At 71.4% G+C, this 55502-nt stretch carries 53 protein-coding genes and 4 pseudogenes (2 of these 57 cut by a window edge); 32 read left to right on the forward strand and 25 right to left on the reverse strand.

Annotated elements, in window-relative coordinates:
- The 5 genes in view from ACIQM3_RS21375 to ACIQM3_RS21395 are tightly spaced (each overlapping or abutting the next) and all read left to right on the forward strand, a layout consistent with a single transcriptional unit that may run on beyond the window.
- Positions 1–249 carry the final stretch of a cobalamin biosynthesis protein gene (locus tag ACIQM3_RS21375; RefSeq protein ID WP_401626627.1) on the forward strand. It extends 696 nt beyond the left edge of the window, so the window shows 249 of its 945 coding nt (coding positions 697–945); its start codon lies off the left edge, out of view; the stop codon is at positions 247–249.
- Positions 246–1832, forward strand: a complete 1587-nt coding sequence (locus ACIQM3_RS21380) for a cobyric acid synthase (RefSeq protein ID WP_401626629.1) — start codon at positions 246–248, stop codon at positions 1830–1832. The genes ACIQM3_RS21375 and ACIQM3_RS21380 overlap by 4 nt, the downstream gene beginning before the upstream one ends.
- Complete coding sequence (locus ACIQM3_RS21385; protein WP_401626631.1) at positions 1829–3859, forward strand: putative cobaltochelatase; 2031 nt, start codon at positions 1829–1831, stop codon at positions 3857–3859. Before ACIQM3_RS21380 ends, ACIQM3_RS21385 begins: the two co-directional genes overlap by 4 nt.
- Positions 3859–4458, forward strand: coding sequence for a cob(I)yrinic acid a,c-diamide adenosyltransferase (gene cobO / locus ACIQM3_RS21390; RefSeq protein ID WP_401626632.1), 600 nt, complete (start codon positions 3859–3861; stop codon positions 4456–4458). Before ACIQM3_RS21385 ends, cobO begins: the two co-directional genes overlap by 1 nt.
- Positions 4452–5798 carry a cobyrinate a,c-diamide synthase gene (locus ACIQM3_RS21395; RefSeq protein ID WP_401626634.1) on the forward strand — a complete coding sequence of 449 codons (1347 nt, stop codon included), beginning with the start codon at positions 4452–4454 and terminating at the stop codon, positions 5796–5798. The genes cobO and ACIQM3_RS21395 overlap by 7 nt, the downstream gene beginning before the upstream one ends.
- A 110-nt stretch (positions 5799–5908) precedes the next feature.
- Here ACIQM3_RS21395 and ACIQM3_RS21400 read toward each other — a convergent pair whose 3' ends face one another.
- A complete protein-coding gene (locus tag ACIQM3_RS21400) occupies positions 5909–6631 on the reverse strand; it encodes a ZIP family metal transporter (RefSeq protein WP_329227400.1) in 723 nt (240 codons plus the stop codon).
- Positions 6632–6722: 91 nt separating this feature from the next.
- Here ACIQM3_RS21400 and cobC point away from each other — a divergent pair, with 91 nt between their 5' ends.
- On the forward strand, positions 6723–8234 hold the full coding sequence (cobC, locus tag ACIQM3_RS21405) for an Rv2231c family pyridoxal phosphate-dependent protein CobC (protein WP_401626637.1): 1512 nt from the start codon (positions 6723–6725) through the stop codon (positions 8232–8234).
- 63 nt (positions 8235–8297) lie between these two features.
- Here the strand turns inward: cobC and ACIQM3_RS21410 are convergent, their stop codons facing one another.
- On the reverse strand, positions 8298–9293 hold the full coding sequence (locus tag ACIQM3_RS21410) for an SCO1860 family LAETG-anchored protein (protein WP_401626638.1): 996 nt from the start codon (positions 9291–9293) through the stop codon (positions 8298–8300).
- A 321-nt stretch (positions 9294–9614) separates the two neighbouring features.
- On the reverse strand, positions 9615–10715 hold the full coding sequence (locus ACIQM3_RS21415) for an amidohydrolase family protein (RefSeq protein ID WP_401626639.1): 1101 nt from the start codon (positions 10713–10715) through the stop codon (positions 9615–9617).
- 103 nt (positions 10716–10818) lie between these two features.
- Between ACIQM3_RS21415 and ACIQM3_RS21420 the strand changes: the two genes are divergently transcribed.
- From ACIQM3_RS21420 to ACIQM3_RS21450, 7 genes are all read left to right on the forward strand, one after another.
- Positions 10819–11925: a pyridoxal-phosphate-dependent aminotransferase family protein gene (locus ACIQM3_RS21420; RefSeq protein ID WP_401626641.1), complete on the forward strand. Its 1107-nt coding sequence runs from the start codon at positions 10819–10821 to the stop codon at positions 11923–11925.
- 336 nt (positions 11926–12261) lie between these two features.
- Positions 12262–12786, forward strand: coding sequence for a diaminobutyrate acetyltransferase (ectA, locus tag ACIQM3_RS21425; RefSeq protein WP_104790042.1), 525 nt, complete (start codon positions 12262–12264; stop codon positions 12784–12786).
- A 97-nt stretch (positions 12787–12883) separates the two neighbouring features.
- Positions 12884–14146, forward strand: a complete 1263-nt coding sequence (gene ectB, locus ACIQM3_RS21430) for a diaminobutyrate--2-oxoglutarate transaminase (RefSeq protein WP_401626643.1) — start codon at positions 12884–12886, stop codon at positions 14144–14146.
- Between the two features lie 63 nt (positions 14147–14209).
- Positions 14210–14608 (forward strand): ectoine synthase, encoded by a 399-nt coding sequence (locus ACIQM3_RS21435; RefSeq protein WP_099176037.1) that lies wholly within the window; start codon positions 14210–14212, stop codon positions 14606–14608.
- A gap of 3 nt (positions 14609–14611) precedes the next feature.
- Positions 14612–15505 (forward strand): ectoine hydroxylase, encoded by an 894-nt coding sequence (gene thpD / locus ACIQM3_RS21440; RefSeq protein WP_401626645.1) that lies wholly within the window; start codon positions 14612–14614, stop codon positions 15503–15505.
- Positions 15506–15838: 333 nt separating this feature from the next.
- Positions 15839–16054: a hypothetical protein gene (locus ACIQM3_RS21445; protein WP_401626646.1), complete on the forward strand. Its 216-nt coding sequence runs from the start codon at positions 15839–15841 to the stop codon at positions 16052–16054.
- Between the two features lie 149 nt (positions 16055–16203).
- Positions 16204–16398, forward strand: coding sequence for a hypothetical protein (locus ACIQM3_RS21450; RefSeq protein WP_401626648.1), 195 nt, complete (start codon positions 16204–16206; stop codon positions 16396–16398).
- Between the two features lie 10 nt (positions 16399–16408).
- Here the strand turns inward: ACIQM3_RS21450 and ACIQM3_RS21455 are convergent, their stop codons facing one another.
- The gene (locus ACIQM3_RS21455) at positions 16409–16609 is read right to left on the reverse strand and encodes a type II toxin-antitoxin system VapB family antitoxin (protein ID WP_401626650.1); all 201 of its coding nucleotides are present in this window, start codon (positions 16607–16609) and stop codon (positions 16409–16411) included.
- 243 nt (positions 16610–16852) lie between these two features.
- Positions 16853–17047, reverse strand: a complete 195-nt coding sequence (locus ACIQM3_RS21460; protein WP_401626651.1) for a hypothetical protein — start codon at positions 17045–17047, stop codon at positions 16853–16855.
- 137 nt (positions 17048–17184) lie between these two features.
- Here ACIQM3_RS21460 and ACIQM3_RS21465 point away from each other — a divergent pair, with 137 nt between their 5' ends.
- On the forward strand, positions 17185–18192 hold the full coding sequence (locus ACIQM3_RS21465; RefSeq protein ID WP_401626652.1) for a VOC family protein: 1008 nt from the start codon (positions 17185–17187) through the stop codon (positions 18190–18192).
- Between the two features lie 3 nt (positions 18193–18195).
- On the opposite strand, the gene ACIQM3_RS21470 is transcribed toward ACIQM3_RS21465, so the two are convergent.
- Together ACIQM3_RS21470 and ACIQM3_RS21475 are read right to left on the reverse strand one after the other, a co-directional pair.
- Entirely contained in the window at positions 18196–19755 is a 1560-nt protein-coding gene (locus ACIQM3_RS21470; protein ID WP_401626653.1) for an arabinogalactan endo-beta-1,4-galactanase, read from the reverse strand.
- Positions 19756–19802: 47 nt separating this feature from the next.
- Positions 19803–21848 carry a beta-galactosidase gene (locus ACIQM3_RS21475; protein ID WP_401626655.1) on the reverse strand — a complete coding sequence of 682 codons (2046 nt, stop codon included), beginning with the start codon at positions 21846–21848 and terminating at the stop codon, positions 19803–19805.
- A gap of 185 nt (positions 21849–22033) precedes the next feature.
- Here ACIQM3_RS21475 and ACIQM3_RS21480 point away from each other — a divergent pair, with 185 nt between their 5' ends.
- Genes ACIQM3_RS21480 through ACIQM3_RS21495 form a run of 4 tightly spaced genes read left to right on the forward strand, consistent with a single transcriptional unit; the run spans position 22034 to position 26204 of the window.
- On the forward strand, positions 22034–23347 hold the full coding sequence (locus tag ACIQM3_RS21480; protein ID WP_401626657.1) for an ABC transporter substrate-binding protein: 1314 nt from the start codon (positions 22034–22036) through the stop codon (positions 23345–23347).
- Positions 23344–24270 carry a carbohydrate ABC transporter permease gene (locus ACIQM3_RS21485; RefSeq protein ID WP_401626659.1) on the forward strand — a complete coding sequence of 309 codons (927 nt, stop codon included), beginning with the start codon at positions 23344–23346 and terminating at the stop codon, positions 24268–24270. Before ACIQM3_RS21480 ends, ACIQM3_RS21485 begins: the two co-directional genes overlap by 4 nt.
- Entirely contained in the window at positions 24267–25127 is an 861-nt protein-coding gene (locus ACIQM3_RS21490; RefSeq protein ID WP_401626660.1) for a carbohydrate ABC transporter permease, read from the forward strand. The genes ACIQM3_RS21485 and ACIQM3_RS21490 overlap by 4 nt, the downstream gene beginning before the upstream one ends.
- Before the next feature lie 42 nt (positions 25128–25169).
- Positions 25170–26204 (forward strand): LacI family DNA-binding transcriptional regulator, encoded by a 1035-nt coding sequence (locus tag ACIQM3_RS21495; RefSeq protein ID WP_401626662.1) that lies wholly within the window; start codon positions 25170–25172, stop codon positions 26202–26204.
- An 89-nt stretch (positions 26205–26293) separates the two neighbouring features.
- Here the strand turns inward: ACIQM3_RS21495 and ACIQM3_RS21500 are convergent, their stop codons facing one another.
- Entirely contained in the window at positions 26294–26755 is a 462-nt protein-coding gene (locus ACIQM3_RS21500) for a GNAT family N-acetyltransferase (protein WP_401627425.1), read from the reverse strand.
- A gap of 130 nt (positions 26756–26885) precedes the next feature.
- On the reverse strand, positions 26886–27956 hold the full coding sequence (locus ACIQM3_RS21505; protein WP_401626663.1) for an alkene reductase: 1071 nt from the start codon (positions 27954–27956) through the stop codon (positions 26886–26888).
- A 147-nt stretch (positions 27957–28103) separates the two neighbouring features.
- On the opposite strand from ACIQM3_RS21505, the gene ACIQM3_RS21510 reads away from it, so the two are divergent.
- Positions 28104–28607, forward strand: coding sequence for a MarR family winged helix-turn-helix transcriptional regulator (locus ACIQM3_RS21510; RefSeq protein ID WP_401626665.1), 504 nt, complete (start codon positions 28104–28106; stop codon positions 28605–28607).
- On the opposite strand, the gene ACIQM3_RS21515 is transcribed toward ACIQM3_RS21510, so the two are convergent.
- Positions 28608–29669 (reverse strand): aminotransferase class V-fold PLP-dependent enzyme, encoded by a 1062-nt coding sequence (locus tag ACIQM3_RS21515; protein ID WP_401626666.1) that lies wholly within the window; start codon positions 29667–29669, stop codon positions 28608–28610.
- A 70-nt stretch (positions 29670–29739) separates the two neighbouring features.
- Entirely contained in the window at positions 29740–30477 is a 738-nt protein-coding gene (locus tag ACIQM3_RS21520; RefSeq protein ID WP_401626668.1) for a DsbA family oxidoreductase, read from the reverse strand.
- Between the two features lie 200 nt (positions 30478–30677).
- Between ACIQM3_RS21520 and ACIQM3_RS21525 the strand changes: the two are divergent.
- Positions 30678–31139: pseudogene (locus ACIQM3_RS21525) on the forward strand (DUF664 domain-containing protein); the annotation flags it as partial.
- Between the two features lie 19 nt (positions 31140–31158).
- On the forward strand, positions 31159–31632 hold the full coding sequence (locus ACIQM3_RS21530) for an NUDIX hydrolase (protein WP_401626670.1): 474 nt from the start codon (positions 31159–31161) through the stop codon (positions 31630–31632).
- A 33-nt stretch (positions 31633–31665) separates the two neighbouring features.
- Here the strand turns inward: ACIQM3_RS21530 and ACIQM3_RS21535 are convergent.
- A pseudogene (locus ACIQM3_RS21535) lies at positions 31666–32022 on the reverse strand (ATP-binding protein); the annotation flags it as partial.
- Positions 32023–32110: 88 nt separating this feature from the next.
- On the opposite strand from ACIQM3_RS21535, the gene ACIQM3_RS21540 reads away from it, so the two are divergent.
- Together ACIQM3_RS21540 and ACIQM3_RS21545 are read left to right on the forward strand one after the other, a co-directional pair.
- A complete protein-coding gene (locus tag ACIQM3_RS21540; RefSeq protein WP_401627426.1) occupies positions 32111–33007 on the forward strand; it encodes a helix-turn-helix domain-containing protein in 897 nt (298 codons plus the stop codon).
- Entirely contained in the window at positions 33004–33210 is a 207-nt protein-coding gene (locus ACIQM3_RS21545; RefSeq protein WP_401626671.1) for a DUF397 domain-containing protein, read from the forward strand. Before ACIQM3_RS21540 ends, ACIQM3_RS21545 begins: the two co-directional genes overlap by 4 nt.
- On the opposite strand, the gene ACIQM3_RS21550 is transcribed toward ACIQM3_RS21545, so the two are convergent.
- Positions 33192–34124, reverse strand: a complete 933-nt coding sequence (locus tag ACIQM3_RS21550) for a DMT family transporter (RefSeq protein ID WP_401626673.1) — start codon at positions 34122–34124, stop codon at positions 33192–33194. The genes ACIQM3_RS21545 and ACIQM3_RS21550 overlap by 19 nt on opposite strands.
- 123 nt (positions 34125–34247) lie before the next feature.
- Here ACIQM3_RS21550 and ACIQM3_RS21555 point away from each other — a divergent pair, with 123 nt between their 5' ends.
- Positions 34248–35177: a LysR family transcriptional regulator gene (locus ACIQM3_RS21555; protein ID WP_401626674.1), complete on the forward strand. Its 930-nt coding sequence runs from the start codon at positions 34248–34250 to the stop codon at positions 35175–35177.
- A gap of 170 nt (positions 35178–35347) precedes the next feature.
- On the opposite strand, the gene ACIQM3_RS21560 is transcribed toward ACIQM3_RS21555, so the two are convergent.
- The 7 genes from ACIQM3_RS21560 to ACIQM3_RS21590 all read right to left on the reverse strand — a co-directional run bounded on the left by ACIQM3_RS21560 (position 35348) and on the right by ACIQM3_RS21590 (position 43431).
- Positions 35348–36874, reverse strand: coding sequence for a sensor histidine kinase (locus ACIQM3_RS21560; protein ID WP_401626676.1), 1527 nt, complete (start codon positions 36872–36874; stop codon positions 35348–35350).
- Complete coding sequence (locus ACIQM3_RS21565; protein ID WP_401626678.1) at positions 36871–37617, reverse strand: response regulator transcription factor; 747 nt, start codon at positions 37615–37617, stop codon at positions 36871–36873. The genes ACIQM3_RS21560 and ACIQM3_RS21565 overlap by 4 nt, the downstream gene beginning before the upstream one ends.
- Positions 37618–37742: 125 nt before the next feature.
- Positions 37743–39491 (reverse strand): CotH kinase family protein, encoded by a 1749-nt coding sequence (locus tag ACIQM3_RS21570; RefSeq protein ID WP_401626680.1) that lies wholly within the window; start codon positions 39489–39491, stop codon positions 37743–37745.
- Positions 39491–40168 carry a DUF4956 domain-containing protein gene (locus ACIQM3_RS21575; protein ID WP_099176060.1) on the reverse strand — a complete coding sequence of 226 codons (678 nt, stop codon included), beginning with the start codon at positions 40166–40168 and terminating at the stop codon, positions 39491–39493. The genes ACIQM3_RS21570 and ACIQM3_RS21575 overlap by 1 nt, the downstream gene beginning before the upstream one ends.
- Positions 40165–41085 (reverse strand): polyphosphate polymerase domain-containing protein, encoded by a 921-nt coding sequence (locus ACIQM3_RS21580; RefSeq protein ID WP_401627428.1) that lies wholly within the window; start codon positions 41083–41085, stop codon positions 40165–40167. Before ACIQM3_RS21580 ends, ACIQM3_RS21575 begins: the two co-directional genes overlap by 4 nt.
- Before the next feature lie 214 nt (positions 41086–41299).
- Positions 41300–41914 (reverse strand): DUF1349 domain-containing protein, encoded by a 615-nt coding sequence (locus ACIQM3_RS21585; RefSeq protein ID WP_401626682.1) that lies wholly within the window; start codon positions 41912–41914, stop codon positions 41300–41302.
- A complete protein-coding gene (locus tag ACIQM3_RS21590; protein ID WP_401626683.1) occupies positions 41911–43431 on the reverse strand; it encodes an aldehyde dehydrogenase (NADP(+)) in 1521 nt (506 codons plus the stop codon). The genes ACIQM3_RS21585 and ACIQM3_RS21590 overlap by 4 nt, the downstream gene beginning before the upstream one ends.
- Positions 43432–43585: 154 nt before the next feature.
- Between ACIQM3_RS21590 and ACIQM3_RS21595 the strand changes: the two genes are divergently transcribed.
- Complete coding sequence (locus ACIQM3_RS21595) at positions 43586–44356, forward strand: IclR family transcriptional regulator (RefSeq protein WP_033305764.1); 771 nt, start codon at positions 43586–43588, stop codon at positions 44354–44356.
- Positions 44357–44403: 47 nt separating this feature from the next.
- On the opposite strand, the gene ACIQM3_RS21600 is transcribed toward ACIQM3_RS21595, so the two are convergent.
- Positions 44404–45132, reverse strand: a complete 729-nt coding sequence (locus tag ACIQM3_RS21600; RefSeq protein WP_401626685.1) for a TetR/AcrR family transcriptional regulator C-terminal domain-containing protein — start codon at positions 45130–45132, stop codon at positions 44404–44406.
- Positions 45133–45269: 137 nt separating this feature from the next.
- On the opposite strand from ACIQM3_RS21600, the gene ACIQM3_RS21605 reads away from it, so the two are divergent.
- Positions 45270–46388, forward strand: coding sequence for an FAD-dependent oxidoreductase (locus ACIQM3_RS21605; RefSeq protein ID WP_401626687.1), 1119 nt, complete (start codon positions 45270–45272; stop codon positions 46386–46388).
- Positions 46389–46480: 92 nt separating this feature from the next.
- Positions 46481–47932 (forward strand): peptidoglycan D,D-transpeptidase FtsI family protein, encoded by a 1452-nt coding sequence (locus ACIQM3_RS21610; RefSeq protein WP_401626689.1) that lies wholly within the window; start codon positions 46481–46483, stop codon positions 47930–47932.
- A gap of 43 nt (positions 47933–47975) precedes the next feature.
- Here the strand turns inward: ACIQM3_RS21610 and ACIQM3_RS21615 are convergent, their stop codons facing one another.
- On the reverse strand, positions 47976–49475 hold the full coding sequence (locus tag ACIQM3_RS21615) for an NCS2 family permease (protein ID WP_401626691.1): 1500 nt from the start codon (positions 49473–49475) through the stop codon (positions 47976–47978).
- 329 nt (positions 49476–49804) lie between these two features.
- Between ACIQM3_RS21615 and ACIQM3_RS21620 the strand changes: the two genes are divergently transcribed.
- Positions 49805–50380 carry a SigE family RNA polymerase sigma factor gene (locus tag ACIQM3_RS21620; RefSeq protein ID WP_401626693.1) on the forward strand — a complete coding sequence of 192 codons (576 nt, stop codon included), beginning with the start codon at positions 49805–49807 and terminating at the stop codon, positions 50378–50380.
- A gap of 44 nt (positions 50381–50424) precedes the next feature.
- On the opposite strand, the pseudogene ACIQM3_RS21625 reads toward ACIQM3_RS21620, so the two are convergent.
- Positions 50425–51534 (reverse strand): annotated as a pseudogene (locus tag ACIQM3_RS21625) (RNA-guided endonuclease InsQ/TnpB family protein); the annotation flags it as partial.
- Positions 51531–51959: an IS200/IS605 family transposase gene (gene tnpA, locus ACIQM3_RS21630; RefSeq protein ID WP_401626694.1), complete on the reverse strand. Its 429-nt coding sequence runs from the start codon at positions 51957–51959 to the stop codon at positions 51531–51533. The gene tnpA and the pseudogene ACIQM3_RS21625, both read right to left, overlap by 4 nt.
- 150 nt (positions 51960–52109) lie before the next feature.
- On the opposite strand from tnpA, the gene ACIQM3_RS21635 reads away from it, so the two are divergent.
- The 4 genes and pseudogenes from ACIQM3_RS21635 to ACIQM3_RS21650 all read left to right on the forward strand — a co-directional run.
- A complete protein-coding gene (locus ACIQM3_RS21635) occupies positions 52110–52820 on the forward strand; it encodes a hypothetical protein (protein ID WP_401626695.1) in 711 nt (236 codons plus the stop codon).
- Positions 52821–52946: 126 nt separating this feature from the next.
- Positions 52947–53795, forward strand: coding sequence for a pectate lyase (locus ACIQM3_RS21640; RefSeq protein WP_401626697.1), 849 nt, complete (start codon positions 52947–52949; stop codon positions 53793–53795).
- 171 nt (positions 53796–53966) lie between these two features.
- Entirely contained in the window at positions 53967–54833 is an 867-nt protein-coding gene (locus ACIQM3_RS21645) for a hypothetical protein (protein ID WP_401626698.1), read from the forward strand.
- Between the two features lie 127 nt (positions 54834–54960).
- Positions 54961–55077 (forward strand): annotated as a pseudogene (locus ACIQM3_RS21650) (hydrolase); the annotation flags it as partial.
- A 303-nt stretch (positions 55078–55380) separates the two neighbouring features.
- On the opposite strand, the gene ACIQM3_RS21655 reads toward ACIQM3_RS21650, so the two are convergent.
- A protein-coding gene (locus ACIQM3_RS21655) for a pectinesterase family protein (protein ID WP_401626700.1) crosses the window boundary here: on the reverse strand, positions 55381–55502 show its 3' portion. 982 nt of this gene lie beyond the right edge of the window; only the last 122 of its 1104 coding nucleotides appear in the window; its start codon lies off the right edge, out of view — the gene reads right to left on this strand; its stop codon occupies positions 55381–55383.

Below are 55502 nucleotides of genomic sequence, written 5' to 3' on the forward strand. Positions count from 1 at the left end.
GGCAGGCATCCCAGCCCCAACGCGGGCCCGGTCGAGGCCTCGTTCGCGGGGGCGCTCGGCGTACGGCTCGGCGGCACCCTCGCGTACGGCGGGCGGGTCGAGCACCGGCCTGTGCTCAACGGCGAGGCCGGCCGGGACGTGCGGGTCACGGACATCGAACGCGCGGTGCGGCTGTCGCGCCGGGTGAGTGTGCTGGCCCTCGTCGTGTGCGCGGCGGGGCGGTCGGCCATGGGACGGAGAGTCGGATGAGCGGCGGGCTGCTGGTCGCGGGGACCACTTCGGACGCGGGCAAGAGCGTCGTCACGGCAGGGATCTGCCGGTGGCTGGTGCGCCGGGGGGTGAAGGTCGCGCCGTTCAAGGCGCAGAACATGTCGCTGAACTCGTTCGTCACCCGGGAGGGGGCGGAGATCGGCCGTGCCCAGGCGATGCAGGCGCAGGCCGCCCGGGTGGAGCCGTCGGCGCTGATGAATCCGGTGCTGCTCAAGCCCGGCGGCGACCGGTCGAGCCAGGTCGTCCTGATGGGGAAGCCGGTCGGCGAGATGAGTGCGCGCGGCTACCACGGCGGTCGCCAGGAGGCGCTGCTGGGGACGGTCACGGACTGTCTGGAGCAACTGCGGGGCACGTATGACGCCGTGATCTGCGAGGGGGCGGGCAGTCCGGCCGAGATCAACCTGCGGCGCACGGACATCGTGAACATGGGCATCGCCCGGGCCGCGCGCTTTCCCGTGCTGGTGGTCGGCGACATCGACCGGGGCGGCGTGTTCGCCTCGTTCTTCGGCACGACGGCTCTGCTGAGCCCCGAGGACCAGTCACTGGTCGCGGGATACCTCGTCAACAAGTTCCGCGGTGACGTTTCGCTGCTGGAACCCGGTCTCGACATGCTGCTCGGGCTCACGGGGCGGCGGACGTACGGGGTGCTGCCCTACGCCCATGGTCTGGGCATCGACGAGGAGGACGGGCTGCGCGTGTCGATGCGCGGCACCGTACGGGAGTCGGTCGTGGCGCCGCCGCACGGTGAGGACGTGCTGCGGGTCGCGGTGTGCGCGGTGCCGCTGATGTCGAACTTCACCGATGTGGACGCGCTGGCGGCCGAGCCGGGTGTGGTGGTGCGGTTCGTGGACCGGGCGGAGGAGCTCGTCGACGCGGACCTCGTGATCGTGCCCGGGACGCGGGGCACGGTGAAGGCGCTGGCGTGGCTGCGCGAGCGGGGGCTGGCCGACGCGCTGGTCCGGCGTGCCGCGGAGGGCCGCCCGGTGCTGGGGATCTGCGGAGGGTTCCAAGTGCTGGGCGAGCGTATCGACGACGACGTGGAGTCACGGGCCGGACTGGTCGAGGGGCTCGGACTGCTGCCCGTACGCGTCCGTTTCGGCCGGGAGAAGGTCCTGGGGCGCCCCGTAGGTTCGGCGCTCGGTGAGCCGGTGGAGGGGTACGAGATCCATCACGGGGTCGCCGAGGTGAGCGGCGGCGAGCCGTTCCTCGACGGGTGCCGGGTGGGTTCGGTCTGGGGGACGCACTGGCACGGGTCGCTGGAGAGCGACGCGTTCCGGCGGGCCTTCCTGGGCGAGGTCGCGCGGGCGGCGGGGCGGCGGTTCACCGCGGCGCCGGACACGAGCTTCGGGGCGTTGCGGGAGGAACAGCTGGACCGACTGGGGGATCTGATCGAGGAACACGCGGACACGGACGCGTTGTGGCGCCTGATCGAGGCCGGCGCGCCGGAGGGGCTGCCTTTCATCCCGCCGGGTGCGCCGCCCGCGCCCGCCCCGGACCCCGTTCCTCCGGCGCCGGGCGTGCCCGGTCATGCAGTTGTGGTTGCGACAGAGGAGGCCCTGTGAGTACGCCGTATCCCTTCACCGCCATCGTCGGACAGGACGACCTGCGGCTGGGACTCCTGCTCAACGCGGTCAGTCCCGCCGTCGGCGGGGTCCTGGTCCGCGGCGAGAAGGGCACCGCCAAGTCCACCGCCGTACGCGCGCTGGCCGCGCTCATGCCCGAGATCGCGGCCGTGGCGGGGTGCCGTTTCTCGTGCGACCCGGGAGCACCCGATCCCGCGTGTCCCGACGGTCCCCACGAGACGGGCACGGGCGTGTCGCGTCCGGCGCGGACCGTGGAGCTTCCCGTCGGCGCGTCGGAGGACCGGCTGGTCGGCGCCCTCGACATCGAACGGGCTCTCTCGGAGGGCGTGAAGGCCTTCGAGCCGGGGCTCCTCGCCGACGCCCATCGCGGGATCCTCTACGTCGACGAGGTCAACCTCCTCCATGACCACCTGGTGGACCTGCTGCTCGACGCGGCCGCCATGGGCGCCTCGTACGTGGAGCGGGAGGGTGTCTCCGTCCGTCACGCGGCGCGCTTCCTGCTGGTCGGGACGATGAACCCGGAGGAGGGCGAGCTCCGGCCGCAGTTGCTGGACCGCTTCGGGCTGACCGTCGAAGTGGCGGCCTCGCGTGAGACGGACCTGCGCGTCGAGGTCGTACGGCGCAGGCTCGCCTACGACGACGATCCGGCCGGGTTCGCCGCGCGGTGGGCCGACGAGGAGGCCGCGTTGCGTGAGCGGATCGTCGCCGCGCGCGCCCTGCTTCCCCGTGTGGTGCTCGGCGACGGCGTGTTGCGGCAGATCGCGGCGACGTGCGCGGCGTTCGAGGTCGACGGGATGCGTGCCGACATCGTCATGGCCCGCACCGCGACGGCGCTGGCCGCGTGGGCGGGGCGCGAGGAGGTCGTCGCGGACGACGTGCGGCAGGCCGCGCTCCTGGCACTCCCCCACCGGCGCAGGCGCAATCCGTTCGACGCGCCCGGACTGGACGAGGACAAGCTGGACGAGGCCCTCCAGGACGCGGCGGACGGCGACGGCGGAGGCGACGACGACCCGGACCCCGACGGGCCCGGGGGCGGCGGGGTGCCCCCGCAGGGCGGTGGCCCCGACGACGGCGGCAGGGACACGGATGGTCCCGACGCCGGCGGTGCCGACGCGCCCGGCCCGGAGCAGACCGGGAGCGGCGACGCGCCCCCGCCGGGCGGCGGCGGGGAGCAGCAGCCCGTGCGGGCCGGCGAGCCGTTCCGCACGAAGATGCTCAGCGTGCCCGGACTCGGCGAGGGCGCGGCCGGGCGGCGGTCCCGGGCGCGTACCGAGCACGGCCGGACCACCGGGTCGCGGCGGCCCGAGGGTGCGCTGACGAAGCTTCACCTGGCGGCGACCGTGCAGGCGGCGGCTCCGCACCAGCGGGCGCGAGGGCGTTCGGGGCGGGGTCTCGTCGTACGGCGGGACGATCTGCGGCAGGCGACGCGGGAGGGGCGCGAGGGCAATCTCGTGCTGTTCGTCGTGGACGCCTCCGGGTCGATGGCGGCCCGGCAGCGGATGAGCGCCGTGAAGGGGGCGGTGATGTCGCTGCTGCTGGACGCCTATCAGCGCCGGGACAAGGTCGGCCTGGTCACCTTCCGCGGCAAGGACGCCGAGGTGGTGCTGCCGCCCACCTCGTCGGTGGACGCGGCCGCCGCGAGGCTGGAGACGCTGCCGACCGGCGGGCGCACCCCGCTGGCCGCCGGGCTGCTCAAGGCGCACGACGTGCTGCGGGTGGAGCGGCTGCGTGATCCGTCACGGCGGGCGCTCCTCGTCGTGGTGACGGACGGCCGGGCGACCGGGGGCGTCGACCCGGTGGCGCTGGCGGCGCGGGCCGGACGGCTGCACGCCTCCGAGGGCACCGCGTCCGTCGTCGTGGACTGCGAGTCGGGGATCGTACGCCTCGGGCTCGCCGCACAGCTCGCACGGGATCTGGGGGGCAGCGCGGTCACGCTCGACGAGCTGCGCGCCGACTCGATCGCCGGGCTGGTCAAGGACATCACTGCTGCCGGGAGGGCCGCTTAATGCCACAGGGACAGCCGGTATCGGTACCGGACGACGGACTGACGACACGTCAGCGGCGCAACAGGCCGCTGCTGTTCGTCCACACGGGAATCGGCAAGGGCAAGTCGACGGCCGCCTTCGGGCTGGCGCTGCGCGCCTGGAACCAGGGCTGGCCGATCGGGGTGTTCCAGTTCGTGAAGTCGGCGAAGTGGAAGGTCGGCGAGGAGAACGCGCTGAAGGTGCTGGGCGCGAGCGGCGAGGGCGGCACAGTCGACTGGCACAAGATGGGCGAGGGGTGGTCGTGGGTCCAGCGCGACAACCAGCTGGACAACGAGGAGAAGGCCCGCGAGGGGTGGGAGCAGGTCAAGCGTGACCTGGCCGCCGAGACGTACAAGCTGTACGTGCTCGACGAGTTCGCCTACCCGATGCACTGGGGCTGGATCGACACCGACGAGGTCGTCGAGGTGATGCGGAACCGTCCGGGCACCCAGCACGTCGTGATCACGGGCCGGAACGCCCCGCAGAAGCTGATGGACGCCGCCGACCTGGTGACCGACATGTCGAAGGTCAAGCACCCGATGGACGCCGGCCAGAAGGGCCAGAGAGGCATCGAGTGGTGAGTGTTCCTCGTCTGGTCATCGCCGCACCCGCTTCGGGCAGCGGCAAGACCACGGTCGCCACGGGCCTGATGGCCGCCTTCGCGGGGCGCGGTCTCGCGGTGTCCCCGCACAAGGTGGGGCCCGACTACATCGACCCGGGTTACCACGCGCTGGCCACCGGCCGCCCGGGGCGCAACCTCGACGCGTACATGTGCGGGCCCGGTCTGATCGCCCCGCTGTTCACGCACGGGGCGAGCGGCTGCGACCTGGCCGTCGTCGAAGGGGTGATGGGGCTGTACGACGGGGCCTCGGGGCAGGGTGAACTCGCCTCGACCGCCCAGGTGTCCAAGCTGCTGCGGGCTCCCGTCGTGCTGGTCGTCGACGCGTCCTCGCAGTCGCGGTCGGTCGCGGCCCTCGTGCACGGTTTCGCCTCCTGGGACCCGGAGGTGCGGATCGGCGGGGTGATCCTGAACAAGGTGGCCTCCGACCGTCATGAGGCGCTGCTCCGGGAGGCACTCGACGAGTCCGGGCTGCCGGTGCTCGGGGTGCTGCGGCGGGCGCCGCAGGTGGCGACCCCCTCGCGCCATCTGGGCCTGGTCCCGGTGGCCGAGCGGCAGACCGACGCCCTCGACGCCGTACGGGCGATGGGTGACCGCGTACGAGAGGGTTGCGATCTGGACGCGCTGATGGCGCTGGCCCGTTCGGCGCCGGGCCTGCCCGACGAGGCGTGGGAGCCGGAGCGCCACCCCGATCCGGGGACCCGGCCGGTGGTGGCGGTGGCGGGCGGCGCGGCGTTCACCTTCGCCTACGCGGAGCACGCCGAGCTGCTGACAGCGGCGGGCGCGGAGGTGGCCGTCTTCGACCCGCTGCACGACGAGAAGCTGCCCACGGGCACGGCGGGGCTGGTCATCGGCGGCGGCTTCCCCGAGGTGTACGGACCGGAGCTGTCCGCGAACGAGCCGCTGCGCCGGGCGGTCACGGATCTGGCTCTTGCCGGTGCTCCGGTGGCGGCTGAGTGCGCGGGGCTGCTCTATCTGGCCCGTGAGCTGGACGGGCGGCCGATGTGCGGGGTGCTGGACGCCTCTGCCCGGATGTCCGAGCGGCTGACGCTCGGCTACCGGCAGGCGGTGGCGGTCTCCGACAGCGTGCTGGCCGTGGCCGGGACCCGGCTGCGCGGGCACGAGTTCCACCGGACGGTGCTGGAGCCCGGGGCGGGCGCGACGCCCGCCTGGGGTCTGCATCAGCCGGAGCGCCGGGTGGAGGGCTTCGTGCAGCAGGGCGTGCACGCGAGTTATCTGCACACGCACTGGGCGGCGGAGCCCGGGGTGGCCCGGCGTTTCGTGGAGCGGTGCCGGGGGTGACGTCGCTCCGCCCGCGTGGGCCGGTGCCGGGGGTGACGTCGCTCCGCCCGCGTGGGCCCGTGCCGGGGGTGACGTCGCTCCGCCCGCGTGGGCCCGTGCCGGGGGCGGCGTCACTCGGCGATGCCGACCACCAGCCAGATGAAGCCCACTCCCGCGACCGTGCACAGCAGCGTGGAGCGGGCCGGGTGGTCGTGGTGCGCCTCGGGGAGGATCTCGGCGGCGGCGAGGTAGAGGAGCGCCCCGCCGAAGAAGCCGAGATAACAGCCGAGCAGTTCCTCCGGAAGGGTGAACAGCAGTGTGGTCGCAGCGCCCACGATCGGGGCCAGCGCGTCCGCGTACAGCATCAGGAGCGCCTTGCGGCGGGCGTTCCCGTAGAGGCTGGTGATCGTGTACGTGTTGAATCCGTCGGCGAAGTCGTGGGTGATGACGGCGAGCGCGACGGCGGCCCCCATCCCGCCGCCGATCTGGAATGCGGCGCCGAGCGCGACACCGTCCATCAGGCTGTGGCCCACCATCGCGGCCGCCGCCGTCAGCCCGACCTGCGGCACCCTCTCCTCGCCCGCCCCGTGTGCCGCCTGGCGTACGGCCAGCGAGCGCTCGACGAGATGGGCCGTCAGGAAGCCGCCCACGAACAGCAGCAGGGCCGCCGGCACGCCGAAGACCACACCGCCCGCGGCCTCCACCGCCTCGGGCAGCAGGTCGAGACCGACCACACCCAGCATCAGTCCGCCGGCGAAGCCGAGCACGAGGTGCCGGCGGTCGCTGACGCGCTGCGCGACCCAGCCGCCCGCCAGGGTCATCAGGAACGCGCCGAGCGCGACGAATACCGCCATGGGCCCTTGCTAGCGGATTGACCCCGCCTCCCGCACCTCAGGCCGCCCTTACCCGTGTCCCCCAGCACTGTCCCCGGAAGGACCTTCTGCCATGACCCGAGCCGCGCTCGTCGTCGGCGTCGGCGCGCGCCGCGGCGTCCGGGCCGAGGAGGTGCTCGGGCTGATCCGGAGGACGCTCCAGGAGGCCGGGCTCGCGGCAGGCGACGTGATCGAGCTGGCCACCCTCGACACCAGGGCGGAGGACCCGGGGATCGCCGGCGCGGCGGAGCGCCTGGGGGTGCCCGTGCGGCCGTACACGGCCGGAGCACTGGCGGAGGTCCCCGTGCCCAACCCTTCGGCGGCGCCCCGTACGGCTGTGGCCACCGGGTCGGTCGCGGAGGCCGCGGCACTCGCGGACGGCGGTGAACTGCTGGTCCCCAAGCGGAAGTCGGCGTCGGTGACCTGCGCGGTGGCCCGCCGGAGGCCACCGGCAGGCACCTCGGCATCGACGAATGGCTCCGAGCCGTCCACCATTGCTGCCATGCTGCCCCCCACTGAGCACATCGAGAGCGCCGGGCCCGATCTGCGGCACCACGGCGACGCGGAAGTACGCGGCCTGGACCTGACCGACCTGGCCGTCAACGTACGGACCGGCACTCCCCCGGACTGGCTGCGGCAGCGGATAGCCGCGTCGCTGGTGTCGCTGGCCGCCTACCCGGACGGGCGGCCGGCGCGGGCGGCGGTCGCGGGGCGGCACGGGCTGCCCGAGGAGAGAGTCCTGCTCACGGCGGGCGCCGCCGAGGCGTTCGTGCTGATCGCCCGGGCGCTGCCCGCCCGGCGGCCGGTCGTCGTGCATCCGCAGTTCACGGAGCCCGAGGCGGCCCTGCGTGCGGCGGGGCACGAGGTCGGTCGGGTGCTGCTGCGCCCGGAGGACGACTTCCGGCTGGATCCGGCGGCGGTGCCGGAGGGCGCGGACCTGGTGGTCGTGGGCAACCCGACCAATCCGACGTCCGTGCTGCATCCCGCGGAGGTGCTGGAGCGGCTGGCGCGGCCCGGGCGGACGCTGGTGGTCGACGAGGCGTTCATGGACGCCGTACCGGGTGAGCGTGAGGCGCTGTGCGGGCGTACCGACGTCCCGGGGCTGGTGGTGCTGCGGAGCCTGACGAAGACCTGGGGGCTGGCGGGGCTGCGGATCGGCTATGTGCTGGCCGAACCGGCGACGGTCGCCCTGCTGCAGGAGGCGCAGCCGCTGTGGCCGGTGTCCTCCCCCGCGCTGGCGGCGGCCGAGGCCTGCATGGAGCCGCGCGCCCTGGTCGAGGCGGCGGACGCGGCGGACCGGATCGCGGTGGACCGGGCGCATCTGCTGGCCGGTCTTGCGGAGTTCAGCGAGGTGCGGGTGGTGGAGCCGGCCGCCGGGCCGTTCGTACTGCTGCGGCTGGAGCGGGCGGGCGAGGTGCGGGATCTGCTGCGCTCGCGCGGATTCGCGGCGCGGCGGGGGGACACGTTCCCCGGGCTGGGCGGTGAGTATCTGCGGCTCGCCGTACGCGACCGTGTGACGACCAACAGATTCCTGCAGGCGCTCGACCTGGCGCTGCAGGGGCTGCCCCGGAGAACCGTCGGCTGACGGTTCTCCGGGTGGATGGGAGCGGTGCTCCGATATGTGGGCACCGCTCCCGCCGGAAGGTGGTCAGTCCCGGGCGCGCTTACGGGCGAGGACCGTGGCGCCCGCTCCGACCGCCAGCAGGACGGCGGCTCCACCCGCGATGTACGGGGTCGAGGAGCTGGACCCGGTCTCGGCGAGGTCGCCGGAGCCGGTTCCGGCCTGGACCGGGTCGGATCCGGTCTGGGGCTTCACGTCGACGGGCTCCTCCTTGCCGCCGGTGCCGCCCGTGTCGCCGGAGCCGCTGTCGCCGCCCGTCGATCCGCCGTTGCCGGAGGAACCCCCGTTGTCCGAACCGCCGCCCTTGGGCGTCTCGCACGTCGCCTCGGCCAGCGTGATCTCGCCCTCCACCTCGGCGACGTTCAGCTTCAGCGGGTTCACGGAGACCCGCAGCTGGAGCGCCGTCGCGGCCGCCGTCCGCTTGGTCGTCACGGTCTTCGACAGGTCGAGCGTCACCTCACCGACGCCCGGCACCTCGGCCTTCGTCGTGCCTCCCGATGTGAGCGTTGTCCTCTTGCCGAGCACCGTCACATGCCCCAGCACGTTCGACTCCGCGACCGGCTTGTGGCCCGCCTCGCACACGGCCCTGGACGTGACCTTCTGGATCTCGATCAGCGAGAGCGCCCGCAGCCCCGGCACATGCACCCGCGCCGCGGCGAGGTTGCTGTATCCCTCCGCCTTGTGCGCGTCCACCGTGGCGTTCGCCGTGGCGACGTCGGCCTTCAGCATGTGGAAGGGACGGCCCTTGTCGACGCCGTCGAGCTCGACGGCGAGCGCGGTCTTCTCCGCGCTCGCCGGCGCGTGGACCTCGTTGAGCGAGGTCCTGAGCGGCACCTGGACCGACTTGTTCAGGAGCGAGACGTCGAGCCCGGCGCGGAGCACGACCGCGCTCGCCTTTCCGTGGCCTCCGCCCGGAGTGGCCGGGGCCGTCGCTGTGGCTGCGTGCGCGGGGACGGCGACGAGCAGTGCGACGGGAGCGGCGGCGATCGCCAGGGCAGCCGAACGGAAGGTGTTGCTGTTCAAGATGGTGGAACCCCCACAAGAGACATGGAGCCACCGGAACCGTCCAATGGGGGACATCGCGGGCACCGGTGGCCTCGACTCCGTGAATCTTTACGCACAGAGGGTGAACTGGCGGATACCTTGCGCCAGTTCACTCCAAAGAGGGGTTTCCGTGTGCACATTCGAATCCAACGGCACAGGAGTTCCTCGGAATCACCCGTTTCACTCCTCCGGGGCGTGCTGGGCGGACGCCCGGGGCGTCGCACCGAGAGGGCTCAACGAGAGCCGGGCCCCGGGGTCACCGCCGGTCAACACGGCGCCCCTGCGGGGGTCGGCCCCCGGTCAGCCCATCACCCGTCCGTTGAGCACGACCGCGCGCGGGGACGCCAGCATGCGTACGTCCGCCCTCGGGTCCTGGTCGTACATCACCAGGTCCGCCGGAGCCCCCTCCTCGAGCACCGGCCGGCCGAGCCACCGCCGCGCGCCCCAGGCCGTGGCGGAGAGTGCGTCGAGGGGCGGGATGCCGGCCTTCACCAGTTCGGCCACCTCGTCCGCGATCAGGCCGTGGGCGAGCGACCCGCCCGCGTCCGTGCCGGTGAAGACCGGGATCCCCGCGTCGTACGCCGCGCGCACGGTGTCGTACCGGTCCGCGTGAAGCCGCCGCATGTGGGCGGACCAGCGGGGGAACCTGGCCTCGCCCCCTGCCGCGAGGTCGGGGAAGGTGGCGATGTTGACCAGGGTCGGGACGATCGCCACGCCACGCTCCGCGAAGAGCGGGATGGTCTCCTCGGTCAGCCCCGTCGCGTGCTCGATGCAGTCGATCCCGGCCTCCACCAGGTCCCGCAGCGCGTCCTCGGCGAAGCAGTGCGCGGTGACCCGGGCACCGAGCCGGTGCGCCTCGGCGATCGCGGCCTCGACCTCGCCGCGCGGCCAGCAGGCGGTCAGGTCCCCGGCGTCCCGGTCGATCCAGTCGCCCACGAGCTTCACCCAGCCGTCGCCCCGCCGCGCCTCCTGGGCGACGTAGGCGACGAGGTCGCCGGGCTCGATCTCATGGGCGAAGTTGCGGATGTAACGACGCGTCCTCGCGATGTGCCGCCCCGCCCTGATGATCTTCGGCAGATCCTGGCGGTCGTCCACCCACCGGGTGTCGGAGGGTGATCCGGCGTCGCGGATGAGCAGCGTGCCGGCCTCCCGGTCGGTGAGGGCCTGCTTCTCGCTGGTCGCCGCGTCGACCGGCCCCTGGTGCCCGAGCCCCACATGGCAGTGCGCGTCCACGAGGCCGGGCAGCACCCACCCGGTGAGCGTCACGGCGTCGTCGGCGCCCGGCGGCCTCTCGTAGGTGATCCGCCCGTCGACCGCCCAGAGACCGTCCCTCACCTCATCGGGCCCGACGAGCACCCGCCCCTTGATCCGCAGCACCGGCGCCACCTCGTGATCACTCATGCACAGCACTGTACGAGGCCGTCCGGCCAGGCAGCAGGGGGGCGCTTAGTACCCTCGACGCAGGCGCTGAGAGCGCACCCGCCGACCCGAAGAGAGCAGCACCGTGACACACCCATTCCTCGACCTCGCCCCGCTCACCGCCGCGCGTTTCGCAGCGATCGAGCGGCGGGTGGCCGGCCTCCTCGGCACCGAGCAGGACGTCGTCATCATGCAGGGCGAGGCGCTGCTGCCCCTCGAAGGCTGCATCCGGGGCGGCGCCCGGCCCGGTTCGACCGCACTGAACATCGTCACGGGACCGTACGGCCAGACCTTCGGCGACTGGCTGCGCGACTGCGGCGCCGAGGTCGTCGACCTCGCGGTGCCGTTCCACACGGCGGTCACCGCCGAGCAGGTCGAGCGGGCGCTGGCCGAGCACCCCGCGATCGACTTCGTGTCGCTCGTGCACGCCGAGGCGGCGACCGGCAACACCAACCCGGTCGCGGAGATCGGCGAGGTCGTGCGGGCGCACGGCGCGCTGTTCATGGTCGACGCCGTCGCGTCGGTGGGCGCGGAGCCGCTGCTGGTGGACGCCTGGGGCGTGGACCTGTGCGTCATCGGCGCGCAGAAGGCCATGGGCGGCCCGGCAGGGGTCTCCGCGGTGTCGGTGAGCGCGCGGGCGTGGGAGCGGATGGCCGCCAACCCGAAGGCCCCGCGGCAGTCGTACCTCTCGCTGCTGGACTGGAAGGCCCGCTGGATCGACGGGGGCCGCAAGGCGCTGCCGCACGCGCCCGCCCAGCTCGAGATGCTGGCGCTCGACGCGTGCCTGGAGCGGATCGAGGCGGACGGCCCGGACACCGTCATGGCGCGGCACGCTTCGGCGGCCGCGGCGACCCGGGCGGGCGCCACGGCGCTGGGAGGCGGGCTGGAACCGTACGTCCACGAGGCCCGTGACGCGGCTCCGGTCGCCACGACACTGCGCGTACCGGCGGATCTCGACGCCGCGACGCTGGTCGGCCGGGCGCTCACGGCCGACTCCTCGCTGCCGCTGATCGCGGGGGGTGGGGCTCTGTCCAAGGAGATGATCCGGGTCAATCACTACGGTGTGCACGCGAAGCGGGACGCGGTGCTGTCCTCGCTGGCCGCCCTGGGCGCCGCGCTCGACGAGGCAGGCCGGAAGACCGATATCGAGGCTTCCCGCGAAGCCGTCGCGGAAACCTGGAAGAACAGCTGAATTATTGAAGCCCGTAACTTCGGCAATTCAATCGACGTGAAAGGGGAGCTGCTTTATCGGGAGCAGCTCCCCGCATTCTTCTTCCCCCGTTCTCCGAGGCTAAACGCCACAGTTTTCACCCGATCGGCCTACGCAATGCGAACGGATCTCGGGAGAGTTACAACGATGTGACCGACCCCACATCGAGTCTGTTATGGCCGATAAATTCCGGACAAGACTAGCGAAATCACCCCCCGATCGGAGCGGGCCCGCGCCCGCGTGATAGCACAACAGGCGCGCTGACCCAACCCCCTGCGACGATGCAATTTTGATTTTTGCTGGGTAAATTCAATTCGCATGACCGCCGCACCAGCAGATTTTGCAAGTGCCCGAAGCGAATTCCTCAGAATCGACACCCCGCGAGTGGAGGACGGAGCTGCGATCTGGCGCATTGCCCGCGACTCCGAGGTACTGGACCTCAACTCCTCGTACAGTTACCTGCTGTGGTGTCGTGACTTCGCGGCGACCTCCGTGGTCGCCCGCGACGAGAACGGCGACCCGATCGCCTTCGTGACCGGATACATCCGCCCCGACCGCCCCGAGACGCTCGTCGTCTGGCAGGTGGCCGTCGACCAGGCCCACCGCGGGAAGGGACTGGCGGCCACTCTGCTGGACGCACTGACCTCCCGTGTCGCCTCCGACCAGGGCCTGGCCTCGGTCGAGACGACGATCACCCCGGACAACACCGCCTCCGACCGGCTGTTCACGTCCTTCGCGCAGCGGCACGACGTGCCCCTGGAGCGCGAGGTGCTCTTCGAGGGGGCGCTGTTCCCCGAGGGGACGCACCTGCCGGAGGTGCTCTACCGCATCGGCCCGTTCTAGGGCCTCCCAGCGCCCCTCCGCGCCCCGCCCGGGCGCGGCTTCCCCGGGCATGCCTGACCCGCCGCCCGTCACACCCCCCTCGAGCAGGAGATCAGCTGTGACCATCACCCCGCCCGCCCTGAGCGTCTTCGAGACCCTGGAATCGGAAGTACGGAGCTACTGCCGCGGTTGGCCCGCAGTCTTCGACCGCGCGCAGGGCGCCCGGCTGACCGACGAGGACGGCCACTCGTACCTCGACTTCTTCGCCGGTGCCGGTTCGCTGAACTACGGCCACAACAACCCGGTGCTGAAACGCGCGCTGATCGACTACATCGAGCGCGACGGCATCACCCACGGCCTGGACATGGCCACGACGGCCAAACGGGCGTTCCTCGAGACGTTCGAGAACGTGATCCTGCGCCCGCGTGACCTGCCCTACAAGGTGATGTTCCCCGGTCCGACCGGCACCAACGCCGTCGAGGCGGCGCTGAAGCTCGCCCGCAAGGTCAAGGGCCGCGAGTCCGTCGTCTCGTTCACCAACGCCTTCCACGGCATGTCGCTCGGTTCGCTCGCCGTGACCGGCAACGCGTTCAAGCGGGCCGGAGCCGGCATCCCGCTGGTGCACGGCACCCCGATGCCGTTCGACAACTACTTCGACGGCACCGTCCCCGACTTCATCTGGTTCGAGCGGCTCCTGGAGGACCAGGGTTCCGGGCTCAACAAGCCCGCCGCGGTGATCGTGGAGACCGTGCAGGGTGAGGGCGGCATCAACGTCGCCCGCGCCGAGTGGCTCCGCGCCCTCCAGGAGCTCTGCCACCGCCAGGACATGCTCCTGATCGTCGACGACATCCAGATGGGCTGCGGCCGGACCGGCGGCTTCTTCTCCTTCGAGGAGGCCGGCATCGTCCCGGACATCGTCACGCTGTCGAAGTCCATCAGCGGCTACGGCATGCCGATGTCGCTCTGCCTCTTCAAGGGCGAGCTGGACATCTGGGAGCCGGGCGAGCACAACGGCACGTTCCGCGGCAACAACCCGGCCTTCGTCACCGCCGCCGCCACGCTCGACGCCTACTGGGCCGACGGCCAGATGGAGAAGCAGACCCTGGCCCGTGGCGAGCAGGTCGAGCAGACGATGCTCGCGATCTGCGGCGAGGAGCCGACCGCGCAGTTCCGCGGCCGCGGCCTGGTCTGGGGCCTGGAGTTCACCGACCCCGAGCGCGCCTCCGCCGTCTGCGCGCGCGCCTTCGAGCTGGGGCTGCTGCTGGAGACCTCCGGCCCGCAGTCCGAGGTCGTGAAGCTGCTGCCGCCGCTGACCATCACCCCCGAAGAGCTGGACGAGGGCCTGCGCACGCTGGCCCGGTCCGTCCGCGAGACCGCCTGAGCAGGGTCACGCACCCGCGCAGGCACCACAGAGCAGGACAGAAGAGAAAGGCACCATCCCACCGTGATCGTCCGATCTTTCAGTGACATCGAGAACACCGACCGGCACATCAAGTCCGCTTCAGGTACCTGGGAGAGCAAGCGCATCGTGCTCGCCAAGGAGAAGGTGGGCTTCTCGCTCCACGAGACCGTGCTGTACGCGGGCACGGAGACGTCGATGTGGTACGCGAACCACATCGAGGCCGTTCTGTGCACCGAGGGCGAGGCCGAGCTCACCAACGACGAGACCGGCGAGAAGCACTGGATCTCCCCCGGGACGATGTACCTGCTGAACGGGCACGAGCACCACACCCTGCGGCCGAAGACCGACTTCCGCTGCGTGTGCGTCTTCAATCCCCCCGTCACCGGACGGGAGGACCATGACGAGAACGGTGTATACCCGCTGCTGACAGAGGAGGGCTGAACCATGACCACCGATGTACGCGCCGACCTGTACCCCTCGCGCGGCGCCGCCGAGATGACCACTCCCCGCCAGGACCCGGTCATCTGGTCCGCGCCGGGCGCGCCGGGACCGATCGCCGCGAAGGACCTCCAGTCCTTCGAGCACGACGGCTTCCTCGCCATCGACCAGCTCATCACCCCCGGCGAGGTGGCGGGCTACCACGCCGAGCTGGACCGGCTGATCGCCGATCCGCGGGTCCGCGCCGACGAGCGCTCGATCATCGAGCCGAAGACGCAGAGCGTGCGGTCCGTCTTCGAGGTCCACAAGCTCAGCGAGGTCTTCGCGAACCTGGTCCGCGACGAGCGTGTGGTGGGCCGGGCCCGCCAGATCCTGGGCTCCGACGTGTACGTCCACCAGTCGAGGATCAACGTCAAGCCGGGCTTCGGCGCCTCGGGCTTCTACTGGCACTCGGACTTCGAGACCTGGCACGCCGAGGACGGTCTGCCGAACATGCGGACCGTGTCCGTCTCGATCGCGCTGACCGAGAACTACGACACCAACGGCGGGCTGATGATCATGCCCGGCTCGCACAAGTCGTTCGTCGGCTGCGCGGGCGAGACGCCGAAGGACAACTACAAGAAGTCCCTGCAGATGCAGGACGCCGGCATCCCGTCCGACGAAGTGCTGACCAAGATGGCCGACCGCCACGGCATCAAGCTCTTCACCGGCAAGGCCGGCTCGGCGACCTGGTTCGACTGCAACGCCATGCACGGGTCCGGGGACAACATCACCCCGTACGCGCGCAGCAATGTCTTCATCGTCTTCAACAGCGTGGAGAACACGGCGCAGGAGCCCTACGCGGCTCCGATCCGCCGGCCCGATTTCATCGGGGCGCGCGACTTCACCCCGGTGAAGTAGGGGCGTACGACGGTCAGGTGGGGGCGGGACGCATCGCGCGTCCCGCCCCCACCTGCGACTGGCCCACGTTCCCAGGGCGTCCCCCTGCCGGATCGTCGGCCCCCGGCGCGCCTCGCCCTCGGCCTGACCGTCGCCCGGGCCACCTCGCCCGCCGGCGCGTGCACCCCCCGGGATCTCAGCCGGGCGTAGACCGTGGGCGGGCCGGAACCGCCGGGCGGGCCCGGTGCATCTCTCCTGGCGACGAGAGACGAGAAGGGGTTGAGGCGCCGTGGCGGGGAGTGCTGCGGACACCGTCCGTGGCAGGCGGCCGAGAGGCGGCCTCCGGGGGAGGACGTGGGCCGTCCCGGGCATGCCGACTGCGAGTACACCACGCTTGATCACGCGGGTCCCGCGATGTTCATGCTGGCGGTGAGCGGGCTGTTCATGCTGGTGCTGATCCTGATGGTGGACGTGGTCCTGCCCCTGCGGCGTGGTGACCGTCCCGGGAGGTGGCTCGGCACGGCCGTGCTGATCCTGGCACCGTTCACGGTGTGCGCGGCGCTGGACTAGGAGCTGCCTCACAGGCTCATCCGTCGCCCTGGACGGGTCGGCCTGCTCGTCGGCCGGTTTTTCGGCGCACACACGAGCCGGTCGCACTCGGGACACCCGGGCAGGGTGAGGCCACCCGCATCGGCGGCCGGGAGGCGCTCGGGCTGAACGTGACCGATCCGTCGGACAAGGAAGGCACGTACACCTTCTATGTCGCCGCCGAGGGCGAGCCGCATCTGCTGAAGGCCGTGTACAAGAGCGGGAAGCAGGTCACCACCACGTCGTTCGGTGACTTCGACAAGCCGCTGGACATCCGGCCGCCCGCGTCGGCCGAGGTGCTGGACATGCGTGACGCCACCGGCTAGTGCTCACCGGTCAGGCTTGAGGTTCCTGCGGCTTGACCTCGACCTCGCGCAGGCTCTGGTCCGTGCGCTCGGTGCGTGCCTCGGTGCGGTGCCCCCGGGCGATGTAGTCGCGCACGACCGCTTCGACGGCGTCCTGAGGTGTACCGACCCCTGCCAGGACCATCACTTCCACCACCAGTTCGGCGTCGAGGCTGATGTTGACCTTGGCCATGGAAGGCCCCCTTCGTCGGTCCGCGACTGTAACAGCCGCGCAGCGGCGGCCTGCTCGCCCTGAGGTTCATGGCACGATCCTGGCGGTATCCGTGCGGCTGCACGCCGCCGTTGCGCTCGGACTCGGCGGGCGGTGAGCCCTCCCTGTAGTGGCAGTAGTGCGTTGCCGGCACCTCGGGGGCAATGGCGCTGCCACTACAGCCCCACCGCCCCCGAGAAAGAATGCGCGTCAGAGCTCCCGGAATTAGACGGCTACGGGGATGTGGACGCACCCAAGACTCTCGTACAGGGCGCGGGCCGGGGCGTGGAACGGGTCTCCCCCGGTGCCGATCTCGACCACCTCTGCGCCCAGCTTCCGCATCTCACCGAATGCCGGCACGTAGCTCGCACTGCACGAGAAGAGCGACGGCTCCGGCAGCCTCCCAGGGGTGGTGTTCACCCTGGCTAGGCGCCATTGCGAAGTTACGGACACCCAAATCACCCATATCGATCCGTATTCCGTCCTCAACTTCCCTATGACCTGAGGCGGGTCAATTCGCTGGACCGCGGCGGGGGTCAGCGGCGACAGTGACGGCCATGACTTCGCTCGTACAGCACATCACCATCGACTGCGCCGATGCCTACGAACTGGCCCTTTTCTGGGCCGAGGTGCTCGGCTCGCCGGTCTCCGACGACGACGCGCCGGGCGATCCCGAGGCGCTCGTGGAGGCGCCGGGCGCGGCGCTGCTCTTCGTCACCGTGCCCGAACCCAAGCGCGCCAAGAACCGGATCCATCTGGATGTCCGTCCCGAGAGCCGCACCCGTGACGAGGAGGTCGAGCGTCTGCTCGCTCTCGGCGCCACGCTGGTCGCCGACCACCGTAAGCCGAACGGGCGCGGCTGGGCGACCCTGGCGGATCCGGAGGGCAACGAGTTCTGCGTGGAGTGCGGTGCGGCGGAGCGTGCCGCACTGACCGGCACACGGCTGCCGGTCACCGCCGACGACGTGACGCGGGCGGTTCGGCTTGCGGTCGACACCCTCGCGGAGTCGCCGAAGGACGACTGGCGTGTCCCGGCGGGGTCGTTGACGTGGGACTGCTGGGAGACCGTGGAGCATCTGAGCGACGACCTCTTCGCGTACGCGGTCCAACTCGGCCCGCGCAAGCCCTCGCTGGAGAGCGAGGTTCCCTACCGCTGGGCCCCGGACCGCGAGGGCGGCCCCTGGAACTCGATCTTCGCGAATCCGGAGGTGGGGACCGCAGGCCTGCTCCAGACGCTGGAGGCCAGTGGCGCCCTCCTGACCGCGATGGTCCGGACGGCGTCTCCCGCTCTCCGTTCCTACCACTCGCACGGCGTCTCCGACCCGGAGGGCTTCGCCGCGATGGGTGTCGTCGAGACCCTGGTGCACACCCACGACGTCGCCGCCGGGCTGTCGCTCTCCTGGGCCCCGCCCCGGGACCTCTGCGACCGGGTGCTGGCCCGGCTCTTCCCCGACGCCCCGGACGACGACGACCGGTGGACCGTGCTGCTGTGGTCCACCGGCCGCGCGGATCTGCCGGGCCGCGACCGCGTCACCTCGTGGAAGTGGCACGGTGCGCCGCTGTAGCCGTCAGCGGTGGGAGAACCACGCCGCCGCCGGGAGCAGCCTGCCGTTGTAGTCGAACACCGCCTGGTTCTCCCAGGCGTTCCCCGACGCCGGGTCGGCCGGGTCCCAGCCGCCCCCGGTGACCGCGGTCCACGCCGGCTCCCAGTAGACGGCGCCGAGTCCCCGGCCGTTCGGGACGGCCTCGACGACGTTCATGACGTCCCGGAGGTTGGCCGCCTGGCCGGCCGGGGTGGCCGGGTAGCCGGTGACCAGCTGGTCGGCGGTGGCGACGTTGTTCTCCAGGCCGTCGTCGTCCGCGAGCGTATGGGCGTAGGCGGTCTCGGCGACCAGCACCGGCTTCCCGTAGCGGGACGCGGCGTCGTCCAGGTTGGCCTGGAGTTCGGCCAGCGAGCCGTGCCAGTAGGCGTAGTACGAGAGGGCGATGACGTCGAACGGCACCTTCTGCGCCACGGCGTTGTCGAACCACCGGCGGGTGCCCGCGTTGTCGCCGCCCTTGGCGAGGTGCAGGGCCACCTTCGTCGTGGAGGAGACCGCCTTGGCGGCGTTCGCCCCGGAGGTGAGAAGGCCGCCGAGCTGTGCCCAGTTGTCCGTCGAGCCCTCCGGCCAGAGCATTCCGGCGTTGGTCTCGTTGCCGATCTGCACCATGTCGGCCGTGGTGCCCTGGGCCTTGAGCGCGTTCAGCACGTCGTACGTGTGGTTGTAGACGTCCGTGCGCAGCCGGCTGTAGCTGTGTCCGGCCCAGGCGGCGGGCTTGTTCTGCTTGCCGGGGTCGGCCCAGGCGTCGGAGTAGTGGAAGTCGACGAGGGTCTTCATGCCGAGGGCCTTGGCGCGCTTGGCCATGGCCAGGACGTGGGCCTTGTCGTTGTAGCCGTCGGCCGGGTCCACCCAGACCTTGAGGCGTACGTAGTTCATCCCGGAGCTCTTGAGGATGCTCATGGCGTCCCCGGCCCTGCCGCTCGCGTCGCTGTACGTCGCGCCGTGCGCCTCGTTCTTCGGGAGGGTGGAGAGGTCACCGCCCCTGACGCTCAGTCCGGTGGATCCAGGGGTGAAGGTGATGTCGTCGAAGTTGGCCCACTCCCCCGCGTGCGCGTCGGAGTTGAGGTTGATGGTGCAGGACCCGCCGGTCACCTTGACGGAGGTGACCAGCCGGACCCAGGCACCGTTCGCGGTCGGCGGCAGGTCGGTGCGCTGCTCGGCGGCGCCGCAGTTGCGCAGGGCGATGTAGGCGGAGTTCTGGCCTCCGCCGGAGCGGACCCAGGCGCTGAGGGTGTACGTGCCGTCGGTGAGACCGCTCAGGTACTGGTAGGTCTCGACCTTGTACGCCGAGGCCGACCAGTGGCTGAGCCGGGTGCTGCCGCCGTGGCCGCCCGCCTCGGTGAAGGAGGCGGCGTCCTGCCCGCCGGCCGAGTACGTCGACCAGCCGGTCGCGCCCGACTCGAAACCGGTGTTGACGGGGGTGGTGGCCGCGTGGGCGGCCTGGGCGGGGAGCGCGGCGAACACGAGGCCGGACAGTGCGGCCACCGTCCCGGCCGCTTTCGCGCGGGTGTGCGTCGTTCCGTACATCGTCGATGTCCCTTCGACAGTTGTGCGGGATGAGCGGGGGTGGTGCCTCAGGCGTCGAGCCGTACGACGCGGACCGCCCCCGCCGGAACGGCGAGCTTGTCCACGGCGGGCTCGCCGGTGAGGAGTTCGGTGCCGGGGGCGTTCAGCGCCACGCCGGCGTCCGCGTCGGAGTGGTTGATCGCGAAGAGGTAGCTGCCCGTGTCGCCGGTGCGGCGTACCACTTCGACGTCGTACGGGAGGTTCGTGCGCGGCTCGACGCCGGCGTCGGCTGCGGCCCGCTCCAGGACCGCGTCCAGGTCGGGGCCGGAGAGCCTGGTGGAGATGTACCAGGCGGTGCCCTCGCCGAGCTGGTTGCGGGTGACGGCGGGGCGGCCGGCCGGGATGCCGTCGGCGTACGCCCAGACCGTCTCGGCGCCGCGCGGGATCACCACGTCCGACCAGACGTCACCGGTCAGCTCCGGGCCTTCGGGGGCACCCTCGGGGGTGATGAGTCGGACGGTGCCGCCCTCGCCGAGCGGGGAGAACTCCTCGACGGTCAGGCCGAGGACGTCCCGGAACGCACCCGGGTAGGGGCCGGGGTGCACCGCGTCGTCGGTGTCGACGATGCCGGAGAAGTACGAGACGACGAGGGTGCCGCCGCTCTCGACGTAACGGCGCAGATTGCGTCCGCTCTCCTCGGTGGCGAGGTAGAGGGCGGGGACGACGACCAGCGGGTAGCCGGAGAGGTCGGCGTCCGGGTGCGCGAAGTCGACCGTGAGGTGCTGGTCGTAGAGCGAGGCGTAGAAGGTGTCGGCGCGCTCGCGGGCGTCGTGCTCCTCGCTCGGGCGCCACTCCAGGCGCTGCGCCCACCAGGACTCCCAGTCCCAGAGCATCGCCACGTCGGCGACGGTCCGGGTGGACCGGACGCCCTCCAGCAGGCCGAGTCCGGCGCCGAGCGCGCTCACCTCGCGCCAGATCCGTGAGTCGGTGCCGGCGTGCGGGACCATCGCGGAGTGGAACTTCTCGGCGCCGCGCCGGGACTGCCGCCACTGGAAGAACATCGCGCCCTCGGATCCCCGGGCGACGTGGGCGAGGCTGTTGCGGGCCATCTCGCCGGGGCGCTTGGCGGGGTTGCGGGGCTGCCAGTTGACACCGCTGGTGGAGTGCTCCAGGAGCAGCCAGGGCGCGCCGCCCGCGACCGAGCGGGTGAGGTCGGCGGCCATGGCGAGGTTGACGTGGGTGCGGCGGCCGTCGGTGATCAGGTAGTGGTCGTTGGTGACGAGGTCGACCTCGCGGCCCCAGGCCCAGTAGTCGACGGAGTCGCACTGGCTGAGGGCGGTCATGAAGTTGGTGGTGACGGGGATGCCGGGGGCGAGACGGTGCAGGATGTCGCGCTCGGCGGTGAAGTTCTCCCGCATGGTGGCGTCGGCGAAGCGGGCGTAGTCCAGCTGCTGGGCCGGGTTGCCGACGGTCGGGGTGGTGCGGGGCGGGTCGATGTCGTCGAGGCTGCGGTAGCGCTGGCCCCAGAAGGCGGTGCCCCAGGCCTCGTTGACCGCGTCGACGGAGCCGTGCCGGGCGGTGAGCCAGCGTCGGAAGTGGGCGGCGCAGTTGTCGCAGTAGCAGGCGCTGACGGGGACGCCGTACTCGTTGTGGACGTGCCACATCGCGAGGGCGGGGTGGTTCGCGTAGCGGCGGGCGAGCTGCTCGGTGATGTTCGCCGCCGCCGCGCGGTAGGGGGCCGAGCTGTGGCAGATCGCGCCACGTGATCCGAAGGCGAGGCGCACCCCGTCGCGGCTGAGCGGGAGAGCCTCGGGGTGGGCGCGGTAGAACCAGGCGGGCGGTGCGACGGTGGGGGTGCCGAGGTCGGCGCGGACGCCGTTGACGTGCAGCAGGTCCAGGAGACGGTCGAGCCAGCCGAAGTCGTAGGTGCCCGGTTCGGGTTCCAGCAGCGCCCAGGAGAAGATCCCGACGCTGACCATGGTCACGCCGGCTTCCCGCATCAGGCGTACGTCCTCGTGCCAGACCTCTTCGGGCCACTGCTCGGGGTTGTAGTCGCCGCCGAAGGCCAGCTTGTGCAGGCCGACCGGGTACGGCGTGGGTTCTGCGTGCGGCATGGACAGCTCCTGGCTCTTTTGGACAACTTCTGGGAACGTGCACACACACTCTCGGCGGCGCAGGGCCAACATAACCGCACAGCAACAACCATTGACAAGTGTCGGTTTCGTTTCTCTACTGTGAACGCTCACAGCGCCTTTCCGGCCGGCCCTAAGCGCTTGTTCATCTCGTCAGGGGAGAAACCATGAAATACCGCACCGTCGCGGTGTCCACAGCCGCCGCACTCGCCGCCACCGCCCTGCTCTCCGGGTGCGGCTCGGACGACAGCGGCGACGAGTCGGCCGCTTCCGGGCCCGCTTCGCTGACCTACTGGGCGTGGGCGCCCGGCATGGACAAGGTCGCGGACATCTGGAACAAGGGCCCGGGCAAGGAGGCCGGCATCACCGTCACGGTGAAGAAGCAGGCGTCCGGCGACGACCTGGTCACCAAGATCATCACGGCGGCGAAGGCCCACAAGGCGCCTGACCTGGTCCAGGCCGAGTACCAGGCGCTCCCCACCCTGGTCTCCAACGACGTCCTCGCCGACATATCCGAGGAGGCGGGCGACGTCGAGAAGGAGTTCGCCGGCGGGATCTGGCAGCAGACGACACTCGGTTCGGACGCCCTGTACGCCCTGCCGCAGGACTCCGGCCCGCTGATGTTCTACTACCGCAAGGACCTCTTCGAGCAGTACGGCCTGACCGTGCCCACCACCTGGGACGAGTTCGCCGAGACCGCCCGCGCGCTGAAGAAGAAGGCGCCGGACAAGGACCTCACCACCTTCTCGTCCAACGACTCGGGCCTCTTCGCGGGCCTCGCCCAGCAGGCGGGCGCGAAGTGGTGGACGACGGGCGGGGACAAGTGGAAGGTCGCCATCGACGACCCGGCCACGCAGAAGGTCGCCGACTTCTGGGGCGGCCTGGTCGAGGAGGGGGCCATCGACAACCAGCCGATGTACACCCCGGCCTGGAACAAGGCGCTCAACACCGGCAAGCAGGTCGCCTGGGTCAGCGCCGTCTGGGCGCCGGGCACCCTGACCACGGCCGCGCCCGAGACGAAGGGCAAGTGGGCCATGGCCCCGCTCCCCCAGTGGAAGGCGGGCGAGAACGTCACCGGCAGCTGGGGCGGCTCCTCCACGGCGGTCACCAACGACTCGAAGGACAAGAAGGCCGCCGCGGCCTTCGCCAAGTGGCTGAACACCGACCCCACGGCCCTCGCCGCGCTGGTGAAGGAGGGCGGCATCTACCCCGCCGCCACGGCCGCCCAGACCGGCGGCGCGCTCTCGAAGGCGCCGGACTACTTCTCCGGCCAGCCCGGCTTCTACACCGAGGCCGCCAAGATCGCCCAGGGCACCGCCCCGGCCGCCTGGGGCCCGAACGTCAACGTCGCGTACAGCGCCTTCAAGGACAACTTCGCCGCAGCGGCCAAGAACAAGTCGGACTTCGGCGCCGCGCTGTCCGCGATGCAGGACGCCACCGTCGCGGACCTGAAGAAGCAGGGCTTCGGAGTCTCGGAGTGACTCGCGCACCCCGCGGGAAGGCGTACGGGGTCAAGAGCGCCCCGTACGCATTCCTGGTCCCCGCCACCGTCCTGTTCCTGCTCTTCTTCGCCCTGCCCATCGGCTACGCCGTGTACCTCAGCTTCCGCCGGACCGAGGTCAAGGGGCTCGGCCTCGGGAAGGGCGCCCGCGACGAGATCTGGGCCGGGCTCTCCAACTACACCGACGCCCTCTCCGACTCGGAACTGCTGCACGGAGCGCTGCGCATCCTCGGCTACGGCGCGATCGTCGTCCCGGTGATGCTCGGCCTCGCCCTGCTCTTCGCCCTGCTGCTGGACACCGACGGGCTCCGGCTGCGCGGCTTCACCAGGCTGGCGATCTTCCTGCCGTACGCGATCCCGGGCGTCATCGCCGCGCTGATGTGGGGCTTCCTGTACCTGCCCGACGTCAGCCCCTTCCTGTACCTGCTCGACGCGATGGGGCTGCCGCAGCCCGATCTGCTGGACGGCGGGCCGCTGTACCTCTCGCTGGCCAACATCGCGGTGTGGGGCGGCACCGGCTTCAACATGATCGTGATCTACACCTCGCTGCGGGCGATCCCCGCCGAGATCTTCGAGGCCGCACGGCTCGACGGCTGCTCTCAGCTCCAGATCGCGCTGCGGATCAAGATCCCCATGGTGGCGCCCTCGCTGATCCTGACCTTCTTCTTCTCGATCATCGCGACGCTCCAGGTCTTCAGTGAGCCCACGACGCTGAAGCCGCTCACCAACTCGTTGTCCACCACCTGGAGTCCGCTGATGAAGGTCTACCAGGACGCCTTCGTCAACAACGACATCCACGCGGCGGCGGCCCAGGCGGTCATCATCGCCCTCGCCACCCTCGCCCTGTCCTTCGGCTTCCTCAGGGCGGCCAACTCCCGTACGAAGCAGGGAGACTCCCGATGAGTACCCGGTCCCTCACCGCCCCCGGCCGCCGGCGTCTCCCCCTCGTCCCCACGGCCGCGCTGCTCCTCGGCGCCGTGTACTGCCTGCTGCCCGTCGTCTGGGTCCTGGTCGCCTCGACGAAGTCCGGCAGCGAGCTGTTCTCCACCTTCACCTTCCTGCCCGGCTCCGGGTTCACCGACAACGTCGCCGACCTCACGGAGTACCGCGACGGGGTCTACTGGAAGTGGATGGCCAACTCGGCCTTCTACGCCGGCGTGGGCGCCCTGCTGTCCACGGCGGTGTCCGCGGTCTCGGGGTACGCCCTGGCGGTGTACCGCTTCCGCGGCAAGGAGACGGTCTTCAACATCCTGCTCGCCGGGGTCCTGATGCCTCCGGTGATCCTGGCCGTGCCGCAGTATCTGCTGCTGGCCGAGGCCGACATGACCGACTCGTACCTCTCGGTCCTCCTGCCGCTGATCCTCTCCCCGTACGGCGTCTACCTCGCCCGGATCTACGCGGCGGCCGCCGTGCCGGCCGATGTGATCGAGGCGGGACGGATGGACGGGGGTGGCGAGTGGCGGATCTTCCGGACCATCGCGCTGCCGATGATGCTGCCGGGGCTGGTGACGGTGTTCCTGTTCCAGTTCGTGGCGGTCTGGAACAACTTCCTGCTGCCCTACATCATGCTCGGCGACGACGAGAAGTTCCCGGTGACCCTGGGGCTGTACACGCTGCTCCAGCAGGGCGCCAACACCCCGGCGCTCTACACGCTGGTCATCACCGGGGCGCTGCTGGCGATCATCCCGCTGATCGCCCTGTTCCTGGTGATCCAGCGGTTCTGGAGCCTGGACCTGCTCTCCGGCGCCGTAAAGTCCTGACTGCTCCTCAACAGGGCGACCTTTGATGAAAGATCATGCAACATGAGCCGCACAGAACAGAACGGCGCGGGACGCCGCAGGCCGCCGACGATCCACGACGTCGCCCGGGAGGCCGGGGTCTCCCGGGGCACGGTCTCCCGGGTGCTCAACGGCGGTCACAACGTCAGCGCGGCCGCGCTCGACGCGGTTCAGTCCGCCATCCGGCGGACCGGCTACACCGTGAACCGGCACGCCCGGTCGCTGATCACCGGACGCTCCGACTCGGTGGCGTTCCTGCTGACCGAGCCCCAGGAGCGCTTCTTCGAGGACCCGAACTTCAACGTGCTGCTGCGCGGCTGCACCACCGCGCTGGCCGCGCACGACATCCCGCTGCTCCTGATGATCGCGGGTACGGAGGCGGAGCGGCGCCGCAACATGCGCTACATCGCCGGGCACGTGGACGGGGTGCTGCTGGTCTCCAGCCACTCCGGAGACCCGGTCGCCGCGCAGCTGCACGAGGCCGGGGTGCCGCTGGTGGCCTGCGGGAAGCCGCTCGGGCAGGGGTCGCGGGTCAGCTATGTGGCCGCCGACGACCGGCACGGCGCCCGGGACATGGTGCGCTTCCTGTACGGGTCGGGGCGCCGCCGGATCGCCACGGTCACCGGACCGTTGGACACCCCGGGCGGCGTGGACCGGCTGGCGGGTTACCGGGAGACGCTCGCGGAGTGCGGGCTGCCGGTCGACGAGGCCTTGATCGTGCCGGGCGACTACAGCCGGGCGGGCGGTGAGGCGGCGGCCGCGCTGCTGCTGGAGCGGGCGCCCGATGTGGACGCGGTGTTCGTCGCGTCGGACCTGATGGCGCAGGGGGTGCTGAGCACGCTGGAGCGGGCCGGCCGGCGTGTGCCGCAGGACATCGCGGTCGGCGGGTTCGACGACTCGCCCGCGGCGCTCGCGGCGCGCCCGGAGCTGACGACGGTCCGCCAGCCGTGGGACCGGATCAGCTCCGAGATGGTGCGGGTGCTGCTGGCGCAGATCGGCGGGGAGGACCCTGCCGCGGTCATCCTCCCCACCGAGCTGGTGCGCCGGGACTCGGCGTAGAGGCGGGCGGCGGGAGGCCGCGGCCTCCCGGCGCCGGGCTCGTACCGGTCTCAGCGGACGGGCCTCCCGCTACCGGACGGGTACCGGTCTCAGCCGACCCGCCGGGCCAGTACCTGCCCCGGCCAGGTCCCGGACAGGAAGCTGTCCGTGCGGGCGAAACCGTTGCGCTCGTAGTACGCGACGAGCTCGCCTCCGCCGCCCGCCCAGCAGTCGACCCGCAGAAGGCCGGCACCGGCCCGCCGGGTCTCCTCCACGGCATGGGCCAGCAGAGCCGCCCCGATGCCCAGGCCGGCATGCCGGCGGTCGGAGACGAGCAGGCGCACGTACCGCTCCGGTTCCCCGGCCGCCGGGATCGGCATCTGCGGGTTGGGGCCGGAGTCGAGCACCAGCGCCCCGGCGGCGACGCCGCCAAGCTCCGCGACGTAGGGCGAGTTCACGGTGGTGTACCGCTCGATCCGGGCCACGCCGCCGGACGTCTGCGAGTACGGGACCGTGCCCCACTGTTCGGTGTTGCCGCGGGCGTTCATCCAGGCCACCGCGGAGTCGAGCATGTCCAGGACGGCCGGTGCGTCGGCCGGGCCGCCCGTCCTGATCCGTATGCCGTGCTTCGTGTCGTCGCTCACGGCGGAAGTCTGCCACGTCGGCCCGCACGGCTTCATGCCTCCGGCTCCGCGGTTCGCGTCAGACGGCGTCCAGCGCCGGATAGTCGGTGTAGCCCTTCGCGTCGCCGCCGAAGAAGGTCGTCGGGTCCGGGGTGTTGAAGGGCCCGCCGGCCTTGAGCCGGGCCGGCAGGTCCGGGTTGGCGAGGAACAGGGCGCCGTAGGAGATGACGTCGGCGATCCCGTCGTCGACGACCGTGTGGTGCTCGGGGCCGGTCGGCCCGTCGGAGAACACGTTGAGGACGAGGGTTCCCGTGAACCTCTTGCGCAGCGCGAGGGTCAGATCACGGGTGCCGGCCTGCTCCAGGATGTGCAGGTAGGCCAGCCCGAGCGGCTCGAGCTCCGTGACGAGCGCGGTGTAGACGGCGTCCGGCTCGGGCTCCTCGATGCCGTTGTAGGGGTTTCCGGGCGAGATGCGGAGCGCGGTCTTCTCGGATCCGATCTCGGCGACGACCGCCTTGACCACCTCGACGGCGAAGCGGGTGCGGGCGGCGTCGGAGCCGCCCCACTCGTCGGTGCGCAGGTTGGTGTTCGGGGCGAGGAACTGCTGGATCAGGTAACCGTTGGCGCCGTGCAGCTCGACGCCGTCGAAGCCGGCCTCGATCGCGTTGCGGGAGGCCGTGACGAAGTCGCCTATGGTCGCGCGGATCTCCGCGTCGGTGAGCTCGTGCGGCTCGACGAAGTCCTTCGGGCCCGCCTGGGTGTAGACCTGGCCGGGCGCGGCGACCGGGGAGGGCGCCACCGGGATCAGTCCGTCCGGGAGCAGGACGGGGTGGCCGATCCGGCCGGCGTGCATGATCTGGGCGAAGATCCGGCCGCCCGCCGCGTGGACGGAGTCGGTGACCCGGCGCCAGGAGGTGACCTGCTCGGCGCTGTGCAGGCCGGGGGTCGAGGGGTATCCCTGGCCCACCACGGAGGGTTGGATCCCCTCGGTGATGATCAGTCCGGCCGAGGCCCGCTGGGTGTAGTAGTCGACGGTGAGGTCGGTGGCGGTGCCTCCGTCACCGGCCCTGCTGCGAGTCATCGGCGCGAGGGCGACGCGGTTGGACAGCTGGGTGCCGGAGAGGTCGAGAGGGTCGAACACGGTGGTCATGGAAGCCTCCGAGGCATTTACATGGTCGGCCAAGTAAGTGGGTGCCCGGTCACTGTAACCCATTAATTGGCCGACCAAGGTAAAGTTCACGAGGACGTCATGAACCCCGGCACCGACCGGGCCGCGACACCGCCCCGAGGAGCCCCGATGAAGGACGACAGCACCGACCCCGCCGACCCCGCCTGCGCCGGCGGGCTGCCGAGCGCGGCCCTGGGCGGGCCCGTCAGCCATGCCGTCTCACGGGTCGCCAGGCTGCACAGGATCACGGCGGGCCGCATGCTCAAGGGGCTCGGGCTCTACCCGGGCCAGGAGTTCCTGATGATGCACCTGTGGGACACCGGGGCGGTCCGCCAGGCCGAGCTGATCAAGGCCATGGACCTCGACCCGTCCACCGTCACCAAGATGCTCCAGCGCCTCGAGCAGGCCGGACACGTGCGCCGCCGCCCCGACCCGGACGACCGGCGGGCCGTCCTGGTCGAGGCGACCGACGAGAGCTGCGCCCTGCACGACGAGGTGCGCAGCGCCTGGTCCGGCCTGGAGGAGCACACCCTCGCGGGGCTGGGTCCGGCCGAGCGCGCGGAGCTGACCCGGCTGCTCGCCAAGGTGGAGGAGAACCTCTGCACCGAGACCGGGGACTGCCCCGCACGGTAGCTAGGCGGCCAGCACGTCCAGGGCGCGGTCGACGTCGGCCTCGGTGTTGTAGAGGTGGAAGGCCGCCCTCAGATTCCCCGCCCGGGCCGAGACCATCACCCCGGCCGCGGCCAGCTCGGGCTCACGGGCACCCAGGCCGGGCACGGCGACGATGGCCGAGGTACCGGGCACCGCTTCGTGCCCGATCGACGCGAGGCCCTCCCGGAAGCGGGCGGCGAGCCCGGTGGCATGGGCGTACACGGGGTCCACCCCGACCTCGGCCAGCAGGTCCAGCGACTGCTCGGCCCCGTGGTAGGCGAGGAACGCGACCGGTTCGTCGAAGCGCCGGGCGTCGACGGCGAGCTTCTCGACCGGCCCGTAGGTGCTGTTCCAGCGGTCCTCGGCCGCGACCCAGCCCGCGTAGAGGGCCGGCAGGGTCGGCTGCGCCTCCTCGGTCACGGTCAGGAACGACGTGCCCCGGGGACACATCAGGAACTTGTACCCGCCGGTGACCGTGTAGTCGTACGCTCCGGCGTCCAGCGGCAGCCAGCCGGCCGACTGGCTGGCGTCGAGCATCGTGCGGGCCCCGTGCCTGGCCGCGGCCGCGCGGACCGCGTCCAGGTCGGCGACCCGGCCGTCGGAGGACTGGACCGCCGAGAAGGCGACGATCGCGGTCCCGGGCCGCACCGAGCCGGCCAGTTCGGTCAGCGGGACGTAACGCATCTTCAGATCGCCGCGTACGGCGAAGGGGCTGACGACGGAGCTGAACTCCCCCGTGGGCGCGAGGACTTCGGACCCTGCCGGGAGCGAGGCCGCGACGAGCCCCACATGCGCGGCGACGGACCCGCCGACCGCCACCCGCGCGGGCGCGACACCCGCGATCCGGGCGAACCCGGCGCGGGCGGCGTCGACGGATTCGAAGCTGCCCACACCACCCCGGACGCCCGCCGCGCTGTCGGTCGCCAGCGCCTTGACGGCGTCGACCGCGCGACGGGGCAGCAGCCCGCAGCTGGAGGTGTTGAGATAGGTGGTCCCGGATGCGAATTCGGTCGCCCGGGCCCGGTCGATCGCAGAAGTCTCCATGCGGGACAGCCTGACGGCCGCTCAACCCCACGTCAATCACGCGAGTTCGGGCGGCGCGCCAAAGAAGTCCTTATACGCGCTGGTCGGACGGTTCGGTCCTGGGCACTTCGCAGGCCCCGTCCGCGTCGCAGGCGGCGGCGTCCCCGCCGACCTGGGTGAGACCGGGGACCTGACGGTCCTTCCACGCCTGCTCCAGGGCCTGGACGAAGACCTCCGCCGGCTGGCCGCCGGAGATGCCGTAGCGACGGTCGAACACGAAGAACGGCACCGCGGTGGCGCCGAGCTCGGCCGCCTCCCGCTCATCGGCGCGTACGTCGTCGGCGTACGCCTCGGGGTCGGCCAGCACCGCACGCGCCTCGTCGGCTTCGAGCCCCGCCTCCGCGGCCAGGTCGGCGAGCACCGCGTCGTCGAAGACCGAGCGCTCCTCGGCGAAGTTCGCCCGGTAGACGAGGGTCAGCAGCTCGTCCTGGCGTCCGCGGGTCTTGGCGAGGTGGAGCAGCCGGTGGATGTCGAAGGTGTTGCCGTGGTCACGCCCCTCGGTGCGGTACCCCAGCCCTTCGGCCTGCGCGTTCGCCGCGACGTTACCCTCCATGGCCCGGGCCTCCTCGGGGCTGCGCCCGTACTTCTGGGCCAGCATGTCGATCACCAGCTCGGTGTCGCCCTTGGCCCTCCCCGGGTCGAGCTCGAAGGAGCGGTGGACCACCTCGACCTCGTCACGGTGGTCGAACCCGGCCAGCCCCTTCTCGAAGCGTGCCTTTCCGACGTAGCACCACGGGCAGGCGATGTCGCTCCATATCTCGACGCGCATGACTCTTCCGCTCTCCAGTTCTGCAGTACCGGTGCGGAGGGGGCCTCCGCCGCCCGTTCAACGTGCGGACGCGGCGGCTGATTCCCGGCGCCGGGCAGGCCGGGCGTGGTGACCGCACCTCTGCCCATCAGGACGGTGTCCGACCTGTTCCCTTCCTACGGTGGTCGCATGACTCCTGAGACCGAAGGCTCCTCCCCGCCCTCCGCGAAGCGCGCCGGCTCCTCCTCATCACCGTGCGGGACGCCACGGACGCGCAGCTCACCGAGCGGTCCACGGTGAGCGAGCTGACGCTCGGCGGCATCCTGAACCACCTCACCCGGGGTGAGCGGGTCTGGACGCACATCCTCACCGGCGCCGGCGGCCGGACCCCGGACGGCATGTGGGACATGAGCCAGTACCAGGCACCCGAGGGCGCCACGGTCACCGGCCTCCGCGCCGCGTACGAGGAGGCCGCCCGCGCCACCGACGAGGCCACCGCGAAGGCGGACCTGGACACGGAGGTCCCCCTGCCGGAGACCCCCTGGGAGCCCGGGGTCGTCCACCACTGGCCGGTACGCAGGATCCTGCTGCACCTGCTCCAGGAGACGGCCCAGCACACCGGGCACGCGGACATCGTCCGCGAGGCGGTCGACGGCGCGAACAGCACGGCGCGGCGGAGCTGAAGCGGCATAGCCTCCGGGGATGGATCTGCGACTGGCGGCGTACGCCGTGTGCATCGAGGACGAGCGGGTGCTGCTCGTCCGTCACGTTCCGCTGGTGGGCGAGCCCAACTGGTCTCTTCCGGGCGGCAGGGTCGAGCACGCGGAGGACCCGTTCGACGCGGTGATCCGGGAGGTCGCCGAGGAGACCGGTCTGGAAGCTGTCGTCGAGCGCCTGCTGGGCGTGGACTCACGGGTGGTCCCCGCGGCGGAGCGCCGACTGCCCGGCCGGCCCGAGCTCCAGAACGTCGGGATCTTCTACGGCGTACGCATCACCGGTGGCCGGCTCCGGAGCGAGCCGAACGGTGAGACCGGCAATCCGGTCTGGGCTCCGGTCCCCGGGGTCGCCCGTGTCGGCCGGTCCTCGCTGGTCGACATCGGCCTCGCCCTGGCACGGACCGTTCCGCCGACCGGCCACGTCGCCCCGGTCCCGGTCGGCGGCCTGATCAGGCACTGAGGCCGCCCCCGGGACGATCTCGGCCCAGACAGTCTTCCCGGACGGCGGAAACGGACGTACGCCCCAGTCCGCGGCGAGCGCCTCCACGACGGCCATCCCGAGACCCCCCGGACGCCGCGCGGGGAGGCGCTCCCCGCGCGGATCGGTGACCTCGACCCTGAGCCCTCCGCCCGGCAGCCGCACGAGCGTGAGCCGGAAGCCCCGCCCCTCCAGCCGCCCGTGCCTTACCGCGTTCGAGGCGAGCTCGGCCACCACGAGCGCGGCGGCATGGGTGGCCTCGCCATCACGCAGCCACCCCCACGCGACGAGCTGCTCCACCGTCAGCAACCGCCCCAGCCGGGCCCCTCGGCGGGTGGCGCTGAACAACTGGGTGAATGGTTGTGCGGCCATGGGGATCTGTACGGATTCGCTCTTCACACCACTCAGCGTGGGGGCGTGACCGTACGCTTACCAGGAGTGATGGCGGTACGTGACGAGCATGTACCGGTACGCACGGCGACGGGTACCGGAGGTACCGGTGGTTCTGGACGACACGATCGGCGACGACGACGGCTCGGCGGGCGCGGCGGACCTGTTCCGGGTCGTCGGCCGCCAGCTACGCCTGCTCAGGGAACGGGCGGGCCTCACCCAGCGGGAGCTCGGTGAGCAGCTCGGCTACAGCGAGGACCTCATCCGCTCCCTGGAGCGGGGCCGCCGCACGGCACAGCCGGAATTCCTGGACGCGGCGGACGAGTTGCTCGGAGCGGGCGGACTGCTGCGGGCCGCGAAGGACGACATGGCCAGAGCAAAGGCACGGTCGCGGGTGAAGCATCCGGCGTGGTTCCGGGACTACGCGCGACTGGAGGCGGATGCGGTGGAGCTCTGCTACTACAGCAACCACACCATTCCCGGCCTGTTCCAGACCGAGGCACACGCTCGCGCTCTCTACGCCATGCGCAAGCCGTTGCTCGACGACGAGACGATCGAGCAGCGCGTGGCGGCCCGGCTGGCCAGGCAAAAACTGCTGACGAGCTGGCCGGCCCCCATGGTGAGCTGCGTGATCGAAGAGGGCGCCCTTCGCCGACCGATCGGAGAATGGGACATCCACAAGTCCCAGCTGGAGGAACTGCTCCGCCTCGGTCGACTGCGCAACGTGGAGCTCCAGGTCATGCCGCTGGACCGACATGAACACGCGGGTATGGGAGGCCCGTTCATCCTGCTCACGCCGGAGGACAGGCCCCAGGTCGGTTACCTTGAGGTGCAGAACATCAGCCGGTTGATCACCGACTTGGCGGAAGTCCGCATCTTGGCCGCACGATACGGATGCGTTCGGGCTCAGGCACTCTCGCCGTGTGAGTCCTTGATCCTTATCGAAAGGTTGCTGGAACAGCGATGAATACCGAAGCGCGGGTGCGGAACCCCGCCGCTCACTCGTGGTCGAAGAGCAGCTACAGCTCCAACGAGGGAGGCGAGTGCGTTGAGGTCGCCGCCACCGGACACGCCGTCCTCGTCCGCGACTCCAAGGACCTCACCCGCCCCCACCTGACCGTCACCCCCGCCCGCTGGGCACACTTCGTGCGCTACGCCGCCGGTTTCTGAAGCTCGCGCCCCTGAAGCGTTGATCCGAGGCGCCGCGATCCGGTGGCCCCGTCGGCCGGGCCTTCCGGTCGGCGGGCGCGGGTCAGGCCGACACCGATGAGTACGACGGCCATGCCCGTGACGACGCGGGCGCTCAACCGCTCGTCGAGGACCACGGCCCCCAGGGCCACCGAGACGACCGGCAGCAGATACCCGACGGTGGCAGCGGCCGTAGGGCCCTCGTCGGCGATGAGCCGCGAGTTGAGGTGGAACGTGAGGCCCGTGCCGAAGATGCCCAGGACGATGACTGCGGCCACCGCTCCGAGGGTGGGGTTCCCCACGCCGGAGCCCGCCGGAAGGGCGAGCGCGGTCATGCCGGTCGCGGCCAGGAGCTGGGCCGCGGACAGGGCGAGGGGCGCGCCGTCCCGGCCCAGGAGGTGGCGGGCCATGTAGGCGAAGGCGACGGCGTAACTCACGGCCGCGGCGAGGAGGAGCAGAGTGCCCGAACTGGCCAGTCCGCTCTCCTGCCAGGGGGCGAAGACGAGCAGCACCCCGGCGAAGCCGAGGACCAGGCCGGTCAGGCGCAGCGGCTGCCGGCCCCGCTCCGTCCCGAGGGCGAGACCGATTCCCATGGACCAGAGGGGAGTTGTGGCGTTGAGGACGCCCGCCACCCCGGAGTCGACGGTCTGTTCGCCGACACTGAAGAGGAAGAACGGCAGGACGTTGCAGAAGAAGGCGGCCACGGCGAGGTGGCCCCACGCCCGGCGGCCGCGCGGCAGACGCTGGCGGGCCGAGCGGGCGAGTGCCAGCAGGACGGCCGCGCCGAGAGCGCACCGGATGACCGTGATGTGCAGTGGAGAGAGACCGCCGTTCAGGGCGATCTTGATCCAGAGGAAGCCCGACCCCCACAGCAGGGCGAGAAGAGCCATGCGCATGAGAGTTACTCGCTGACCGCTGAGCACTGTTCGCCTCCTGGCAGGTGTCCGACTTTGAACAGTGCCCCGACAGCTCACGTAAGACAAGCGAAAAAGTTTGCATGCGGCGTTAAGCTGAACTACATGATTGATGTGCGACGGATGCAGCTTCTGCGAGCGGTGATCACCAGCGGGTCGGTCACCGCCGCGGCACGGAATCTCCAGTACACCCCCTCCGCGGTCAGCCAGCAGATGGCGGCGCTGGAGAAGGAGGCCGGGATAACGCTCCTGGAGCGGTCCGGTCGGGGTGTGCGGCCGACGGACGCGGGGCGCCTGCTCAACGAGTACGCGACCCTCATCGGCGACCAGATCGCCGAGGCGGAGACCGCACTGGCCGACCTGAGAGCCGGACGGACGGGACGGGTGGCCATCCGTTACTTCACGAGCGTGGGGGCCGCCCTGGTCGCCCCCGCGCTCGCCCGGCTCCGCCGCGAACACCCGGGCGTGCGGACCGAGCTGAAGCTGAGCGATCCCGAGGACCCGCTGCCGGACGTGAAGGACGGCCGCGCCGATCTGGCGCTCGTGGTCCGGCCGCGCGACCGGTCGCCCGTCGACGGCATCCGGTTCGTGCCCCTGCTCGAGGACAGGTATCTCGCCGTACTGCCCGAGGATCACCGGCTCGCCGCACAGGGGGAGATCGAGCTGAGCGACCTCGCCGACGATCCCTGGATCAGGAGCGACCGCCCGGGCCCCTGCCTGGACCCCGTTCTCGAAGCCTGCGCATCGGCGGGGTTCAGCCCGGGTTTCGTGGTGGAGAGCGAGGACCATGCCACGGCACAGGCGTTCGTGGCCGCGGGGCTCGGTATCGCCCTGATTCCGGAGCTGGGGGCCGGCGATCCCCCTCCCGGCGTGACCGTCCGCAGGGTCCGCGGCCCGGAGCCGGTCAGGTCGATCCAGGCGGCGGTGCGCGAGTCGTCACCGGCCGAGCAGCCCGCGCTGCGCGGGCTGCTCGACGCACTGCGGACCACCGCGGCCGCTCGGACGGTGACCGCCCAGGGCCTTCCGTACAGCTAGGGCCTGCGGGCCCGGAAGACGGACCCTGATCTTGCCGGCGCCCGCTCCCGCGGTCACCGAGGCCTCGACGGAGGAGGCCGGCTCAGCGGTGTCGCCGGGGGCGAGCGGCTTGCTGATGTCGAGGTCCCAGATTCATGTATGTGGAACGGCGGTTCGGTATGTGACCCGGTTCAGGAGGGGCCGGCCCGGAGCAGCAGCCGGAAGGTGCAGCCGTCGCCGGGGCGGGTGTCGAGTTCCATGCGGCCTCCGTGGGCCTCGGCGATCGTCGAGGCGATGGCGAGGCCGAGGCCGGATCCGCTGTCACGGGGGGCGCCGGAGGCCGATGGCGCCCGGTAGAAGCGGTCGAAGACCTGCTGGGCTTCCTGGGGTGCGAGACCGGGGCCGTCGTCGACGACCTCGATGACGTGGACCGGGGCGCCGGAGGGCAGGGGCGGATTGACGCTCGTACGGCCGGGCCGGTCGGCGCCTCCCGTACGGGGGCCGGCGCGCAGACTCCCGACGCGTATCCGGAGCCGGGTGCCCGGCGGGGTGTGGGTGCAGGCGTTGTCCAGGAGGTTGGACAGCACCTGGGCGAGCTGATGGGGATCGCCGGAGGCTTCCACGACGTCGAGCTCCCCCGGGCCGTCGCTGTCCCCCGCCCCGAGCGGGGCGAGGGCGATGCGCCGGCCCGGGTGGCGTACGGCCGAGGCGGCGATGCCGTCCGCGGCCAGCGAGAGCAGGTCGACGGGGCCGTGCTCGGTGGTGGGGGCGTCACCGAGCTTGGCCAGCAGGAAGAGGCTGTCGACCAGGCGGCTCATCCGCTCGGCGTTCTGCGCGATGAGCTCATGGGCCTCGCGTCTGCGGCGCGGGGACATGTGCGGGTCGTCCAGCAGGAGTTCGGCGAAGCCCTGGAGGGAGGTCAGGGGGGTGCGCAGTTCGTGCCCGGCGTCCGCCATGAAGCGGCGCAGCCTGCGCTCGGTCCTGTCCTTGCGGTGCAGGGCCGCGCGCAGCTGGTCCAGCATGGTGTTGAAGGCGATGCCGAGGCGGCCGACCTCCGTGTCCGGGCTGGTGTCGGTGGCGTTCTGTTCGAGCTCACCGCTGGTGATGCGCCGGGCGGTGTGCTCGACGCGGGTCAGTGGCCGGAGGCCGAGGCGGACGGCGGCGCCGCCCAGCAGCATCACTCCGGTCGCGGTGACCGCTCCGACGGCCAGGCTGAACCAGAGCAGTCTGGACGTGGCCTCCTGCACGCTGTCCAGCGGCAGGGCGACGACGGCGCGCATGCCCCGGGGGCCGGAGTCGGCGACCACGCGCCAGTCGCCGTCGCCGTCCCGGGCGGGCACCGTGGCGGGCCGTCCGTCCCCGGGTTCGCGCGCGGTGATGGCCTCGGCCAGGCGTGGTTCGCCCCGGCCGCTGCCGAGCGAGTCGGGCAGCAGGCGGCCCTCGGCGTCGTAGAAGTAGACACGGAAGTCCGAGGGCAGGGTCTCGTGCGGGGGCGGCCGGTGGGAGGGCACGGTGCCGTCGGCGATGTCCCGGTAGACGGGCGAGGGCGGGCGGAAGTCGGTGAGCCGGTCGTCGACCTGCCCGATGAGCCAGGAGTGCATGAGGGTCAGCCCGGTGGCCTGGCACACCAGCACCGCAGCCGTGGCCAGGACCGTGGCGATCAGCACCAGCCGGGTGCGCAGGGAACGGGGGCGCAGGCGCCTCGGCACCCCTCTCACGCCGTGCGGTCCCGGGGCAGGCGCAGGCAGTATCCGACGCCTCGCACGGTGTGGATGAGCGGGGGTTCGGTGCGGTCGATCTTGCGGCGCAGGTTCTTGATGTAGGTGTCGACGATGCGGGTGTCGCCGGCGAAGTCGTGGTTCCAGACCTTCTGCAGGATCTGCTGCTTTTCGAGCACCCTCCCGGGCTGCGCGATGAGGCAGGCCAGCAGCCGGAACTCCGTCGGTGACAGCGGCACCCGCTGCCCTGCGCGGTGCACGTCGTGTGCCTCTTCGTCGAGGGTGAGGTCGGCGTAGCGCAGGGGCGGCCGCTCGGCGGGAGGCGCCGCGCGCGGCCCGGCGCTTCGGCGGAGGATGGCGCGCACCCGCAGCAGGACCTCCTGGACGTGGAAGGGCTTGGTGACGTAGTCGTCCCCGCCCGAGCTGAGGCCGATGATGCGGTCCTCGACATCGGTGCGTGCGGTGAGGAAGAGGACCGGGGTGTAGATGCCCCGGGCGCGCAGTTCACGCGTGACCGTGAAGCCGTCGGTGTCCGGGAGCATCACGTCCAGCACGATCAGGTCCGGCCCGCTGCGGGCCCTCCCGGCCAGGGCCTCCTGCCCTGTTCCCGCGGATACGACGGCGTAGCCGGCCGCGTGCAGGGCGGAGGTGAGCAGGGTGCGGATGCTCGGGTCGTCCTCGACGACCAGAACGGTGTGCCGGGCTGAGGCCACAGGGTTCACCTCGGGTGGTGCGGGGTTCATGCCGGCCTGGGGGACCGGGGGCTCGGGGGGTCTCCACCGTACGGAACGGGCGGGAGGACGCGGCTACGCGGGTGTACCGGCGCCCCGGACCGGATCGGGGGAATCCGGGTCCGGGGCGCCGGTGGTCAGCCGGTCACCTCCGTGTCCTTCGCCAGCGCCTCCGTGCGTGCGGTGACGGTCGTGCGCAGTGTGGCCACGGCCTTCTTCAGGTCCGCCGCGTCGACACCGGCCTTCTCGGCCTGGCCCGAGATGTCGTCCAGCGCGTCGAGCGCCGCGCCGGAGCCGAAGAACTTCTCGTACAGCTCCTTGTATGCCTTCTTGTACGCGGGATCCAGGGCGTCCAGCTCCAGGAAGCGGTCCTTCAGCTCGTGGCCGCTCATGCCGCCCCGGCCGCCGCCGGCCTGACCGCCTTCGCCCTCGCCGTCCTGGCCCTCGGCGGCCGCGCCGCCTGGGAAGCCGCCTTGTGGGCCGCCTTCGCCGGTGCCGCCGGGCATCCCCTCCGGCGCCCCTTCGGGGGGAGCGGGCATGCCGCCCTGCCCTTCGGCGGCTCCCCCCTGTGCTGCCTCGTCGCCGCCCTGCGCGCCCGCGCCGGGGCGGCCGCCCCCCATGCTCATCTCGTCGTCGGGCCCCGCCTCGGCGTCCCCGCTGAAGGTGAGGTTGTAGTCCCAGCCGAGGACGGAGAACTTCTTGGTGTCCAGGTCGTACCAGAGCAGGTAGTTCTTGCCCGGGCCGGCCATGTCGTCGAAGTTCATCAGCAGGTTCTGCGTGGCGACGTACTCGGCGAACGACTCGACGTCGACGTGCTTGTCGAGGTCTGCGGCGAACTCCTCGTCCGACGCCTCGTCCACCCATTTGATGAACTTCATGACGGGCGAGAGGTCCTGGCTTCCGACCTTGTTGAGCTGCCGGAACGACGTCTCGTAGTCGGAGGGGTCGTCGCCCTTGTAGGCGAAGGTGCCGCCCGCCCGCGCCTTGTACAGCACGCCGTTGCCGTCGACGGCCTCGGCGTACTCGGTGTCGGGGTTCTCCACCATGAGCCGCGTGACCTCCGGACCGTTGTTCACCGACACCGTGGTGAAGCCGTAACGCTCGGCCGTCTGCCCGCTCCCGTCCGTCAGCGACAGCGCCAGGGCTTCGTTCAGCGGCACCTGCTCGTCGGTTCCCGGACGCAGCGAGATCTCCCGCTCGCCCTGGTAGGCGCGGCCCTCGACGTACTCGTCGATCTCGATGAGCAGGGGGAGTTCCTCGGGTTTGTCGGCGGAGAGGTCGTACTGCGTCATCCCTCCCCCGCCGCCGCCCGCACGCTCTTCGGCTCCGGCACCGCCTGCGGCACCTCCGGCACCCGCGGCGCCAGGACCGCCGCCGTTCGCGGCCTGGCCGCGGTCCTGGCCCCCGCCGCCCTGTTGCTGCTGCGGGGCGCCCTGCCCGGCTCCGGCGGGCATCCGGCCGCCACCGGCTCCGCCCTGGTTGCCGCGCAGGGACATCAGGGTGGAGTTCCCTTTCAGGCGAATCCCCACGTCCTGGAGGAAGACCCCGTCGATGGTGAGGTCGGCCTTGATGGAGTCCTTCGTCCCGTCGTCCTCGAACTCCTTGATCATCTTCTCGAAGTCGGTCTGCTTGTACTGCAGCTGGATCGCGTGCTCGACCGTGGTGTCGTAGAGGCCGACCGTGCCCTTGACGTTCTCGGTGATCGTGTCGGCCTCGACGCGGGACGAGGAGGTGACGTACGGGGAGACGCGGGCGTCCCCGAAGGCGTACACCATGACGGCGAGTCCCAGGCACAGCGCCCCGGCCGGCTTCCAGTGGTGCCGCAGCCGCACCGGCAGGCGGTCCTTGAGCCGCCGCCGGCGGACCGGCTCCGTGCCGCCGCTCATCACAGGTCGGTGGTGTCGTAACCGGTCAGCACCGTCACCCGCTGCCCGGAGGTGCGCTCCTGCAAGGCCGTGACGAGGTCGCCGGGCTCCGTGCCCTTCTTCATCCGCACGGTGTAGAACACCTCGTTCAGGGCTCCCCCGCGGATCGTCTCCGTGCTCACCAGCTCGAACTCACTGGTGTACTTGATCAGCACGTCACGGATGGCGGGCGTGTAGTCCTCGCCCGCCGGGACCTGGACCTTGACGACCTGACGCTGGACGTTCAGGGCGAACCAGTTGAACTTGAACATCACGAGGATCACGACGCAGATCACGACGGCGCCGACGGCGGCCAGCGTGTAGAAGCGGGCACCGCAGGCCATGCCGATGGCCATCGCCAGGAAGATGAAGCCGACGTCCCTCGTCTCCTTCACCGCGTTCCTGAACCGGACGACGGACAACGCGCCGACCAGGGAGAACGCCCGTGCCAGGTTCGAGCCGACCACCAGCATGATGAGGGCGACGATCATGCCGACGATGACCAGCGTCTGGACGTACGACTGGCTGTAGGAGACGTTGCGGTGGGTGTACCGGTAGGTGTAGCCGATCACCGTGCTCAGGATGAACGACAGCGCCATGGCGGCGACCACGTCGGCGACGCTGAACGTCCCGCTGAGTTCCTGCAGATCGAAGTTCACTGTGCTCCTGCTTTCACCGGCGCGTGCGGCGCCGCCGGCTGCCCCAGTGGCAGCCGGGTGTGGGGGGTGGGAGGCGGACAGTCCGCCTCGTCGAGGTGGAAGACCGACCTGGGTGCCAGGCCGAACGCCTCGATGGACTGCACGTACTTGCTGATCCGCACCAGGTTCAGATTCCGGCGCGCTGCCAGGTCGGTGATCCAGTGCGGTGTGCGCTCGTTGACCTTGATCTCCATCACCGTCATGTGGGGCGGGATGGTGAACCGGTTCTCCGGCGTGGCGGTCCCGAAGTGGAAGTCGCGGTCCCGGCCCCGGATCCGCCGGTCGAAGGTGACCCGCAGCCCCGTGTCGGAGGCGCGGCCGACCAGGGCCTCGCGCTGGTATCCGGTGATCGCGGTCGGCCGGAGGTTCAGCCGGACGGCGAGGTCCAGCACCTCCTGGACGAAGGCGCTCTCCTTGGGCGAGTGCTCCACCATCTCCCGGCCGTCGCACAGCCTCCGGGCGGTGGCGTACGGGAGGGTGATGCGCCGCTTCTGCGTCACCCGGTTCACCCGCTGCTTGATCTCCACGCACACCGGCGACTCCTCGGTGACCCCGTCGAGGTCGCCGTAGTGCCGGATCCGCAGCTTGCGCCGGAACTTCAGGCCTTCGATCTTCTCCCAGTAGAACCGCAGCTCGGGGCTGTCGTAGTACAGGCTCCAGACCCCGTAGCCGCCCACCGGGCTGTTGAGGTCCCGGTCCATCCGCTCGCCGAGCTCCTCCCGGATCTCGGCGGCCTGCTCGACGGGGACGAGATACTTCAGCTCGAACCGGTTGAACGCGTGCAGCCTGCTCGCCACATGCGGCGACTGGTCACCCTCGGGGGCCGGGGCATCGCCGTCCCGGGACCCACGGGGTGCGGCCATGTCGGGTCGCGACACCATGCGCCTCCTTGCGTCTACGTGCCGGACCGGGCCGGCACGGACACGCAATCAAGGCCGCATGAGGAAGCCGTGAGAAACGCGGGTTGATTGCAGGAGGATTCCGGGTGACGTGCAGGTGAACACCGGGCGCCGCGGAGGACCCGGCTCCCCAGCACCGAGGGCCCGGAATCCTCTCGGATTCCGGGCCCTCGGTGGGTCTACGTTTGATCGGTCAGCTGCCGTCGCGCAGATCGCCGGGGCCGGTGGGCCGGAAGGCGATCCGGTCGAACGTCACCGTGCAGCCGTCGCCGGTCGGTGACTGCGCGAGGAAGCCGATACGGGCGGCGGCCCGCTCCTCCTCCGTGCCGAGGGTGAACAGCCGGACGAACGTCCACCGTTCACCGTCCGCCGAGGCGTGGAAGGCGAAGGCGCCGCCGATGCGGCTGAGGCGCAGCCAGCAGCTGTCCCCTTCCACGACCGCGGAGTTCACGTCGTCGGAGTGGCCGCGGGTGACCACGGTGCAGATCGTCGGGCGTTCCGGTGAGAGCTCCAGGCAGAGCTTCGCCCACTCCCGCTCCCCGACGTGGAGGTAAAGCACCCCCGCGTCGAAGGCGGCGGCGAATCCGACGCGCACCCGGGCGATCAGCTGGAAGTCGCCCTCAGGTGCCGGGCCCAGCAGGCGCGGCGCGTCGGAGGCGGGCTCCAGGGAGCCGCCGCCGGGCGGGACGAAACGGTCCTGCTTCGCCCCGGCCGAACCGGTCAGCACGCCCTCCTCGTACGTCCATCCGCCCTCGGGCCCGAAGGGCTCCAGGACGAAGGGGAGCTCAGGGAGCTGTACGGCCGTCATGCGCGGCGCCCGTCGACCCGTCGCGGCAGGTTCTGCGGGTTGTCCTCGCGGAGCTCCGGCGGCAGGAGCGCCTCGGGCGTGGACTGGTAGCTGACCGGGCGCAGCCAGCGCTCGATCGCGGTGGCGCCGACCGAGGTGGAGGTGGAGGTGGTGGCCGGGTAGGGGCCGCCGTGGTGCTGGGCGGGGGCGACGGCGACACCGGTCGGCCAGCCGTTGACCAGGACACGTCCGGCCACCGGGGTGAGCTCGGCCAGCAGTCCGGCGGCGCTGCCGTCGGCCTCCTCCGTGGCGATCTGGAGGGTGGCGGTGAGGTTGCCCGGGAGGCGCGACAGCACGGCGGTGATCTCGTCCGCGGAGTCGTAACGCGCCACGACGGTGACCGGGCCGAAGCACTCCTCCAGGAGCGCGTCGTGCGGTCCCTTCTGGGCCAGGCGCTGCGCCGGCACGGTGAAGAAGCCCGGGGAGACCGTGTGCTCGCCGCCCGCGCCCGGGGTGACCGGGGCGTCGACGTCCGGCAGCGCGGCCCGCTCGGCCACTCCGTGGACGAAGGCGTCGCGCATCCGGTGGTCGAGCATGACCCCGGCGCCCGTACCGCTCACCGTCTCGGTCAGCGACTTCAGCAGCTGGTCGCCCGCCTCTCCGGACGGGGCGAACACGAAGCCGGGCTTGGTGCAGAACTGTCCGGCGCCCATGGTCATCGAGCCGCCGAGCCCGGCACCGATCTGCTCACCGCGCTCGGCGGCGGCCGCCTCGGTGACGACGACGGGGTTGAGCGAACCGAGCTCGCCGTGGAAGGGGATCGGGGTGGGGCGGGAGGCCGCGGCGTCGAACAGGGCGCGGCCGCCGCGGATCGAGCCGGTGAACCCGGCGGCGGAGACGAGCGGGTGCTTCACCAGCTCGACACCCGCGTCGAAGCCGTGGACCACGGTGAGGACGTCCTCGGGCAGACCGTGCTGCGCCGCGGCCCTGCGCAGGAGCGAGGCGCAGATCTCCGAGGTCGCGGGGTGGTCGGGGTGCGCCTTGACGACGACCGGGCAGCCCGCGGCGAGCGCGCTCGCGGTGTCGCCGCCGGGGACGGAGAAGGCGAGCGGGAAGTTGCTGGCCGCGTAGACGGCGACGACGCCGAGCGGGATCTTGTAGCGACGCAGGTCCGGCCACGGCGGGGTGCGGCTGCCGTCCTCGTGGTCGATGTGGATATCGAGGTACGCGCCCTCGTCGACGACCTCGGCGAAGGCCCGCAGCTGGGCCGCCGTGCGGGCCAGCTCGCCGGTCAGCCGGGCCGGGCCGAGCGCGGTCTCCGCGTCGGCGGCCTCGATGACGTGTTCCTGGGCCTCGGCGAGGAGGTCGGCCGCGGTGCGGAGGAACGCGGCGCGCACGGTGCGGTCGGCCAGCGCTCCGCGAACGGCGTGCGCCGCCCGGACCGCGCGGTCGACCTCCTCCGCTGTAGCCTCCACCGCAACCTGCTCACGCGGGTTCCCCGTTCGGGGGTCGACGCTCCAGACTGGTGCTGCTGCCACCGTATTTCCTTCCGTTCCGCTGCCACACAGGAGAGGTTGTTCGGTATTCTGAACAGCGTTCCTGAACGTGAATACACAGGAACTCTATTTCCGGGCGTTCCGTGTTGGCAAGAAGTCGCAGGGTCGTACAAGAAGGCTGGAAGGGACATAAGGCATGTCGGTTGGCGAGTCCGGTGGGGCACAGGTCAAGTCCGCTGTAAGGACGGTGGAACTCCTCGAATACTTCGCGGGGCGCCCCGGTATGCACTCGCTGGCCGCGGTGCAGGAAGCGGTCGGCTACCCCAAGTCCAGCCTCTACATGCTGCTGCGGACGCTGGTGGAGCTCGGCTGGGTGGAGACCGACGCCACGGGCACGCGGTACGGGATCGGCGTGCGCGCCCTGCTCGTCGGCACCTCGTACATCGACGGCGACGAGGTCGTCGCGGCCGCCCGCCCCACGCTGGACCGGCTCTCCGACGACACCACGGAGACCATCCACCTGGCCCGGCTGGACGGGACCAACGTGGTGTATCTCGCCACCCGGCAGTCCCAGCACTATCTGCGGCCCTTCACCCGTGTCGGCCGCCGGCTGCCCGCGCACTCCACCTCGCTGGGCAAGGCGCTGCTGGCGACCCACAGCGACGAGCAGGTCCGCAAGATGCTGCCCGAGACACTGCCGGCGCTGACGGAGCACACCCTCACCGACCGCGAGAAGCTCATCGAGGAGCTGCACCTCATCCGCGAGCAGGGTTACGCGGTGGACCGCGAGGAGAACACCCTGGGGCTGCGCTGCTTCGGCGTCGCGATCCCGTACCGCACTCCGGCGCGTGACGCGATCAGCTGCTCGGTGCCGGTCGCCCGGCTCACACCGGCGCACGAGCAGATGGTCAAGGACGCCCTGTTCGACGCCCGCGACCGGCTCACCCTCGCGACCCGCAGGCTCTGACAGCCCGGCAGGCCGCCTCCCCACACCCCGGACGCCTGGTCGAGGCGCTACGTGGCGGGCGGGTGCACCGCTGCGATGCCGGCGAGGACGAGATCGACTCCTGCGAGGAACTGCGCCCGGTCGTCGTGGTCGCGCATCTCGGCCGCGACGGCCCGGGTGAACGGGTAGTCGTCGGGATCGAGCTCCTCCCAAGCCCCGGCCACGGCGTCGAGGAACTCGCCGCGGTCCGCGTCGGGCCCGAGAGTGCGGGCGCTCTCGGTGTTCGCGGCGTTCTGACCGGCGGCGCCGAGGATGTGGTGCACCAGGGCGGAGGCCGCCGTGAACCGGCTGCCCTCGGGCACCCCCAGCGCACGGACCTGCCGGCCGATGCGTTCGAAGATCCGCGGCGTCACCGACTGCCAGGGCCTGCGGGAGAGCTGCGTGGCGAGCTGTGCGGCCAGCCACGGGTGCGCCTCGACCGCGTCGAACAGCCCGAGAGCGACAGCGCGGATCTCCCCCTGCGGTGAGCGCGGCGGGTGCGGCGGCCCCGGAGCCCCGGAGGGCTGGGCCACCAGAGCGGCGGCCACGACGGCCTCGGTCGCGGCGTCGAGCAACTCGCCCCTGTTCGCCACATGCCAGTAGATCGCCCCGGGCCCGGTGGCGAGGCGCTCGGTAAGCGCCCGGAACGTCAGCCCGCCCTCACCCGCCGTGTCGAGCAGCCCGACGGCGGCCTCGACGATGCGCTCGCGTGAGAGCGGTTCTTCGCGTCGCTCCGTGCGACGCGCCCTGGTTGCCATGCGTACATCCTGACACACGCCTGGAACCCCGTTCCAGCTTGACATCTCTGGAACGCCGCTCCACGCTCTTTGTGGAACAACATTCCATAGATGCTCCGGGTGCTTCGCCCGGGAGGCAGCGACCGGAAGGAAGCACCATGACCACTCACGTCACGATCATCGGCGCAGGACTCGGCGGGCTGACCCTCGCCCGCGTCCTCCACGTACACGGCATCCCGGCGACGGTCTACGAGGCGGAGGCCTCCGCGACGGCGCGATCGCAGGGCGGGATGCTCGACATCCACGAGGAGAACGGCCAGCCCGCCCTCCGGGCGGCAGACCTGATGGACGAGTTCCGCGGCCTCGTCCTCGAGGGCCGCGAGGCGACACGGGTCCTCGCCCCGGACGGGACCGTACTCTTCGACGACGACAGCGCGCGTGGACGCCCCGAGGTGCTGCGCGGCGGGCTGCGACGGATCCTGCTCGAATCGCTCCCGGCCGGAACCGTCCGGTGGGGGCACAAGGTGAGCGGCGTCCGCGCCCTCGGCGGGGGCCGTCACGAGGTGACGTTCGCCGACGGCGCCACCGTGGTCACGAGCCTGCTCGTCGGCGCGGACGGTGCCTGGTCGCGGGTCCGGCCGCTGCTCTCCGCCGCCACACCCGAATACACCGGCAGGTCGTTCGTCGAGACCTACCTGTTCGACGCCGACACCCGGCACCCGGCCGCCGCGAAAGCGGTCGGCGGCGGGGCTCTCTTCGCGCTCGCGCCCGGCAAGGGGATCCAGGCTCACCGGGAGAGCGGGGGGACCCTCCACACCTACGTGGCGCTCTCCGAGTCGCAGGACTGGTTCGCCGCCGTCGATTTCACCGACTCCGAAGCGGCCACCGCACGGATCGCGCAGGAGTTCGACGGCTGGGCACCGGAGCTCACCGCGCTGATCACCGACGGCGAGACCCCGCCGGTCCTGCGCACCCTCAGCGCCCTGCCCGTCGGGCACCGGTGGGACCGGATGCCGGGGGTGACCCTGCTCGGCGACGCCGCCCACCTGTCCGCCCCGAACGGCGAAGGCGCCAACCTGGCCATGCTCGACGGCGCCGAACTCGGCAAGGCCGTCGCCGCACACCCCGATGACGTCGAGGCCGCGCTCACCGCATACGAGCAGGCCATGTTCCCCCGAAGCGCCGAAGCCGCCACCGATGGAGACCATCTCCACGAGCTCCTCTTCGGCGACGACACACCCCACAGCCTGATCAGCATGTTCGCGGGGGACGAGTAGCGTCCGGCCGATCCGTCCCGGCGCCTGAGAAACCGGTGAGAAGGAACACGAACGGGAACGCCCCGGACGCCCCCGTTCGTCCCTCCAGCGGGATGAACAAGACGATCAGGCGCGCTTCGGTCTTCTGTCTGCTCATGGTCCTCGCCCTGCTGGTGCGGGCGACCTGGGTGCAGGCGTACGAGGCACGGGCGCTCGCAGACGACGAACACAACCGGCGGAACACCATCGCGCAGTACGCGCAGCCGCTCGGCGACATCATCGTGGCCGGATCCCCGGTCACCGGTTCGAAGGAGACGGACGGCGACGACCTCCGCTACAAACGCACCTACACCCAGGGCGAGCTGTACGCGGCGGTCACCGGCTACAGCTCGCAGGCCTACGGCGCCACCCAGCTGGAAGGCATCTACAGCGATGTCCTCGACGGCACGGACGACCGGCTGAAGAATCCCACCGATCTGCTCACCGGCGAGCAGACGTCCCCGGGCGACGTGGTCACGACCATCGATCCGGACGTGCAGAAGGCCGCCTTCGAGGCGCTCGGCGACGACCGGGGCGCGGCGGTCGCGATGGACCCCGCGACCGGGCGGATCCTGGGGATGGTCTCCTCCCCGTCGTACGACCCCTCCGACATCAGCGGGACGAACGACGGCGACGCCTGGCAGCAGCTGCTCGACGACAAGACCAAGCCGCTGGTCAACCGGGCGCTGCGGCAGCCTCTGCCGCCCGGTTCGACGTTCAAGCTGGTGGTGGCCTCGGCGGCGCTGGAGAACGGCCTGTACGGCTCGGTCGACGAGCCCACGGACAGCCCCGACCCGTACACCCTGCCGAACACGAGCACGGTCCTGTCGAACGAGAACCCCTCGGCCCCCTGCGAGAACGCCACGCTGCGCACCGCCCTCCAGTACTCCTGCAACAACGTCTTCGCGAAGGTCGCGGCCGATCTCGGCCAGGACAAGCTGAAGGCGATGGCGGACGCCTTCGGATTCGACACCGAGAAGCTGGACGTGCCGGTGCGGGCGTCGCAGAGCGTGTACCCGACCGGTATGGACAAGGCGCAGACCGCGCTGACCGGCATCGGCCAGTTCGAGGTGACCGCCACCCCGATGCAGATGGCCATGGTCTCGGCCGCCCTCTCCAACGGTGGTGAGCTGGCCTCGCCGCACATGGTCGCGAAGGTGACCGACTCGGACGGCTCCACGCTCCAGGAGTATCCGGACGGCGACACCGAACGGGTCGTGAAGGAGTCGACGGCCGAGCAGCTGCGCAGCGCGATGGTCACCGTCGTGGAGAAGGGGACCGGCAGCAACGCGAAGATCGACGGCGCTGAGGTGGGCGGCAAGACGGGCACCGCGCAGAACGGCGTGGACAACAGCAACACCCCGTACGCCTGGTTCACCTCGTACGCGCAGGACGAGTCCACCGGCAAGCAGGTCGCGGTCGCGGTGGTCGTCGAGGACTCCGGGGCGGCCCGTTCGGAGGTCAGCGGCAACGGCCTGGCGGCGCCGATCGCACAGAAGATGATGAAGGCGGCCCTGAAGGGGTGATCCGTACCGCCACCGCCCGGGCCGGGCGGTGGCGGCGGGGTGCCTACCTCGCCCCGAGCAGCTGCTCGACAGGGTCGATGGCGAAGTACACCGCGAACAGGGCCGCGGTGCCCCACAGCAGCCAGTGGACCTCCCTGGCCCTGCCGAGGACCGCCTTGATCACGACGTACGCGACGAAGCCCGCGCCGATGCCGTTGGTGATCGAGTAGGTGAACGGCATCACGGCGATCGTGAGGAAGGCCGGGATGGCGATCTCGTACTTCTCCCAGTCGATGTGCCGTACCTGCGCCATGAGCATGAAACCGACCGCGACCAGGGCCGGCGCCGCCGCCTGGGCCGGGACGATCGTGGCGAGCGGGGTGAGGAACAGCGCCACGGCGAAGAGTGCGCCGGTGACCAGGGAGGCAAAGCCGGTACGGGCGCCCTCGCCGACGCCCGCCGCCGACTCGACGTAGGACGTGGCGGAGGACGCGGAGGCCGCGCCGCCCGCGACGGCGGCCGCACCGTCGATGAGCAGGACGCGGCCCAGATTCGGCACCTTGCCGTCCTCATCGAGGAGCCCGGCCTCGTGGGAGACGCCGACGACGGTGCCCATCGTGTCGAAGAAGTCGCTCAGCAGCAGGGTGAAGACCAGCAGCACGATGGTGATCACACCGACCTGCTGGAAGGCGCCGAAGAGGCTGAAGGAGCCGATCAGTCCGAAGTCCGGTGCCGCGACCAGGTCGTCGGGGACGGCGGGGACGGTCAGGCCCCATGCGGTGGGAGCGATGTCGGCGATGCCGTTGATGATCACCGCCACCACGGTCGTCACGACGATGCTGATGAGGATGGCGCCCTTCACCCGGCGGGCGAGCAGCGCGACGGTGAGCAGCACGCCGACGCAGAAGACCAGGACCGGCCAGCCGGCGAGCTGCCCGGTGGCTCCGAGCTGGACGGGGACCGAACCGGTCTCGCCCGGGATGCGGGAGACGAACCCGGCGTCGACGAAGCCGATGAACGCGATGAAGAGCCCGATGCCCACGCTGATGGCCTGTTTGAGGGATGACGGGATCGCGTGCATGATCGCCTCGCGGAGCCCGGTGACCACGAGGACGCAGATCAGCAGGCCTTCGATCACGACGAGGCCCATCGCGTCGGGCCAGCTCATCAGCGGCGCGAGCTGGAAGGCGGCGACGGCGTTGAGGCCGAGGCCCGCGGCGAGGGCGAGCGGCAGATTGCCTCCGAGTCCCATGACGACGGTCATCACGGCGGCCACCAGGGCGGTGGCGGTGACGAGTTGGGGCCCCGAGAGGTGGTTGCCGAACTTGTCCTCGGCCGAGCCGAGGATGATCGGGTTGAGCACCAGGATGTAGGCCATCGTGAAGAAGGTGGCGAAGCCGCCGCGTATCTCGCGCCCGAGGTCGGAGCCCCGGGCGCTGATGGAGAAGAAGCGGTCGACCGCGCCCCGGCGGCCGGACGCCGGGGCCCTCGCCTCCGGGGGCGCGGGGGCCGTGGCGTCCTCGGTCTTCTGTACGGGCGCGGTGGGATCAGATGTGTCCGGCATGCACTCCTCCTTGTGTACGGTTCACGCGGCGGTCAGCCGGATTGTTCACCGGTCATGGGCATTTCAGGTTTTCCCTGTGTTACGTCTTGCGCGGGCCCGCACCCGTGACGCCCTGATCCGCGGGCGGGTCACCGGTGGAGAAGAAGTGGACCAGGGGCTTCAGGTTTTCGCCTTGTTACGCCTTACTGGGAGGCGCACGCGTCGAAGCGCTTCCGGGGTGCGCACCGGTACCCTCTCGCCCCGCGAACGGAACGGGGCCGGGAAACGGGACTGGGAACGTACACAGCCCGTCCGAGCGCGCAGGGATCCAGGGCAGAGGAGAGGTACCTGTGGGCACAGTCGTGGATGATGCCGCTGCCGCCGAGTTCCATGCGTTCTTCGAGGCGCACTACGCCGAACTCGCCCGGATCGCCCATCTGCTGACGGGCGAGGCCGACGCGGCGGACGACTTGGCCGCCGACGCGCTGATGGCGCTCTGGCACCGCTGGGACCGGGTCAGAGCCGCCGACCACCCGGCGGCGTACGCGAGAGGGGTCGTCGCCAACCTGGCCCGTACCCGGATCCGCAGCGCGGTGCGTGAGCGTCGGAGGATCGCGCTGTTCTGGGCGCCCCGGGGGGCCGGGGACGGCTATGCGGCGGACGGCCCCGACGTGTCGGCCGTGGTGGACGTCCAAGGCGCCCTGCGCCGCCTGCCGTTCCGCAAGCGCGCGTGCGTGGTGCTGAGGCACGCCTTCGACCTGTCGGAACGCGACACCGCTCTGGTCCTCGGGGTCTCGGTGGGTACGGTGAAGAGCCAGACCTCGCGCGGTGTGGCGGAACTCCAGCGGCTCCTGGGGCCCGAGACCCCGGCGGCACAGGTACAGGTGGCGGCCGCCGGGCAGCGCACCGGAGGAAGGCATTGGTGACTCCACCCACGCGTAAACGCGCGGGCTTCCTGTGTCGGCGGCCAAGCCGCCGCGCAGAGGACCAGCCCGGCCCTGTTGAGGACGTTCGTCGCGCCGACATGGTCCGCGTTCGCCGCGAACCCGCACGCCGTGCACTGGAACCTTTCCTGGGTGACGCGGTTCTCCTTCGCTACGTGCCCGCACTCGGGGCACGTGCGGGAGGTGTTGCGCGCGTCCACCAAAACCGTGAGGCGACCAACACTCTCAGCCTTGTCCGCCAGGATTCCGAGGAACTGCGCCCAGCCCGCGTCGAGGATGCTGCGGTTGAGGCCGGCCTTCGCGGCAGCGCCGTTCGGCAGGAAGCTGCCGGGCCGCCCGGGGTCGGCCTTGGGTGCGGGCCTCTTGGTCATGCCCACTGTGTTCAGTCGCTCGTGCGCGATCACGTCGTGGCCGGTGATCAGCGTACGAGCGGTCTCGTGGTGGAAGTCGGCGCGCTGCCGCCGGATCCTGCCGTGCAGCCTGGCGACCTTCCGGGCCGCCGCGCGGTGGCGTTTGGTGCGCTGCCGGGTCCGCTTCGGGAACGTCGCGAGGTGCCGCTGCGCTTCGGCGAGTTCGTCGGCCATCGCCTGGAGGAAGCGCGGGTTGGCGACGTGTTCGCCGTCCGAGGTGGTGAGGAAGTGGGCGATGCCCATGTCGATACCGACGTTTCCCCCGGTGGGCGGCAGCTCCTCGGCGGGCACGTTGTCGCAGGCGAGGACGACGTACCAGCGGTTCCCTTCGCGCTTCACGCTGATCGTCTTGACGCGGCCCTCTACGGGCCGCTGTTGGTGGACGCGGACGTGCCCTACACCCTGGAGCCGTACGCGGGTCTGCGCATCGTGCGGGGTGGAGTCCCAGCGGCAGCCGTCGCCGTCCTTGGGGAAGGTGACGGTGTCGAAGTGCCCTGCGCCCTTGAAACGGGGGTAGCCCGGGGTCTGCCCGGCCTTCACACGGATGTCTTTGAGCTGGGCGGACTGGTCGCCGTACTTGATGCTCGACTTCGAGCTGTGCCGGTAGGCGTCCCGGCGCTCCTGCAACGCGCCGTTGTACAGGGAGCAGTGGTCCCGCAGCGTCTCGCCGAGCGCTGTCACCTGACGGGCCGTGGGGCGCAGGAGGAACTTGTACGCGCGGATCACGAGCCGTGCCCCTTCTTCCGCGGGCGTTCCCACTGGGTGTCGATGTACTTCTCGACCGTGGCCGCTGACACGGCGCCGACCGAGGCGGCGAAGTACGACGAGGACCACAGGGTGGGCATCCGTGACTTCAGGTGCGGAAACTCCTCGCGCAGCACGTGGGATGTGAAGCCCTTGAGCTGGTTCGCCACGTACGAGGCCGACGACTTCGGGTCGTGCTTCACGAACAGGTGCACATGGTCGGGCATCACCTCAAGGGCGATGACCTCCCACCCACGTTCGTCGGCCTTCTGCCGGATCAACTCGTCCAACCGTTCCGCGACCCGCCCACCGAGGACCGGGCGGCGGTACTTCGGGCACCACACCACGTGGAGCCCGAGGTCGTACACACCGCCGGAGAATCGGCGAACCGTCCTGGCCGCAGTCACTCGATCACTATACAAGCGCCGCGTGTCTAGCGCGGCCGAGAGGCCGACTCAGATGAACAGCGCAGATCCATGCACCCAGTCGAGGTCACAGCAGAGCTCAGACGCCATTCCCCACCCCGCTGGGGCGGGGCGCCCCCTGGCTAGGTACTGATGGACGAGGACCTGCGGGAGCGGCTCCGCACCGCCGCCGCTTCGCACCGCCCCGACCGGGCACGGATGCTGGCCCGGATCGAGCGCGGCATGGGGGAGGAGCCGCCGGCCCGCCCCGCGCGCGCCCCTCGTACGCCGATGCCGTGGCTGCGGGTCGCCGGCGCGACGGCGGCGGTGTGCGGGGTGCTGACCGCAGGGGCTCTCACGGTCACGTCGGCGGGCCGGGAGGAGCCGGCGGACGGGCAGCGCGTGGCCGCCGAGCCCGCGTCACCGACCCTCACGACGCCGTCACCGGGCCGGGGCGGTGCCCTGCCCGCGGGGAAGGACCCTCTGTGGTCGGACGGTTCGCTGAACCCGAACAGCAACGACTACTGGGCGCAGAGCGAAGTGACGGTCAAGACGTCCCGGCCGCTGTCCGCGCTCACGGTCGAGCTGCGGATCGCGCTGAACGGCGGGGTGGTCACCACCGGTTCCTGGCGCTCACTGCCGGAGCAGGACTTCGCGGTGTCGGCGCGCGAGGAGGACGGCTTCCTCGTGTACCGCTGGACCCTGAAGCCGGGACGGAGTGCGCCGACCGGTACCCACACCTTCGCGGGGCAGTACAACCACGCGGAGGGCACCCGCGACACGGAGCGGGACGGCTACACGGCGCGGGCGCGTGCGGCGACCGGACAGGTGTCGGTGGGCGGGGACTTCAGCGCCACGCGCTGAGCGCCCGACGGCGCCCGCCGGGCTCCGGAGGAAACAATCGCGGAACCCGGCAACCCTTCCGCGGACGGTGGCGACTCAGGTGTGCAAGACGCTCCCCCCACCGTCTAGGAATCGGGACCAGCCAACATGAGTGAACGAGCGCACACGCACCGCCGCCGCCCCGGAAAGCGCCGCATGGCCGCCGCGCTGACCGCGGCCCTGGGCCTCACCGGTGCCGCCCTGGCCACGAACATGATGCTCCAGCCCGCCGGTGCGGCGACGGCGGACGGGACGACCGCCGTCGCGGCCGAGTGGCCCACCCCCAGCGGCAGCCAGGCCGTCTCGAAGACCGTCGAGGTCTCGGGCACGTACGACGGCGACCTCAAGGAGTTCTACGGCGAGGGCGACCTCGGCGGGGACGGCCAGGAGGAGGGACAGGAGGCACTCTTCGAACTCGCCGACGGGGCGACCCTCAAGAACGTCATCCTGGGCTCCCCCGCCGCCGACGGCGTGCACTGCTCCGGCAGCTGCACCCTCGAGAACGTCTGGTGGACGGACGTCGGCGAGGACGCCGCCTCCTTCAAGGGCAAGTCGACGGGCTCCGTGTACACGGTGAGCGGCGGCGGCGCCAAGGGGGCCGACGACAAGGTGTTCCAGTTCAACGGCGCGGGCAGGCTGACCATCTCGGGCTTCCAGGTCGAGGACTTCGGCAAGCTCGTCCGGTCCTGCGGCAACTGCTCCACGATGTACAAGCGCGACATCGTCGTGAAGGACGTCGACGTCACGGCGCCGGGCAAGTCCCTGGTCGGCATCAACAGCAACTACGGGGACACCGCCACGCTGAGCTCGATCCGGATCCACGGCGACAGCGGCAGGAAGATCGAGCCGTGCGTCCGCTACGAGGGCAACGACAGCGGCGACGAGCCGGAAGAGGTGGGCAGCGGCCCCGACGGCACGTACTGCCTCTACTCCGAGTCGGACATCAGCTACGAGTAGGCTCCCGGCCCGCATCTGCCACCCGGTCCGCCCCCGCCTGCCGCACCGGTCCGGTGGGGGCGGACCGCGCCGTCCGGCGGCGCACGGCACCGGCGATTGCGTCATGGTTTCGCCCGGTCGACACTTGGACGAGAGGGTCCTGCTCGGGGAATCTACCGAGGATGTGCGCGCATGCCCAGATCCGACCGCACCGGCCGCGAGGACCGGGACCCGGACGCCGAGATCGCGGTCCCGGGAGACGACGGCGGGTCCGATGCGGGGCCGTCAGATGTCTTCCTGGACGTGCCGGCCCTCCATGTGGACAAGCTGGACCTGGAGGTCGACGACCTCGAGGCCCACGTCTCCCTGCAGGCCGAGGTGCTCGACCTCCTCAAGCTGAACGTGGGGGCGGACGTGCGGCTCGGGCGGGTCCAGCTGGGTATCGAGGGTGTGGACGTCCAGGCACAGCTCAAGGTGCGGCTGCACCACATCGCCGCCATCGTCACGCGGCTGCTGGCCACGGTCGACCGCAACCCCCAGATCCTCGAGCAGCTGACCCGCGGAGTGGGTGCGGCGGTCGAGGACGTCGGGGCCGGCACCGGCAGGGCCGCAGGGGAGCTGGGCCAGGGCGCCGGTGCGGCGGTGAGCGAGGTCGGCAAGGGGGCGGGGACGGCGGTCGAGTCCGTCGGCGCGGGCACGGGCACGGCGGTGGAAGGCGTCGGCGACGCGGCGGGCTCCGCCGTCGAGGACGTGGGCCGCAGCGCCGCGGACGCGGTCGACGAGGTCGGCGAGACCGGCGAGGAGGCGCTCGACGGCGAGCAGGAGGAGGAACCTGACCGCCCGGCCCCCCGCCGCAGGCGCAAGGCTGCTGAGCGCTCCGCCGAGCCGGACAAGCCCCGCCGCGCGGCTCCCGCCAAGAAGGCGAGCCGGAGCAGGAAGGCCGCGGCCGAGAAGACGGCAGCCGGGAAGCCACCGGCCAGGAAGGCCGCGGTGAAGAAGTCGTCCGCGGCGAAGACGGTCACGAAGAAGGCGGCAGGCCGCCCCCGGCACCGGACGTAGCCGCCGGCCCCGGCTCTCCGCCCGGAGTGCCCGGCCGCCCGCGAGGAACAGCGCGGGCTTGGGGGCGGCGAGGGAGGCCACGTCAGGGATGTCGAGGCTGCGGTGCAGCCCGGGGTGGAGCATGAAGTACTACGGCGGCAGGTTCGTCGGCGACGAGCTGGCGGCCCGCGGCTACGCCGTGCTCGCCGTGGACGGCTGGGGCGACCGGGGGCCGCTCGCCTACGAGGTCCAGCAGGCCCTGGCGGGGAAGGGCCCCGCACCCTGCGGTACAAGCAGGGAGCCGCGCGCCCGCCCGTAACGGCTGAGGGCGAACTTCACGGTGCGCGCGGTGTAAGGGCCGGCGTCGAACACTTCGACGGTCACCGGGTCGAAGGGCTCGGGGCCGGGAGCCGGAGGCTGCATCAGCGACTCCCCGACCACGGCGCGCGCCTCGGCGCGCCAGGCCGGGAAGTCACGGCCCTCGGATCTCTCCCAGGAGAGCGGGAAGGTCAGTTCGTCCTTGAGCCGCTCATGGAAGGCGGGAAGACCCGTCCGGTGATCCCCAGGTTCACGCGTACGGGCGCCAGTCGCCCAGGTATCCGGCCGCGGTGTGCGCCCGCGCCTCGGAAGCGCTCAGCTGCGGGCGGTTGCCCGGGACCGTGATGCGCGCGCCGGGGCCGGTGTTGCGGT

This window comes from Streptomyces sp. NPDC091271 (assembly GCF_044757505.1).
GTDB lineage: Bacteria > Actinomycetota > Actinomycetes > Streptomycetales > Streptomycetaceae > Streptomyces.

Coding starts and splice junctions, on each gene's coding strand:
- ACIQM3_RS21380 (WP_401626629.1), top strand. CDS start 246: ATGAGCGGCGGGCTGCTGGTCGCGGGGACCACTTCGGACGCGGGCAAG.
- cobO (WP_401626632.1), top strand. CDS start 3,859: ATGCCACAGGGACAGCCGGTATCGGTACCGGACGACGGACTGACGACA.
- ACIQM3_RS21400 (WP_329227400.1), bottom strand. CDS start 6,631: ATGGCGGTATTCGTCGCGCTCGGCGCGTTCCTGATGACCCTGGCGGGC.
- cobC (WP_401626637.1), top strand. CDS start 6,723: ATGACCCGAGCCGCGCTCGTCGTCGGCGTCGGCGCGCGCCGCGGCGTC.
- ACIQM3_RS21415 (WP_401626639.1), bottom strand. CDS start 10,715: ATGAGTGATCACGAGGTGGCGCCGGTGCTGCGGATCAAGGGGCGGGTG.
- ectA (WP_104790042.1), top strand. CDS start 12,262: ATGACCGCCGCACCAGCAGATTTTGCAAGTGCCCGAAGCGAATTCCTC.
- thpD (WP_401626645.1), top strand. CDS start 14,612: ATGACCACCGATGTACGCGCCGACCTGTACCCCTCGCGCGGCGCCGCC.
- ACIQM3_RS21455 (WP_401626650.1), bottom strand. CDS start 16,609: ATGGCCAAGGTCAACATCAGCCTCGACGCCGAACTGGTGGTGGAAGTG.
- ACIQM3_RS21465 (WP_401626652.1), top strand. CDS start 17,185: ATGACTTCGCTCGTACAGCACATCACCATCGACTGCGCCGATGCCTAC.
- ACIQM3_RS21470 (WP_401626653.1), bottom strand. CDS start 19,755: ATGTACGGAACGACGCACACCCGCGCGAAAGCGGCCGGGACGGTGGCC.
- ACIQM3_RS21475 (WP_401626655.1), bottom strand. CDS start 21,848: ATGCCGCACGCAGAACCCACGCCGTACCCGGTCGGCCTGCACAAGCTG.
- ACIQM3_RS21480 (WP_401626657.1), top strand. CDS start 22,034: ATGAAATACCGCACCGTCGCGGTGTCCACAGCCGCCGCACTCGCCGCC.
- ACIQM3_RS21490 (WP_401626660.1), top strand. CDS start 24,267: ATGAGTACCCGGTCCCTCACCGCCCCCGGCCGCCGGCGTCTCCCCCTC.
- ACIQM3_RS21495 (WP_401626662.1), top strand. CDS start 25,170: ATGAGCCGCACAGAACAGAACGGCGCGGGACGCCGCAGGCCGCCGACG.
- ACIQM3_RS21500 (WP_401627425.1), bottom strand. CDS start 26,755: ATGCTCGACTCCGCGGTGGCCTGGATGAACGCCCGCGGCAACACCGAA.
- ACIQM3_RS21505 (WP_401626663.1), bottom strand. CDS start 27,956: ATGACCACCGTGTTCGACCCTCTCGACCTCTCCGGCACCCAGCTGTCC.
- ACIQM3_RS21510 (WP_401626665.1), top strand. CDS start 28,104: ATGAAGGACGACAGCACCGACCCCGCCGACCCCGCCTGCGCCGGCGGG.
- ACIQM3_RS21515 (WP_401626666.1), bottom strand. CDS start 29,669: ATGGAGACTTCTGCGATCGACCGGGCCCGGGCGACCGAATTCGCATCC.
- ACIQM3_RS21520 (WP_401626668.1), bottom strand. CDS start 30,477: ATGCGCGTCGAGATATGGAGCGACATCGCCTGCCCGTGGTGCTACGTC.
- ACIQM3_RS21530 (WP_401626670.1), top strand. CDS start 31,159: ATGGATCTGCGACTGGCGGCGTACGCCGTGTGCATCGAGGACGAGCGG.
- ACIQM3_RS21540 (WP_401627426.1), top strand. CDS start 32,111: ATGTACCGGTACGCACGGCGACGGGTACCGGAGGTACCGGTGGTTCTG.
- ACIQM3_RS21545 (WP_401626671.1), top strand. CDS start 33,004: ATGAATACCGAAGCGCGGGTGCGGAACCCCGCCGCTCACTCGTGGTCG.
- ACIQM3_RS21550 (WP_401626673.1), bottom strand. CDS start 34,124: ATGCGCATGGCTCTTCTCGCCCTGCTGTGGGGGTCGGGCTTCCTCTGG.
- ACIQM3_RS21555 (WP_401626674.1), top strand. CDS start 34,248: ATGATTGATGTGCGACGGATGCAGCTTCTGCGAGCGGTGATCACCAGC.
- ACIQM3_RS21565 (WP_401626678.1), bottom strand. CDS start 37,617: ATGAACCCCGCACCACCCGAGGTGAACCCTGTGGCCTCAGCCCGGCAC.
- ACIQM3_RS21570 (WP_401626680.1), bottom strand. CDS start 39,491: ATGAGCGGCGGCACGGAGCCGGTCCGCCGGCGGCGGCTCAAGGACCGC.
- ACIQM3_RS21585 (WP_401626682.1), bottom strand. CDS start 41,914: ATGACGGCCGTACAGCTCCCTGAGCTCCCCTTCGTCCTGGAGCCCTTC.
- ACIQM3_RS21595 (WP_033305764.1), top strand. CDS start 43,586: ATGTCGGTTGGCGAGTCCGGTGGGGCACAGGTCAAGTCCGCTGTAAGG.
- ACIQM3_RS21600 (WP_401626685.1), bottom strand. CDS start 45,132: ATGGCAACCAGGGCGCGTCGCACGGAGCGACGCGAAGAACCGCTCTCA.
- ACIQM3_RS21605 (WP_401626687.1), top strand. CDS start 45,270: ATGACCACTCACGTCACGATCATCGGCGCAGGACTCGGCGGGCTGACC.
- ACIQM3_RS21610 (WP_401626689.1), top strand. CDS start 46,481: ATGAACAAGACGATCAGGCGCGCTTCGGTCTTCTGTCTGCTCATGGTC.
- ACIQM3_RS21615 (WP_401626691.1), bottom strand. CDS start 49,475: ATGCCGGACACATCTGATCCCACCGCGCCCGTACAGAAGACCGAGGAC.
- ACIQM3_RS21635 (WP_401626695.1), top strand. CDS start 52,110: ATGGACGAGGACCTGCGGGAGCGGCTCCGCACCGCCGCCGCTTCGCAC.
- ACIQM3_RS21640 (WP_401626697.1), top strand. CDS start 52,947: ATGAGTGAACGAGCGCACACGCACCGCCGCCGCCCCGGAAAGCGCCGC.
- ACIQM3_RS21645 (WP_401626698.1), top strand. CDS start 53,967: ATGCCCAGATCCGACCGCACCGGCCGCGAGGACCGGGACCCGGACGCC.